Annotated in this window: 47 protein-coding genes (1 of these 47 running past the window's edge); 21 read left to right on the top strand and 26 right to left on the bottom strand. The window is 47.3% G+C overall.

The window, feature by feature from the left end:
* A partial coding sequence (locus ACT6R0_RS10280; protein ID WP_444667388.1) for a type IX secretion system membrane protein PorP/SprF occupies nucleotides 1-194 on the bottom strand: 194 nt, incomplete at its 3' end.
* 173 nt (nucleotides 195-367) lie between these two features.
* Complete coding sequence (locus ACT6R0_RS10285; RefSeq protein WP_444653565.1) at nucleotides 368-8,497, bottom strand: fibronectin type III domain-containing protein; 8,130 nt, start codon at nucleotides 8,495-8,497, stop codon at nucleotides 368-370.
* Nucleotides 8,498-8,665: 168 nt separating this feature from the next.
* Here ACT6R0_RS10285 and hflX point away from each other — a divergent pair, with 168 nt between their 5' ends.
* The 3 genes from hflX to ACT6R0_RS10300 are packed head-to-tail and all read left to right on the top strand — an operon-like array spanning nucleotide 8,666 to nucleotide 11,852.
* Nucleotides 8,666-9,907 (top strand): GTPase HflX, encoded by a 1,242-nt coding sequence (gene hflX, locus ACT6R0_RS10290; protein WP_444653563.1) that lies wholly within the window; start codon nucleotides 8,666-8,668, stop codon nucleotides 9,905-9,907.
* A 14-nt stretch (nucleotides 9,908-9,921) separates the two neighbouring features.
* On the top strand, nucleotides 9,922-10,557 hold the full coding sequence (locus tag ACT6R0_RS10295; RefSeq protein WP_444653562.1) for a hypothetical protein: 636 nt from the start codon (nucleotides 9,922-9,924) through the stop codon (nucleotides 10,555-10,557).
* Between the two features lie 29 nt (nucleotides 10,558-10,586).
* Nucleotides 10,587-11,852 carry an MFS transporter gene (locus ACT6R0_RS10300; RefSeq protein ID WP_444653560.1) on the top strand — a complete coding sequence of 422 codons (1,266 nt, stop codon included), beginning with the start codon at nucleotides 10,587-10,589 and terminating at the stop codon, nucleotides 11,850-11,852.
* 94 nt (nucleotides 11,853-11,946) lie between these two features.
* Here the strand turns inward: ACT6R0_RS10300 and ACT6R0_RS10305 are convergent, their stop codons facing one another.
* From ACT6R0_RS10305 to ACT6R0_RS10330, 6 genes are all read right to left on the bottom strand, one after another.
* Nucleotides 11,947-12,831 carry a DUF3078 domain-containing protein gene (locus ACT6R0_RS10305; RefSeq protein ID WP_444653559.1) on the bottom strand — a complete coding sequence of 295 codons (885 nt, stop codon included), beginning with the start codon at nucleotides 12,829-12,831 and terminating at the stop codon, nucleotides 11,947-11,949.
* Nucleotides 12,832-12,864: 33 nt separating this feature from the next.
* Entirely contained in the window at nucleotides 12,865-13,389 is a 525-nt protein-coding gene (locus ACT6R0_RS10310) for a DUF2480 family protein (RefSeq protein ID WP_444653557.1), read from the bottom strand.
* A gap of 180 nt (nucleotides 13,390-13,569) precedes the next feature.
* Nucleotides 13,570-13,893, bottom strand: coding sequence for an SUF system Fe-S cluster assembly protein (locus ACT6R0_RS10315; protein WP_444653556.1), 324 nt, complete (start codon nucleotides 13,891-13,893; stop codon nucleotides 13,570-13,572).
* A 6-nt stretch (nucleotides 13,894-13,899) separates the two neighbouring features.
* A complete protein-coding gene (locus ACT6R0_RS10320; protein WP_444653555.1) occupies nucleotides 13,900-14,319 on the bottom strand; it encodes a SufE family protein in 420 nt (139 codons plus the stop codon).
* Between the two features lie 2 nt (nucleotides 14,320-14,321).
* Entirely contained in the window at nucleotides 14,322-14,765 is a 444-nt protein-coding gene (locus ACT6R0_RS10325; protein ID WP_444653554.1) for a hypothetical protein, read from the bottom strand.
* Between the two features lie 119 nt (nucleotides 14,766-14,884).
* Entirely contained in the window at nucleotides 14,885-16,099 is a 1,215-nt protein-coding gene (locus tag ACT6R0_RS10330; protein WP_444653552.1) for an aminotransferase class V-fold PLP-dependent enzyme, read from the bottom strand.
* Nucleotides 16,100-16,419: 320 nt separating this feature from the next.
* On the opposite strand from ACT6R0_RS10330, the gene ACT6R0_RS10335 reads away from it, so the two are divergent.
* From ACT6R0_RS10335 to ACT6R0_RS10350, 4 genes are read left to right on the top strand one after another with little or no spacing between them, the layout of a single operon-like run.
* Entirely contained in the window at nucleotides 16,420-17,316 is an 897-nt protein-coding gene (locus ACT6R0_RS10335) for a heme/hemin ABC transporter substrate-binding protein (RefSeq protein WP_444653551.1), read from the top strand.
* On the top strand, nucleotides 17,306-18,340 hold the full coding sequence (locus ACT6R0_RS10340; RefSeq protein WP_444653549.1) for a FecCD family ABC transporter permease: 1,035 nt from the start codon (nucleotides 17,306-17,308) through the stop codon (nucleotides 18,338-18,340). The genes ACT6R0_RS10335 and ACT6R0_RS10340 overlap by 11 nt, the downstream gene beginning before the upstream one ends.
* Nucleotides 18,341-18,344: 4 nt before the next feature.
* The gene (locus ACT6R0_RS10345; RefSeq protein WP_444653548.1) at nucleotides 18,345-19,121 is read left to right on the top strand and encodes a heme ABC transporter ATP-binding protein; all 777 of its coding nucleotides are present in this window, start codon (nucleotides 18,345-18,347) and stop codon (nucleotides 19,119-19,121) included.
* 11 nt (nucleotides 19,122-19,132) lie between these two features.
* Nucleotides 19,133-20,170, top strand: a complete 1,038-nt coding sequence (locus ACT6R0_RS10350; protein WP_444653546.1) for a hemin-degrading factor — start codon at nucleotides 19,133-19,135, stop codon at nucleotides 20,168-20,170.
* A 171-nt stretch (nucleotides 20,171-20,341) separates the two neighbouring features.
* Here the strand turns inward: ACT6R0_RS10350 and ACT6R0_RS10355 are convergent, their stop codons facing one another.
* The 11 genes from ACT6R0_RS10355 to ACT6R0_RS10405 all read right to left on the bottom strand — a co-directional run bounded on the left by ACT6R0_RS10355 (nucleotide 20,342) and on the right by ACT6R0_RS10405 (nucleotide 32,041).
* A complete protein-coding gene (locus tag ACT6R0_RS10355) occupies nucleotides 20,342-21,037 on the bottom strand; it encodes a DsbA family oxidoreductase (protein ID WP_444653544.1) in 696 nt (231 codons plus the stop codon).
* A 200-nt stretch (nucleotides 21,038-21,237) separates the two neighbouring features.
* Entirely contained in the window at nucleotides 21,238-22,302 is a 1,065-nt protein-coding gene (locus ACT6R0_RS10360; RefSeq protein ID WP_444653543.1) for an HmuY family protein, read from the bottom strand.
* Nucleotides 22,303-22,320: 18 nt separating this feature from the next.
* Nucleotides 22,321-24,477: a TonB-dependent receptor plug domain-containing protein gene (locus ACT6R0_RS10365; protein WP_444653542.1), complete on the bottom strand. Its 2,157-nt coding sequence runs from the start codon at nucleotides 24,475-24,477 to the stop codon at nucleotides 22,321-22,323.
* A gap of 214 nt (nucleotides 24,478-24,691) precedes the next feature.
* Nucleotides 24,692-26,008, bottom strand: a complete 1,317-nt coding sequence (gene sufD, locus ACT6R0_RS10370; protein ID WP_444653541.1) for a Fe-S cluster assembly protein SufD — start codon at nucleotides 26,006-26,008, stop codon at nucleotides 24,692-24,694.
* A gap of 46 nt (nucleotides 26,009-26,054) precedes the next feature.
* Nucleotides 26,055-26,444 carry a four helix bundle protein gene (locus ACT6R0_RS10375; RefSeq protein WP_444653540.1) on the bottom strand — a complete coding sequence of 130 codons (390 nt, stop codon included), beginning with the start codon at nucleotides 26,442-26,444 and terminating at the stop codon, nucleotides 26,055-26,057.
* Between the two features lie 57 nt (nucleotides 26,445-26,501).
* Nucleotides 26,502-27,248: a Fe-S cluster assembly ATPase SufC gene (gene sufC, locus ACT6R0_RS10380; protein ID WP_444653539.1), complete on the bottom strand. Its 747-nt coding sequence runs from the start codon at nucleotides 27,246-27,248 to the stop codon at nucleotides 26,502-26,504.
* Nucleotides 27,249-27,395: 147 nt separating this feature from the next.
* Entirely contained in the window at nucleotides 27,396-28,844 is a 1,449-nt protein-coding gene (gene sufB / locus ACT6R0_RS10385; protein ID WP_444653538.1) for a Fe-S cluster assembly protein SufB, read from the bottom strand.
* A 132-nt stretch (nucleotides 28,845-28,976) separates the two neighbouring features.
* Complete coding sequence (locus ACT6R0_RS10390) at nucleotides 28,977-29,255, bottom strand: four helix bundle protein (RefSeq protein ID WP_444653537.1); 279 nt, start codon at nucleotides 29,253-29,255, stop codon at nucleotides 28,977-28,979.
* 42 nt (nucleotides 29,256-29,297) lie between these two features.
* Nucleotides 29,298-29,627, bottom strand: a complete 330-nt coding sequence (locus tag ACT6R0_RS10395; protein ID WP_444653536.1) for a HesB/IscA family protein — start codon at nucleotides 29,625-29,627, stop codon at nucleotides 29,298-29,300.
* A gap of 129 nt (nucleotides 29,628-29,756) precedes the next feature.
* Nucleotides 29,757-30,263, bottom strand: coding sequence for a hypothetical protein (locus ACT6R0_RS10400; protein WP_444653535.1), 507 nt, complete (start codon nucleotides 30,261-30,263; stop codon nucleotides 29,757-29,759).
* A 5-nt stretch (nucleotides 30,264-30,268) separates the two neighbouring features.
* Nucleotides 30,269-32,041: an SMI1/KNR4 family protein gene (locus ACT6R0_RS10405; RefSeq protein ID WP_444653534.1), complete on the bottom strand. Its 1,773-nt coding sequence runs from the start codon at nucleotides 32,039-32,041 to the stop codon at nucleotides 30,269-30,271.
* Nucleotides 32,042-32,228: 187 nt separating this feature from the next.
* On the opposite strand from ACT6R0_RS10405, the gene ACT6R0_RS10410 reads away from it, so the two are divergent.
* From ACT6R0_RS10410 to ACT6R0_RS10420, 3 genes are all read left to right on the top strand, one after another.
* Nucleotides 32,229-33,086, top strand: coding sequence for an MBL fold metallo-hydrolase (locus tag ACT6R0_RS10410; RefSeq protein ID WP_444653533.1), 858 nt, complete (start codon nucleotides 32,229-32,231; stop codon nucleotides 33,084-33,086).
* Between the two features lie 157 nt (nucleotides 33,087-33,243).
* Entirely contained in the window at nucleotides 33,244-34,866 is a 1,623-nt protein-coding gene (locus ACT6R0_RS10415; protein ID WP_444653532.1) for a S8 family peptidase, read from the top strand.
* A gap of 61 nt (nucleotides 34,867-34,927) precedes the next feature.
* Nucleotides 34,928-36,826, top strand: coding sequence for a M1 family metallopeptidase (locus tag ACT6R0_RS10420; RefSeq protein WP_444653531.1), 1,899 nt, complete (start codon nucleotides 34,928-34,930; stop codon nucleotides 36,824-36,826).
* A 171-nt stretch (nucleotides 36,827-36,997) separates the two neighbouring features.
* On the opposite strand, the gene ACT6R0_RS10425 is transcribed toward ACT6R0_RS10420, so the two are convergent.
* Nucleotides 36,998-37,273, bottom strand: a complete 276-nt coding sequence (locus ACT6R0_RS10425) for a hypothetical protein (protein ID WP_444653530.1) — start codon at nucleotides 37,271-37,273, stop codon at nucleotides 36,998-37,000.
* 301 nt (nucleotides 37,274-37,574) lie between these two features.
* Complete coding sequence (locus ACT6R0_RS10430; protein WP_444653529.1) at nucleotides 37,575-38,261, bottom strand: S24 family peptidase; 687 nt, start codon at nucleotides 38,259-38,261, stop codon at nucleotides 37,575-37,577.
* A gap of 126 nt (nucleotides 38,262-38,387) precedes the next feature.
* Here ACT6R0_RS10430 and ACT6R0_RS10435 point away from each other — a divergent pair, with 126 nt between their 5' ends.
* From ACT6R0_RS10435 to ACT6R0_RS10460, 6 genes are all read left to right on the top strand, one after another.
* On the top strand, nucleotides 38,388-38,741 hold the full coding sequence (locus ACT6R0_RS10435) for an immunity 22 family protein (protein ID WP_444653528.1): 354 nt from the start codon (nucleotides 38,388-38,390) through the stop codon (nucleotides 38,739-38,741).
* 32 nt (nucleotides 38,742-38,773) lie between these two features.
* A complete protein-coding gene (gene rnpA, locus ACT6R0_RS10440) occupies nucleotides 38,774-39,154 on the top strand; it encodes a ribonuclease P protein component (protein WP_444653527.1) in 381 nt (126 codons plus the stop codon).
* A 186-nt stretch (nucleotides 39,155-39,340) separates the two neighbouring features.
* Nucleotides 39,341-40,978 carry a S41 family peptidase gene (locus tag ACT6R0_RS10445; protein WP_444653526.1) on the top strand — a complete coding sequence of 546 codons (1,638 nt, stop codon included), beginning with the start codon at nucleotides 39,341-39,343 and terminating at the stop codon, nucleotides 40,976-40,978.
* A 37-nt stretch (nucleotides 40,979-41,015) separates the two neighbouring features.
* Complete coding sequence (locus tag ACT6R0_RS10450) at nucleotides 41,016-41,852, top strand: sulfurtransferase (RefSeq protein WP_444653525.1); 837 nt, start codon at nucleotides 41,016-41,018, stop codon at nucleotides 41,850-41,852.
* 107 nt (nucleotides 41,853-41,959) lie between these two features.
* Nucleotides 41,960-43,966 carry a KUP/HAK/KT family potassium transporter gene (locus ACT6R0_RS10455; RefSeq protein ID WP_444653837.1) on the top strand — a complete coding sequence of 669 codons (2,007 nt, stop codon included), beginning with the start codon at nucleotides 41,960-41,962 and terminating at the stop codon, nucleotides 43,964-43,966.
* A complete protein-coding gene (locus ACT6R0_RS10460; RefSeq protein WP_444653524.1) occupies nucleotides 43,966-44,781 on the top strand; it encodes an OmpA family protein in 816 nt (271 codons plus the stop codon). Before ACT6R0_RS10455 ends, ACT6R0_RS10460 begins: the two co-directional genes overlap by 1 nt.
* A 122-nt stretch (nucleotides 44,782-44,903) precedes the next feature.
* On the opposite strand, the gene ACT6R0_RS10465 is transcribed toward ACT6R0_RS10460, so the two are convergent.
* From ACT6R0_RS10465 to ACT6R0_RS10485, 5 genes are all read right to left on the bottom strand, one after another.
* On the bottom strand, nucleotides 44,904-45,164 hold the full coding sequence (locus ACT6R0_RS10465) for a hypothetical protein (protein ID WP_444653523.1): 261 nt from the start codon (nucleotides 45,162-45,164) through the stop codon (nucleotides 44,904-44,906).
* A 191-nt stretch (nucleotides 45,165-45,355) separates the two neighbouring features.
* Nucleotides 45,356-45,811 (bottom strand): GNAT family N-acetyltransferase, encoded by a 456-nt coding sequence (locus ACT6R0_RS10470; protein WP_444653522.1) that lies wholly within the window; start codon nucleotides 45,809-45,811, stop codon nucleotides 45,356-45,358.
* Nucleotides 45,808-46,785 (bottom strand): DUF4837 family protein, encoded by a 978-nt coding sequence (locus ACT6R0_RS10475; protein WP_444653521.1) that lies wholly within the window; start codon nucleotides 46,783-46,785, stop codon nucleotides 45,808-45,810. Before ACT6R0_RS10475 ends, ACT6R0_RS10470 begins: the two co-directional genes overlap by 4 nt.
* 14 nt (nucleotides 46,786-46,799) lie before the next feature.
* Nucleotides 46,800-48,521, bottom strand: a complete 1,722-nt coding sequence (locus ACT6R0_RS10480; protein ID WP_444653520.1) for a LysM peptidoglycan-binding domain-containing protein — start codon at nucleotides 48,519-48,521, stop codon at nucleotides 46,800-46,802.
* A 93-nt stretch (nucleotides 48,522-48,614) separates the two neighbouring features.
* Nucleotides 48,615-49,805 carry a phosphoglycerate kinase gene (locus ACT6R0_RS10485; protein WP_444653519.1) on the bottom strand — a complete coding sequence of 397 codons (1,191 nt, stop codon included), beginning with the start codon at nucleotides 49,803-49,805 and terminating at the stop codon, nucleotides 48,615-48,617.
* Nucleotides 49,806-50,014: 209 nt separating this feature from the next.
* Here ACT6R0_RS10485 and ACT6R0_RS10490 point away from each other — a divergent pair, with 209 nt between their 5' ends.
* The 5 genes from ACT6R0_RS10490 to ACT6R0_RS10510 all read left to right on the top strand — a co-directional run.
* Nucleotides 50,015-50,563 carry a hypothetical protein gene (locus ACT6R0_RS10490; protein WP_444653518.1) on the top strand — a complete coding sequence of 183 codons (549 nt, stop codon included), beginning with the start codon at nucleotides 50,015-50,017 and terminating at the stop codon, nucleotides 50,561-50,563.
* Between the two features lie 42 nt (nucleotides 50,564-50,605).
* Nucleotides 50,606-51,169: a hypothetical protein gene (locus ACT6R0_RS10495; RefSeq protein ID WP_444653516.1), complete on the top strand. Its 564-nt coding sequence runs from the start codon at nucleotides 50,606-50,608 to the stop codon at nucleotides 51,167-51,169.
* A 207-nt stretch (nucleotides 51,170-51,376) separates the two neighbouring features.
* A complete protein-coding gene (locus tag ACT6R0_RS10500; RefSeq protein WP_444653515.1) occupies nucleotides 51,377-52,525 on the top strand; it encodes a DNA polymerase III subunit in 1,149 nt (382 codons plus the stop codon).
* A gap of 7 nt (nucleotides 52,526-52,532) precedes the next feature.
* Nucleotides 52,533-52,922 carry a DoxX family protein gene (locus ACT6R0_RS10505; RefSeq protein WP_444653836.1) on the top strand — a complete coding sequence of 130 codons (390 nt, stop codon included), beginning with the start codon at nucleotides 52,533-52,535 and terminating at the stop codon, nucleotides 52,920-52,922.
* A gap of 420 nt (nucleotides 52,923-53,342) precedes the next feature.
* Nucleotides 53,343-57,671, top strand: the 5' portion of a protein-coding gene (locus ACT6R0_RS10510; RefSeq protein WP_444653514.1) for a T9SS sorting signal type C domain-containing protein. The gene runs 2,646 nt beyond the window's last position; the window shows 4,329 of its 6,975 coding nt (coding positions 1-4,329); the start codon lies at nucleotides 53,343-53,345; its stop codon lies beyond the right edge, outside the window.

The raw sequence follows: 57,671 nt of genomic DNA on the forward strand, positions 1-57,671 counted from the left end.
CTCGGGGAATCCTGGATGTCGACCCACTGCTTGCGGTACAAAAGCCCGAAGGCAAGGTTCTCCTTAGAACCGGCATACGCCGGGTTGATCACATTCATGTTGTACATGTACTGCGTGTAATGCGGGTCCTGCTGAGCGTTCATCTCAGACAACCCACCAAGAGCCAAGAATGCTGCAAGGTATAGTTTCTTCATGTGTGTGTGGTTTCTATTTACTTTAATACTCGTTGCTTTTTCAGCCTATCAAAGCAAACAAATTTTTTTGAATTTCGTATGAATTTTATGAAATGTTTATGCAAAGAATTCAGCGTTTACTGAGATCATCAGGAATATTCCCCCGCTGAGCGGGGGAAATACCTGATTATCAATTATTCTTCACGATTCACGTATACCCATCCGGTTTTTGTTTCACCGTTGTTACGCTCTATCATGTAGAAGTAAGTACCCGTTGGAAGTTCGTCACCACCTGCTGATTGGCCATGCCATTGGTCAGTGTATCCGTTACCACGGGAGTAAACCTCTTGTCCGTAGCGGTTAAAGATGCCCAGTTTCCTTACATCAAGAGCGGTAAGGTCGAACGTATCATTCTTACCGTCATTATTTGGAGATATACCCCTTGGAACGTCACAAGTAGTGTCGGCCACAGGTACATCAACATCCATAGAACAGTCGCCGTTAGCCTGAGGTATCACCATTACGTTGTATGTACCCGGCTCAGTTACCTGAAGCCTGGAGTCCGTACCAACTGTTGCACCTGCACTGTTCGTCCAAACGAAATCAACATTATCTACGGTGTAGATCTCATCGGCATCGAATGATACTTCAAGAATATAAGCACCGCCTTCGCAGCCTTGCAGTACCGCTACCACAGGGATAGAAGTAACTGTTACCTGTACCGAAGCTGAAACCGAAGGACAATCCGGTGTGCCCGGTATCGTGTTCGTTACAGTATACGTACCAGGAGTACTTGCAGCAAGGTCGATAACACCTGTAGTGGCGTTGATCACCAAGCCGGCAGTAGCGCTAAATGTACCGGCACCACCCTGAAGCATAGGCGACGGGTTAGTTGAATCCTGGCAGTAAGCAAGGGCATCGTAGCCAAAGTCGGCAATTGGCGCAGGGTTAATGATGATGGTAACGCTGTGCGATACTACACCACATCCGTTAGCCGCAGCTATCGTATTGGTAACGATATATGTACCTTCTGCACTGGCAGAAGGGTTTATAACACCCGTCGCCGCGTTTATCGAAAGACCCGTTACATCTACTGTAAATGTTCCTGCAACAGCACCTGTATCAAAAGTTGGCGCTTCTGTACCACCAGCATTCTGGCATACCGCAGCAACTTCGTAAGTGAATGTCGCAGATGGCAGCTTAGTGATCGTAACCGATGCAGTAGCAACCACATCAGGACAACCATTTGCAGCGGCGATAGTATAGGTTACAGTATAAGTACCTGCTGTACTTGCAGCAAGGTCAATATCACCGGTAGCGGCGTTGATCACAAGGCCGGTACCACCTGCATAAATACCACCTGCATCACCTGCAAATGTTACTGTAGCAGTACCTGCATCAGAACAATATGGCGAACCTGTGTAAGAAATAGTTGCCACAGGGAGCGCGTTTATCACAACTTCTGCCGTTACTGCAAGCGAGCCACATGCAGCCGTAGCTGCAACAGTATATGTTACTGTGTGTGTACCAAGTGTACTTGCAGCAAGGTCAATATCACCTGTTACCGGATCAATAACAAGGCCTGCTGTGCCGCTGTAGGTACCACCTGCAGAACCTGTAAGGGTCACAGTAGCAGTACCGGCGTTCGCACAGTATGGAGTTGCCGCGTAAGCGATGGCAGCCTGAGGCGCGGCCTCTATAACCACGTTAGCAGTTGTTGTAAATTCAGGACATGAAGCTGTAGCCGCGATAGTATACGTTACCGTATAGCTGCCAACAGTACTTGCCCCAAGGTCTATTGCACCCGTAGCAGGATCGATCGTCAATCCTTCTGAAGAAGAATATGTTCCGCCTGCACTTCCTGTCTGTATTACAGTAGCTGTACCGGCATCAGAACAATATGGCGTAGTACCATAAGAGATCGTTGCTGTGAACTGATCGCTCAATACAACCCCGGCAGTTACCGCAAGGGCCGCACATGCTGTTGTAGCAGGGACCGTGTAGGTTACTGTATATGTACCTGAAGTACTTGTAACAAGGTCGATCTCGCCGGTTACAGGGTCTATCGTCAGGCCGGCCGTAGAAGTATACGTACCTCCTGTAGAACCTGTATGCGTAACAGTAGCTGTACCGGTTCCTGTACAGTAAGGGCCACTGTAAGCGATAGTAGCCTCAGGAGCTGCCTCGATAACTATTTGTGCAGTTGTCGAATATTCCGGGCATAGTGCAGTAGCTGCAACGGTATACGTTACCGTATAAGTACCCGCAGGCGTAGAAGCAAGAGTGATCTCTCCTGTAGCAGGATCTATCACAACTGCAGCGTCGGCAGTATATACACCGTTAGGGCTTCCTGTATGGGTTACCGTAGCGGTTCCGGCATTCGTACAATATGGTGAGTTAACATAAGCAATGGTACCCGATGGGCCATCATTTACTGTAATGGTCAATGGAACCACATCAAAACAAATGTCTACAATGGTACTGTTAACCCTTACCCATATCGTTGTTGTCTGGGTTACATACGGAACTGTAAGATCAATTGGGCTGTCACCATCGATGGCATCCTGCTCGGTCTCATAGTACGAAACTTCATAATCTGCCGGAAGAAGTGTTCCAAGCACATCGTCGTTAAGCGTCGTAAGGTCGATAGATGATTCTGCGTTAAATCCGCAAAGGATCACTTCAGCAGGGTTCGGAACGTTCACGTCCGGACCAAGCGCTACTGTTACAGTATCTGTAATAGGCTCAGTATTCGAAGCGTTCGGTACCGTTACCAAAACCGTGTAAGTATGCACTCCCGGCTCAGAAACCTGGATGGTTTGCGTAAGAGCCGTAGTAGACACGATCACTGGCACGAACGGCGTTGTAGAGCCATCCATGAACCACTGGTATTGAGGACCCTGTCCGTTACCCGGAGTAGTTACCGAAGCTGTTATCGTTGTATTCGGTTGTCCACAGAACTCTTTATCAGGACCCAATGCCACATTATATAGAATGTTACAGTTGGTAGTACCTGTACTTGAATCCAACTGCTGTAGCTGGATCTGGCCCTGCGCACCGTTAAAGTTGGTAATAAGTACAGCATAGATCTGGCCTTCTACAGCGTTAGGGATCGTAAAGTTCTCTATCGGCGCACCGGAGTAGCTACAGTCGATAATGTTACCGAAAGGATAGAAAGTCGATCCTACGTTGCTGAATGGACATGTTGGACAGTCAACCAGGTCGATCTGCGCACATGCTTCAGTAAGCGATGTGAACGGACCAAAGGCTGCAAAGTCAACGTCGAGGCCTGTACCGATAGGTGTACCATCGTTACTGAATTGCGTGTTCTGGATCATCTGGAAGTCAAGCTGCCCATCTTGTTCTACCTGAAGGTAGTACCAAACCGGGTTTGGAGTAGATCCAAGACATGCCACTTCTCCGTAACCAGAATTAAAGCCCTGTCCGAAAGTATTGTCGAAAATGATCGACGATCCTCCACTTGAACCACAGAATGGTTCTGCATCAACAATAGATACATCTGTAGTGGTAAAGTTACCAGATGACCATGGGCTCACCTCGGTAGAACTACAAATCGCCCTGACCCAGAATGTATAGGCCGTATTATTGTTAAGCGTTTCGCTTATAACTGTAGTAACGTCAATTTCCGTCCCGCTTGCAGGTGCAGGCGATCCTGCCGGAAGTATCGCATATTCCCACTCTGTTTCATTTCCTCCCGGTTCCCATGTGATGTTAGCGCCGTTCGAAGAAACACAGCTTACATTCACGTCTGCCGGTGGAGGGCATGTAACGATCGTGATATTAATGTTATCAATAGCACCCGGCTGTTGTGTACCGCCACTGGTGTCGTTCCTCCATTCGAACACAAGCCTTCCGATGGTCGCAGGACCCTGTGTAGGTATGTTGAAGTTTGCATTTGTCCAGGTATTGTTCGTCTGGAAGTTGCCGCCAAGTTGCACACCGCCGCTGTTAGCAGCTGTTATCTGTGTGCCCGGGGTTGGAACGAATGAGGTTGGTACCCACCATACCCTTATGTAATCCCAGCCTGCTTCTCCCTGGTTCCTCCAGTCGAAGGCGACATTGATCATGTTCACCTCGTCTTCAATAAGGATATCCCTGAATGCATGCACAACAGATCCTGAACCTGTAGCATAGTTATGGGTAGTACCATTAGTATTACTAATGTAAAGTGAATGCGTTGGGCTGTTGCTTACCGCAGTACCATATACCCACTTGTTGGTTTGCGTGCCGTTAGACAGCGCCCAGCCATGAGTTGGATCTTCAAAATCCTCTGTGTATTCAAGCTCAGCAGGGATCTGCGTAGTCATGAAAGGCAGTGGGCCGATCCAGATGCTGTTGCCGTCTGTAGTGCCACAGTTACTCCTTACCCAGAAGTAATATTGTGTAGATGGCGTAAGTCCTGTCAATCCAACGTTCGTTGGCGATACGTTACCGGTTGGTACTGTAGTACCTGTAGGAGAAACGTTCGATGTAGAATAATAGTAGTCATATGTTGGAGTTACCGATAAAGGTCCTGTCCAGCTTATGTCTGCCGTATTTTGTGTTACCGGGCCAAGCGTAAGCGCCGTAGGCGAAGGGCAGGTAACGATCTGGATGTTCACGTTATCTATGGCTCCCGGCTGCTGCGTACCGCCGCCGCCGTCGTTGCGCCATTCGAAAACAAGTCTTACCGTAGTTCCGGCGTAGGCCGCTGCATTGATAATATGCGTTGCCGTTGCCCAAGTGTTGCTGGACTGGTAGTTGCCACCCAACTGGAAGCCGCCACTGTTAGCCGCAGTGATCTGAGTACCCGGTACTGGTGCGTACGTTGACGGCACGACCCATACGCGGATATAATCCCATCCTGCTTCTCCCTGGTTCCTCCAGTCGAATTGAAGCACGATCTGGTCTAGCGGGGTAGGAAGCGTTACATCGCGGTAAGCATGTACGACAGAGGTTGCCCCTGTGTTGTAGTTATGTGTAGTACCACCTGTATTACTAATGTATAGTGAATGGGTAGGCGAGTTGCTTACCGCGGTACCGTATGCCCACTGATTGGTTTGCGCGCCGTTGCTCAATGTCCACTGATAGTTAGGGTCTTCAAAATCCGTACTATAGTTAGGTATTGCAGGCACCTGTGGTGTGTTGAACACTAAAGGCCCTACCCACAGGCTTGTACCATCTGTACCACCACAATTACTCCTTACCCAGAAGAAATAGTTGGTAGATGGGTTAAGTCCTGTCAAGCCAACGTTCGTAGGAGAAACGTTGCCTGTTGGCGTAGTGCCGGCAGTAGGAGCAGTATTGGTAGTCGTATAATAGTAGTCATACGTTGGCGTTACAGATGCAGGTCCTGTCCAGCTGATAGCTGCCGTGTTTAGTGTTACCGGGCCCAATGTAAGCGCCGTTGGCGTAGGACAGGTAACGATTTGCACGTTCACGTTATCTATGGCGCCTGGCTGCTGTGTACCACCGCTGGTGTCGCTGGTCCATTCGAACACAAGCCTCATGATGCTGCCACCATAAGTTCCTACGTTCACTAAGTGTGTAGCAGGTGTCCATGTGTTTACCAGCTGGTGGTTGCCTCCAAGCTGGAAGCCGCCGCTGTTGGCTACAGTGATCTGTGTTCCAGGTGTAGGCACAAAGTTTACAGGAACGACCCATACCCTGATGAAGTCCCAGTTGTTCTCACCATTGTTCCTCCAGTCATATGTTATTATGGCCTGGTCTACAGGGTTTGGCATCTGGAAGTCACGGTATGCATGAACTATCGATGCAGCACTTGTAGAATAGTTATGTGTTGTACCGTTAGTATTACTGATGTAGATCGAGTGCGTAGGCGAATTGCTCACAGCAGTACCATAGTGCCATTGGTTGGTCGCGGTACCGTTGCTTAGCGTCCACTGGTGGTTGGTATTTTCAAAGTCGATCAGTGTACCAGGTATTGCGGCAATTTGCGGTGTTGTAAATGCAAATGGCCCAACCCATGCACTGGTCGTACCGCCGCCACAGTTACTCCTTACCCAGAAATAGTAAGTAGTCGATGGCGTAAGGCTTGTGAAAGGAACCGAAGCCGTACTAACGTTGCCTGTTGGAACAGTAGCCCCTGTTGGCGCTGTGTTGGTAGTTCCGAACACATAGTCGAACGTTGGGCTAACCGAAGTTGGACCTGTCCACGTCACTGTAGCTGAGTTGGCTGTAAATGGTGTTCCAAGCGCAAGGTTATATGGCGACGGACAAGCAACAAGTGATATGTTCACATTGTCTATTGCTCCCGGAGGTTGCACACCTCCGCTCGTATCGCTGGTCCATTCAAATACAAGCCTCATTACAGTGCCTGCATAAGCGCCGGCATTGATAATGCGGTTCTCGGTCACCCAGCTGTTCGCAAGCTGATGGTTGCCGCCCAGCTGTATACCGCCACTGTTGGCCGCGGTGATCTGCACACCCGGTGTTGGCGTGAACGTAGCCGGTACGAACCATACCCTTATAAAGTCCCAGTTGTTCTCACCATTGTTCCTCCAGTCATACTGAAGAAGTATCTGGTCAACAGGGGTAGGCATGGCAATGTCTCGGTAAGCATGCACTATCGATGCAGCACTTGTAGAATAAGCGTGCGTTGTACCGTTAGTGTTACTAATGTATAGTGAATGCGTAGGCGAGTTGCTTACAGCAGTACCATAGTGCCACTGGTTGACTTGCGTACCGTTCGAAAGCGCGAATCCGTGTGGCCCCTCAAAGTTCTGAGAGTATCCTCCGGTAATGTTCACCGGTATCTGTGTAGTCGTAAATCGGTAAGGCCCTGCCCATGCAGAGAAAGTACCATCGGCACAATCAGCCCTTACATAATATTCGTATGCAGTACCGTCAGCAAGAGGGCCTGCAGTATAGTTCGTGTTCGTATTAGCAGTTGTACCGGCACCTGTTGGTATGCCCGTACCTGCGAACTGTACCACTACCTGCCATGAGGTCGCGCCGCTTGGGTTTGTCCATGAAAGGTTGGCAGAATCTGAATCAACGCCTAGTGTAGGCAGGCCTACCGGCGCTGCGCAGTTGATGCGCTGTATCGTAAGTGTATATGGGGTAGACTGTGTAGTACCCGATGTAGAGATAACTACATAATACGTTTGGCCTGCGACCACCGCCATGTTAATGTTCACCGGATTGGTAGCATTACCTACGCCACCCGCCGCACAACCAACGCCTATGTCGGCACAGTTGTTGTAAATGAACATACCTGAGTTAGGGCCATTATTGGTCATGCTGAAACCTGCAGTACCTGTGTAGGTAGGTGTATAAGCATAAACCACTTCGTCACCATTAAGGTAGTTGGCCGTAGTACTACAGCCTGTAGCACCTACAGTCCCTTCAATATCATCACCATAAAGGTTGGTATTCGAAGTATGCGAATACGTATCGTTACCAATTATGATAGGTGCGGTACAGTTAGTACCCGGCACTACTGTTGTAAAGAAATAAGGCCCTACCCAGTCGCTTGTACCGGTATCCGGGCAAACAGCCTTCAGGTAATATTTATACTGTGTAGCCGGCTGTAGCGGGTTGCCTGCGCTGTCCGTAGTAGCTACATAGCTGTTGTTTGGCGGTCCTGTGTAAGGAAGTCCCACGTTCGTAGGCGCTCCCGCGGCCGGCACAATATCTATATACCACTGGCTTGCACCCGATGGGTTGGTCCAGTTAAGCGTAGCAGTATTAATTCCGATGTTCGTTGTAGGCTGACCTACCGGGTTAAGGCACTGTTGAACCACCTTTACATTGTCTACCAGCCAGCGGTCTCCAAAGTCGCCATTCATTACGAATGCAATGTGTACCATTTGGTTAGCTGATCCCGGAGGAAGCTGAACTACTTTTTCCAGATAGTCCGTTTGGAACGGATCAGGGTTAAGCGTAAGTTCCGTCCAGGCCTGTACCTGAGTATAGGCCGCAGTATTGGTCGGGTCGTTACCCACATGGATCATGATCCTGTAGGTTGAGAGGTCATCACCCAATTGAGTAAGTCTCGACATGAAACGCAACTGCCCATTCGCAGGCGCGTTGAATTGAGGCGTTACAAGCCAGTCCTCAGTTGTTCCGGTCAGTACGTTCTCCCTGTTCAGGAAAGCGACCGAACCATTTCCCCCGTATGCAGGGCTTTGGATGGCATTGTGTGGTACGACCTTCCAAAATTGACCCGGGCCCGCAACGTTGATCTGCTGCCATCCGGGGGGAAGCGAAGTACCGCTGTTGTCAAATGTTTCTAACGCTAACTGGGCGTATCCGCACCAGGTCATTAAAAACATGAAAACAATCAAAGTAATTTTTTTCATAGTTTTTTAGGTTTAATAAAATTTAAACCCCAAATTTAAAAAAATATAACGATTAGCTAACAAGACATTAAATTTTAACAAAATAAATATCAATTGGGATTTTTTTATGAGAAGTTAAAAAAATAAAACATTGTGTTTGATTAATTTTGTATCCATTACTTAATTTATATGCTGGAAAAAGAAACTATAAACTTCGAAAAGACCGTAATTGCGGGCGTTATCACACAAAACCAAAGCGAAGAGAAATTGTCAGAATATCTCGATGAGCTTGAGTTCCTTACCTTCACCGCAGGGGGCGAGGTCATAAAGCGCTTTTCGCAAAAGATGGAGCGCCCTAACCCCAAGACCTTTTTAGGCACGGGAAAGATCGAAGAGATCAACTTATATATAAAGGAGAACGACGTTAAGACCATCATATTTGATGATGAGCTAACACCTGCGCAACAAAAGAATATCCAAAAAGTACTTGATGTAAAGGTTTTGGACCGCACCAACCTCATTCTCGACATATTCGCGCAGCGTGCCGAGACCTCTTATGCACGAACGCAGGTAGAGCTGGCCCAGTACCAATACCTACTGCCCCGCCTTACGGGTATGTGGACGCACCTTGAACGCCAACGAGGTGGTATCGGGATGCGCGGCCCGGGTGAGACCGAGATCGAGACCGACAGGCGCATCGTGCGCGACCGCATTGCCCTGTTGAAGGAAAAGATCAAAACCATTGACAGGCAGATGTCGGTACAGCGCGGCAACCGTGGTGCGCTGGTACGTGTGGCGCTGGTAGGGTATACCAATGTCGGCAAATCGACCCTGATGAATGTGATAAGCAAAAGCGAGGTGTTCGTAGAGAACAAGCTTTTTGCAACCCTGGATACAACCGTGCGCAAGGTGGTGATCAAAAACCTGCCGTTCCTGCTATCGGATACCGTTGGGTTCATCCGCAAATTACCTACGCAGCTTGTAGAGTCGTTCAAGAGTACGCTCGACGAGGTGCGCGAAGCCGACCTGCTGCTGCACGTGGTAGATATTTCGCATCCGGAATTTGAGGACCATATCGCTTCAGTGAACCAGATATTGCAGGACATAAAGAGTATGGGCAAGCCTACCATCATGGTGTTCAATAAAATTGATGCCTACAAGCCGCTTACCATCGAGTCCGACGACCTGATGACCGAGAAGACCAACCGCCACAACACGCTTGAAGAATGGAAAGCTACCTGGATGGGCAGCGTGGGCGAAAAGAACGCACTGTTCATTTCGGCTACCAATAAGGAAAACTTCGAGGAGTTCAGGGAAAAAGTATATGAAGCGGTAAGGGCGATACATATTTCGCGATTCCCATACAACAATTTCCTTTACCCGGATTACAAGGAGAACATGGCCGAGGAGAAGGAAGACGATAAAGAATAGTGTAAGTGTAATGTATGAGCTATACTGATAATATCCTCCCTAAAGATTTACTTGATATTATTAACTCACATGATTTTGGGGATGAAGGAGGTATATTAATCTCATCATTATCACTTGAAGATGATGATGAGATAATAAAATTGATCGTAGATTCAGGTAATATCGACACTCCCAATCAAACATGGGAAGTGGTAATAAGCGCTATAAAGGAGGAAAAGATAAATATTTCCTGGTGTAATCATATCATATTTCATGATGACCATTATTTATTATGGGAGTTTACTGATGATCAGACTTCCCTATATTTTAATGGAGAAGGCGGCAATGGAAAGGAGTTGCTTGCGGATATATATAAAATTCACAGGTCTTACTATAACTACCTTGATATTGAAAGATACATACTTGAAAAGAGAGATGGCTTACGCAATTTAGACTTGCTTACTCTCTGCAATTATGATAATGGACTTTTCGCCAAAGGCCCGAAAAAAATTCTGCAGTCTTACTATAATTGTTTATTGGCAAATTCGAAAAAGCCATATTTTTTAGATAATACTATTGCTTCTCAATCCACTCCAGACTTAAAGTTACTGTTGGTGGGAAACAGTTATTTCATTGGTAAAAATTTTAGATTCAGTCGTATCGACTGCTGAAGTTAAAATATTAAAGCAAAAGCCTTAGCATGGAACAAACAGCCCCTACCCTTTCAGGCTATCAAAAATTCGTCATTTTTATACTGGCCATTACCCAGTTTACAGTAATACTCGACTTTATGGTTATGTCGCCGCTTGGTGACATCCTGATGAAATCGCTCAAAATGAGTCCCTCGCAGTTTGGGATAGCGGTTTCTGCATACGCACTGAGCGCCGGAGCATCGGGGCTGCTCACCGCAGGCTTTGCCGATAAGTACGACCGCAAAAAGCTGTTGGTGTTCTTTTATACCGGCTTCATCATCGGCACCGTCCTGTGCGGGGTCGTCGATACTTACGAACTGCTTGTGGCAGCACGCATTTTTACCGGTATATTCGGTGGGGTTATCGGGTCGATATCCATGGCCATTGTCGCCGACCTTTTCGCCATACAGCAACGCGGGCGTGTAATGGGCTTTTTGCAAATGGGATTCGGTGCCAGCCAGGTGCTCGGCATACCGATTGGGCTATACCTGGCTACCAAGTGGCACTGGCATACACCCTTTTTATGGATCGCCGCCATGGCATTCATAGTTGTGGCGCTGATAGTCATAAAGTTGAAACCTGTTACCCAACATCTTACGGTAAAGCAGGACAAATCACCACTAAAACATCTGTTCGATACGTTACTTAATAAGGAATACCGCGTTGGCTTTACTGCTACTGCGCTACTGTCAATAGGGGGGTTCATGATGATGCCTTTCGGGAGCGCATTTGCCATCAATAACCTGCACATAACCAACGGTCAGCTGCCGCTGGTATTCATGGTAGCGGGGATCAGCACACTGGTTTTCATGCCGCTTATGGGCAAGCTGAGCGATAAGATGGATAAGTTCCGCTTATTCGCGTATGCCTGCCTTTGGATGATCATCATTGTATTGATATATACGCGCCTGGAAACTACGCCGCTGTGGCTGGTCATGATGTTCAATGTATTCATGATGTCGGCCATAACGGCAAGGATGATCCCCTCTACAGCACTTGTTACCGCCGTACCGGAACTGAAGGACCGTGGCGCCTTTATGAGCGTCAATTCGTCATTGCAGCAGATCGCCGGGGGAATTGCCGCTGCCTTTGCAGGGACGATCGTTGTGCAAAAAACCGAACACAGCCCATTGGAGCATTATGAAACACTGGGATATATCGTATCGGGCATTACCCTGTTGAGCATCTTTTTACTGTATCGCGTAAGCCGCATGATAAAGAAAAGGCCGGTGCTGGAAGTGCCGGTGCCGACTGTAAAATCTGTAGATGCATGATTTATTACCCGTTCTTAAACGAACAGGCCTGACAGTTTTTAAAACCTGTCAGGCCTGAAACGTATGTATTAAAGCGCGGATAAATGGAAAACCTTTAAAACCCGTAATTCGCCGCTACGCCAAATACCTGCCTGACCTGAAAGCCGCGAAAGGCGTTGTCGTCATAAATGGTCTGGAATGACAGGTTGGTGGTAAGGTAGCGGTTGATCTTCATCACGATGTTCAGCTGGTAATCGATATCCACGTTTTGCGGATCTTCTAAATAATTGGAATACAGATTAAGGATATTCTCAAATGTTACATTGGCAATTATATCCAGCTTATAGTACATACTGGCATTGAAACCCAGCTCGTACCGCATTGACTTGCCTTCCTCAACTCCAAAATATTCTTCATTGGGCAATGTGAAATTTTTATCCACAAAGGTGAACTTTGAGGTTGCCGGCGACAGGTTAATCTTAAAGTTATCGTCCCTTTTGTACAGCATACCGGGGCCTGTATACAAATAGGCCGGTGAAAGGAAGCTGGTATATTCCTCACGCATTTCGGCTCCGTCTTCATTTCTCGAATACACGTAACCTTTGGTAAACTGTGTCTTGAAATTGGCAAATGCCGAATACGACCATCTTTCCGATGCTTTTTTGCCTACGACCGAGTTGAATTCGAAACGGTCATCCGTCTTTTTCGCGAATGAGCTCGTTTTGGTCTTCACAATACCATAAGAAGCGATCACTTTATTATCCCACGTCCAGTCGCCCTTGGCATAATTGAAATCGTAATTGAGCCCGATGGTACCGGCAATGTTATTCTCGCCACCCGCCAGCCAGTTATCGAATGTGCTTTGGTTGAACAGCAATGAGGCATTCCCTTTTTTGGTCCAGGGGCCTATCGTGTCGTTATCGGCTGCAGGGTTATCTTCCTGAGCTGTCGCGGCAATAGTGCCGGCCATGAGAAACATTAAGGATAAGATCTTCTTCATAGTATTGTTGTTTAAGTGGCTTCCGGGGAACGGCTATTTCTTTTTATACAATGGCACCGATGAGCAGGCCTCACCGAACATAATGCTTTTTGCAAAAGGCATCAATTTTTGTGCCGCTACTACATACGCCTCTTGCGGGACGGGCTTGCGCGAACATCCTTTTATGATCACGGGCTTGCCTGTGTAGTCGCTATAATCAAGCCCATCAAGTAGTTCCTGGTACACCAGCACGTTAATGTCTTCTGCCCTGCCCTGCGTGATCTTTTTTGCAAAAGGCTGCAGGAATACCGTTACCAGCATGTAGGCCCATGCGGGCACAATGGCATCGGTACTGCAATGCAGGGCAACGAATTTTCCCTCATACTGCTGCCAGTCGTAATTCTTCAGCGCTTCGCGAAAATCCTTTTCCCTAAGCACAAATCCCTCCCACAGCCATTGCGATATGTCTATGGCCACACGCTCGCCTTCGGGGTAATAGTCCTCCAGGTCGAATACCTGCAGGGCGCTGTTGGCCACACGGTTTATTATTTCTTCTTCTATGTTAGTTTCAGGTTTCATAGTTTAAAGTTAAAAGTTACCACTCCTGATGTTGAGTCCTCACCCCGGCCATCTCCAAAGGAGAAGGTGACGGTACGAAACACTCATACCGGTTAGTCGGCAATCATTAAGCGTTTTTTCGGCAGGTCTCGCTCCCCTGTTCGGGGAGGGTCAGTGGAGAGGATAGCTGCGACCGAAAACTTACAACATCCCCAGCTCCAGCTTGGCCTCTTCGCTCATCAGGTCGCGGGTCCATGGCGGGTCGAAAGTGATCTCTACCTCAGCCTCTTTTACGGCATCAAGTTTTTCGATCTTATCCTTTACCTCCTGCGGCAGGCTTTCGGCCACAGGGCAGTTGGGTGAAGTAAGCGTCATCAGGATCTTCACCTCATTGTCGGTGTTCACCATCACGTCATATATCAGCCCCAGCTCGTATATGTCTACGGGTATCTCCGGATCGTAAATCCCCTTAAGCACCTTTACTATCTCTTCGCCCAGTTGTGCGGTGTCCATTTCGTGTTCCATTGTGTTTTAATTTTTGGCGCTAAAGGCCAGTGCGTACATTTTTATTTGTTTGATCATCGATACCAATCCGTTGGCACGTGTGGGAGAAAGATGTTCTTTTAAACCAATTTCGTCTATGAAGGCCGTGTCGGCATCCAGGATGTCGGCAGGCTTTTGGTTGGAGAACACACGTATCAGTATCGCGATGATGCCTTTGGTCAATATGGCATCGCTATCCGCAGTGAATACCACCTTGCCATCCTGCTGCTCGCCATGCAACCACACCTTGCTCTGGCAGCCCTTGATGATGTTATCTTCGGACTTATACTGCTCATCGATCAGCGGCAGCGTCTTGCCCAGGTCAATCACGTACTGGTAACGTTCGTCCCACTCATCGAACATTGCGAACTCATCAATGATCTCTTCCTGTATCTCTTTTATTTTCATGCTTACAATCCTGTAATATCGTTTACCAGATCCTTTATTTCTGCCGGCGGGTTGCCATGGTCAAACGTTGCGGTCTGGTATTCCTTGCCGTCAACGATGACTTTCAGCGTAGCGGCCAATGCGCCGTCAAACTGGTGCTTTTTGCTGGGTACCTCAAAGATTTCCATTTTTTCCAGGCTGATCTTCTCGGTAGCGGCCAGCAGGTCGTCCCATTCGGCGCTGTCCGTTTTGTCTTTGTAGGTTGTTACCTCGCCCATCATGCTTTCCTTGTGCACAATCGAATCTCTGGTGACAACATAGCTAAGGTTCGAGCCTCGCGTGTAGGCTTTGTACTCAAAGGTTATCTGTTTGCCCGCCATTTTCGACGATGACTTTGATGATGAGCAACCCAATACCATGGCTGCCGTAAGCAGGACCACAAGGATGATAACGACTATTTTTTTCATGTAATGTGATTTGTTTTGACCTCACCCCCAGCCCCTCTCCAAAGGAGAGGGGAGGAGCTACACTCATACCGACTATGTACGGCGTACGTGGTGATTATTTAAAGTTAATGATTTATCTGTTATGACAACATCCGCTGTGCCTTCTTCACGGCTTCTGCCAATGCGTCGATTTCTTCTTTTGTGTTATAAAAAGCAAATGATGCCCTTACCGTTCCCGGTATTTGGAAAAACTCCATGACCGGCTGGGTACAATGGTGGCCCGTGCGCACCGCGATGCCCATTTTGTCAACTATCGCACCAATGTCATACGGGTGGATGCCCTGCAGGTTGAAGGATATTACCGAAGCCTTTTGGGCTGCGGTGCCTACGAATTGCATCCCATCGATCTCTGACAGCTTTTGCACACCATAGTCCAGCAATTCCTGCTCGTAGGCGGCGATGTTGTCAAACCCAACCGAATTAAGGTAATCAATCGCTGTGCCAAGTACAATGCCGCCTTCAATGTGCGGCGTTCCGGCCTCGAATTTGTGCGGCAGGCCGGCATAGGTGGTTTTGGCAAAGGTCACTTCCTTTATCATCTCGCCCCCGCCCTGGTACGGCGGCAGCTTGTCGAGCCAGTCCTCCTTGCCATATAGTATACCGCTTCCGGTTGGCCCGCAGGCTTTATGCCCGGAAATGGCATAAAAGTCACAGTCGAGTGCCTGCACGTCTAACTTCATGTGCGGTGCCGCCTGTGCACCATCGATAAGTACGGCGGCCCCAACAGCATGGGCTTTGTCAATAATATGCTTTATCGGGTTGATGGTGCCAAGGGAATTCGAGATGTGGTTCACCGCCACGATCTTCGTACGTTCTGAAAGCAGCTTTTCAAATTCTTCAATGATAAGCTCACCCTTTTCGTTCATCGGTATCACCACAAGTTTCCCGCCCGTCCGTTCGCAAAGCATCTGCCAGGGCACGATGTTGCTGTGGTGCTCCATGGCCGAGATCATCACCTCATCGCCCGCTTTTACAAAGTGTGTAAACCCGCTTGCCACCAGGTTGATGCCGTGCGTAGTACCTGCGGTGAACAGCACTTCGTAAGGATGTTTGGCATTGATGTGTGTTTGGATGGTCTTACGCGAAGCCTCATACGCATCGGTCGCCAACTGGCTGAGCGTATGCACCCCGCGGTGGATGTTGGCATTAATGGTGCCGTAGTAATTACCGACCGCATCGATAACCTGCTGCGGCTTTTGCGATGTGGCGGCATTGTCAAAATAAACAAGCGGCTTTCCGTTCACCTTTTGGTCCAGTATCGGAAAATCAGCCCTTATTTTCTGTATATCAAACATGTATTTTCTCCTTTATTGAACAGTTTATCATAGGCAATTAAGATGCCCTACCGTTATGCAATGCAAATTTACGTGATGTTTTTGTAAATATGGTTTTTTGAGGTTAAAGTTTGGGCTGGAAGGGTTATTCCTAAAAAGGAGACACAAAGATCCGTAAGGTAATATTGTCATTTATTGCTTTGGACTTCGTATTACTTTGCCTCTTCTTTGCGGATCTTCTTGAAACAGATGCCAAGTTTTAATCCTTATCTTTTTTCATTCTAAATAAAAATAATACATTTGCCTTAATTTAGATTAAATATAAACAACAGTTCTGAACAATGAGAAAAATAAACCAAATACTGGCGATCGCATTCATCATGCTGGCAACAGTTTCTTGTAAAAAAGAAGAAAGAACAAGCGAGGAGAATACCGTAAAAACTGATAGCACTACCGTAGCGGCTGGCCCGCGTATCGTGTCGCTTAACGGCGCCGTGACCGAAGTGGTTGCCGCCCTCGGCCATGAGAAAGAGATCGTAGGCAGGGATGTTACTTCCACTTTTCCTGAAAGCGTTAAGGATTCTGCCAAAGATCTGGGCCATGTAAAGCACGGCATGTCCATCGAGGGGATCATGGAGCTGAAGCCAACACTTATCCTTGGTACTGAAAAAGACATTACCCCGGACCTTAAAGCGAAGATCGAAGGGTCAGGTATTAAGTCGGTTACCTTCAGGCAGGAATTCTCTGCCGAAGGCGCTAAGAAACTTATTGCCGATGTAGCCGCAGCACTTGAGCATACCGCTAATATTAAACCGATACAGGACAAAATTGATACTGACCTTGCTGAAGTGGTGAAATTCAAGAAGGCACCAAAAGTATTATTCATCTATGCCCGTGGCGCTAACATGCTGATGGTAAGCGGCACAGGCACTCCTATAGAAAGCATGATACAGCTGGCAGGCGGCGCGAATGCCGTTACCGGCTTTGCCGACTTCAAGCCACTAACACCTGAGGCGCTCATAAAAGGCAACCCTGATGTGATCCTGCTGTTCGAAAGCGGCGCGGAAAGCGTTAAGGGAATCGATGGTGTACTGAAAATACCAGGGGTTGGCAAGACCAATGCCGGGAAAAATAAAAATATCATAACAATGGATGGTGGTTTGCTTACCAACTTTGGCCCACGCACAGGCGAGGCGGCTAAAGGGCTGAACCAACTGCTTGCCAGGAATGCGAAATAAGCTCTTTATATACCTGCTGCTTAGTTTTCTGCTGCTGACCATTTTAGCAGTTTGGTCGATGTACAGTGGGGTTTTTGTATTTGAAAAACATTCGTTCTTAGAAATATTCAATGGTATCATTGCCAACGATGGCAGCATCGACCCGTCCGAACGCTTCGTGCTGATGGACCTTCGTTTGCCTCGCATCGTCATGGGCATTCTCATCGGGAGCGCACTTGCGGTTTCGGGCACGTGCCTTCAGGGGATGTTCCGTAACCCGCTTGCCACACCCGATCTATTGGGCATAACCGCCGGGGCATCGCTTTTCGCGGCTATCACCATTGTGCTTGGCAGCTATATTAAGCCCTACATACCTGAGGTGCTGCACTACTCACTTTTGAGCATCATGGCGTTCCTGGGCGCGTTGCTTACCATGGTACTGGTGTACCGCCTTTCCAACCAGGGAGGCCGCACCAATATCGTTATGATGCTGCTCAGCGGCGTTGCCATTACGGCCATAGGGTTCGCGGCGATGGGGCTGCTCATCTTCTTCAGTAAAGATGAAGAGCTGCGCGACCTCACTTTTTGGAACCTGGGCAGCCTTGCCGGTGCCACCTGGGCTAAATGTTGCATACTGGCTGTGGTAATAGGGGTGTCGTTTACCATGCTTCTTAACAAAGGAAAAGCGCTTAACGCAATGATGCTTGGCGAAAGCGACGCACAGCACCTGGGCATATCCGTTGAAAGGATCAAAAAACAAATAATCGTACTTACCGCGCTCATGGTAGGCGCCTGCGTGGCGTTTGCCGGCACCATCAGCTTTATGGGGCTTATCGTGCCTTACATACTTCGCCTGGTGTTTAAGAGCAAGTACAACATCATATTACCGCTCGCGGCGGTGTGGGGCAGCATACTGATGCTTACCGCCGATACCGTGAGCCGCACCATAGCCCCGCCGGGCGAAATATCTGTCGGGGTGCTTACCGCCTTTATGGGCGCACCCATTTTCATGATCATCCTGATACGCAGCAGGAACCAAATGTAGCAGCATGTTAGAGGCAAACAACATATCGTACGCACATCGCAAGTTTACCATACTCGAGGGCATCGACATATCGGTCGATCCCGGTGAGCTGCTGGTGATCGTAGGCCCTAACGGTGCCGGCAAAAGTACGCTGCTGAGCGTTTTGGCAAACGAAATGGGCAAAACTGCCGATCCGGTGATCTTTAAAAAGAAAACCTTCAAGCAGTGGGATGATAAGGAACTGGCGCACAACAAGGCAAAGTTCTCCCAAAGCAATAACAGCGACATCCCGCTATCAGTGGCCGATGTGGTCATGATGGGCCGCTATCCGTATTTTAACGCCAGCCCGTCTAAAGCCGATAATGATGCTGTACTTAACGCGATGAACGAGACCGATGTGGCTTCGCTAAAAGACCGTGACTACAACTCCCTATCAGGCGGTGAAAAGCAAAGGGTGCATTTAGCGCGCGTATTGTGCCAACTGGATAACGAAGTATCCGGGAAGCTTGTGTTTTTGGATGAACCGCTCAATAACCTCGATGTGCTGCACCAGCACCGCATCCTCCACACGATAAAGGATTTTACCGAACGGGGCAACACGGCCGTAATGGTGCTGCATGACCTGAACCTGGCCGCGCAATTCGCCGACAGGGTAATGCTCCTTAAAAAAGGGAAGATCGTGGCACACGACATCCCCGATAAAGTTTTTACTAAAGAAATAATAAGCCGGGTATACAACTTTCCCTGTACGGTGTGCCCGAACCCGGTAAATAAGAACCCGTTAATAATTTTTGGAATTTAAATACACACTATATGGATACCACGACTAATACACTGAGATCGCAGTGGGAGGCCCTGAAAGCCGAAAACCCGCACCTGAGGATACGCAATGCCGCCGAGCAGCTTGGCGTTAGCGAGGCCGAGCTTGTAGCTGCAAGCGTTGGTGAGACCGTAACACGCCTGCGCCTGGAGTTTGCCGCTATACTTACCGAAGTTGAAAAACTTGGCAAAGTAATGGGCCTTACGCGCAACGACGAATGTGTGCACGAGCGCAAAGGCGTTTACCTCAACCCTGATTTCAGCAGCCCTTTCGCGGGATTGTTCGTGGGCGAGGATATTGACCTTCGCATTTTCCTTTCGCATTGGGACAAAGCCTTTGCCGTAGCAGAAACCAGCGAGCACGGTGACAGGAAGAGCCTTCAGTTCTTCGGGAAGGACGGCCTTGCGATACACAAAATATATTTGACAAAAGACAGCAATGCTGAGGCGTTCGATGACTTGGTGGAGCAATTCAGATCGGATAACCAAAGCCAGGAAGAAACGGCTGTAGCGGTGCCGCTCATCATCGACGAAAAGCCGGATGCGGACATCGACGTACCCGCTTTTCAGGAAGCGTGGAACGGCCTTAAGGATACGCACGCGTTCTTCGGTATGCTGAAGAAATTCGGCGTTACCCGCACGCAGGCACTTCGCCTTGCGCCAAATGAGCACTTCGCCCAAAAGGTGGACAACAATACCGTGGTAAAAATGCTTGAAGGCGCAGCCGAACAAAAACTGCCTATCATGTGCTTTGTGGGCAACCGCGGCAACATCCAGATACATACAGGCCTGGTACGCAAAACGATGTGGCATAACCAGTGGTTCAACGTGATGGACCCTGATTTTAACCTGCACCTGGATACCAGCAAGATCGCGCAAACGTGGATAGTTCGCAAGCCGACGGAAGATGGTGATGTAACAGCCGTTGAAGTATACAACGAAATGGGCGAGATCATCGTGCAGTTCTTCGGCAAAAGGAAACCGGGCATCCCTGAGCTCCAGGAGTGGAGAGAGCTTGTTGCTTCGCTATAATTTACAGGAAGTTATATAATTTGAAAGCCGTTCTGAGAGGAGCGGCTTTTTTGTTTTTTGGAACGCGCATGATCCCTCCTGTTGCGAGACAAGCTATGGATCGTGCGGATTTTCACGGATTTTTTGCCGGACAGTCATTGCGAGCGGAGACATTGAGACTAAGGTGATTCACTAACACTCCCCATCCACCCTACAGCTGTCGCCCTCGACAATATCAAGCGGGGCATTGGTTTTCCATTCGCCATACGATCTTTGCAGCACATCCAGGAAAGCATCGGCTTCCTGTGCGCCGCTTACGGCATACTTGCAGTTAAATACAAAGAATGGTACGCCACGCACGCCAATGTTACGCGCTTCCTGTATGTCCATCACCACATCCTGGAAATAAGCTTCGCTGCCCATTGCTTTCCCCAACGCTTCGGTATCAAGACCTACGGAGCCGGCTATTTCAATAAGTGTAGCTGCATCGTCAATGTTCCTTCCATCGGTAAAGTACGCTTTGAAGAGCGCTTCCTTAGCCTCGTTCTGCCTGCCGTGTTCTGCAGCAAAGTGCAGCATGCGGTGCGCGTTGAAGCTGTTGGCCGCTATGGCTTTGTCGAGGTTGTATTCCAGTCCGGTATCTGCAGCCATTTTGGCTACATAGCCGTTCATTTCCGTTGCCTCTTCAAGGGATATGCCCTTGTGCTCAGCAAGGAACTGGTGCAGGTTTTTGGTGGGGTCGGTCACCATTTCGGGTGAAAGCAGGTAGCTTTTCCACTCGATCTCCACCTTGTCTTTTCCTTCAAATTTTTCGAGCGCCTGCTCAAAACGGCGCTTTCCTATATAGCAGAACGGACACATGATGTCGCTCCATATCTCAATCTTCATGATGTTGTATTTTTTGCAAAGGTAGGGATTCCATAAATTCTGAATGGAGTCTTTTTGTAGAGACGCATTGAATGCGTCTCTCATCATGATATGCAAATCCGAGACGCAGGCACTGCGTCTCTACATCCATGTAAACAAAAAAATCCCGCAAGGCATGGACTACCCCCCGGGATTCAATAAAACAAAAACTAAGTTTAACCTTATTGCAGCAGCGCGTACTGGAACACCGGGAAGCCCCTGTGCCCATCTGTGCTGAGCATGGAAAGGAATTTTATTTTATAATAGTTGCCGTCGCCGTCCTGAAGGACAAAGAACACGTTGTTATACACCTGCACCGGGAGCACGTTCCTCCAGTTGGCGCCAATAGCCCTTTGGTCACTACTAAATGCAAAGTCGCCTGTCTCTAATGCCTGTAGTGAAAAGGCTTCATACGCGGCAGCATCGCCTTCTATTTTGATGGCCTTAACCCCTGCTTTAGTATTGGTCACAATATAATCTGAAAAGAAATACGCCCCAAACGATTCTGTCCCCTGGAACACCTCGTTCGTAAATGTAGTGAAGTTCATGTCCCACTTGTCCTTCTCAGGCTCTGCCTGAACTGCAGCCCCGGTAGTAAGGCTAAAGAACACATGGTTATACGCCGAATTTTTGGCGATGCTCACTTCAGTTGCCATGGTAGCGTCCAGGTTGGCATACTGCAGCTTGTAGTCATTGCCGTCCCTCCACACTTTCACTTTTTTCCAGCCCCTCGGGTCACCCGCTACGTTAGATACGCCCGGATCTACAGTAGTCGTAGGTATCATACTACCCAGGTTTACAAGGTATACTTTGGCCGTAGCTTCGCTGGTTGCCAGGTTTCCGAAGGCCGTTTGCGAGAGGCTGCCGTTTGGGTGGTCAATATAGGCCATATTGCCCGCATCGAAAGTCCCAACAGCTACTATAGGGTCTTCCTGCTGCAAAAGGGTAATGTCGGTCGTCTCCAGCTGTTTTACGGCCATTTTAAGCGACCCGTTGATCACTACCCGAAAATCGTCGCCGGAGTAGAAACCAAGGTCCCAGCTGTCGCGTGATACTGCAGTAGCGCTTTCGGAACTAAGGTCTATATACACCTGGTTCTTCTGGCTTGGGCCACCAACATTCAGCGGATGCTCGGCAGTACCGAATATCGTGCCTCCTGAGATCGGCTCGATCGGCGCTACATTGCTGTCATCATCGCCACAGGCAAGGGCCAGTAAAGCCAGCGGGAGTAAGAATATCTTTTTCATAATGCTTTAGTATTTGGATTAGAAATTGAGATTATACGTAAGTTTCAAAAAGTAAGAGCGGCCATAAGCCATCAATATGCTGGTACTGCCAACATCGTGTGTGCCTGCAGAAGCTACGTTGGAACGGATGTTCACTACGTCCAGTAAGTTCCGCCCTCCAAGCGTAGCATCCAGCTTGCCGTTAAAGAAGCTCTTTTTTATCGAGGCATCCATCAGCCCGAACGACTCTATTTCCTGCAGAACGAATTGCGACTGGCCGTTAACCGATGTTTCTATGAACTGCGGCTGCTTGCCATTTATCTTATAATACAGCGAGAATGTCGTGTTCCACTTTGGTACGGTATAGGCAACATTGGTGTTGAACTGCATGGTGGTAAGGAACTTATCGTCCGATACTGCCGTGCCCGAGCTTATCTTTTTCGAAATGCCCAAAAATGCCACACCTGCCTTTATCATCCAGTTGTGGTATTCCAGCTGGTGCGAGGTAGCAATGTTGTACATTTTGTACTTATCGATGTTGATGTACTCGTACTTCCACGTTGGCACGGTCTCGGTAAGCACCAGTTCAATGCGGTCATCTATCCCCATGTAGGTAGCCGAAAGGCTGTTCATCAGTCGAACGTCGGAATTGAAGAATGTCGTTTTCTTAATACTCGCCTCATATGAATTGCCCGTTTCGGGCATTAAATCTTCATTGCCTTGCACGTTGTGGTTGGAATCTACAAAGTAGGTGTACAGTTCGTCATAATTCGGTGTGCGGTACGATCTGCCGAATGATGCCCTTGCCTCAATTTCGTTGTCAAATAAATAACGCAGCCCCATGGAAGCCGACCACTGGTCATCGAATTTTGACTGGAACGAGTAGCGGAAACCGGGGCGGAAGGAGAACCTGTCGGTGATCCCAAACTCGGCCGCGGTAAAGACATCATAGTTTTCGAGCCTTTGTTTGATGTTGCCCTGTCCCGAACCACCTATAAAAAGGCCCGATGCCGCAGCGTTGTAGCCGTTGGTATTCACGAACTCGTAGCCCACTTGCAGGTCGAAGCTTTTATCTTTAAAAAAATTGCCCAGCGCACCTGTCGAGTAAAGTATCTCGGTATCCTGGTATGTTTGTTCGGTGTGGTTGGTTTCCTGCTCTGTCTGGATGTAATAGTTGAATTGCTCCAGGTCACGCGTCTGCCGTTGGTGCGAGAGCGATATGTTATAATCTAACGAACCCGCCACCTTGCCCACGGCATTGAGATGGTGGTAAAATTTTTCGGTAAAGAACCTCCTGTCACGAGAGAACAGCAATATGCCGGTACCGGGAACCACCTGGCTCTCTACTATTGGGTTATAGAAATCTATTTTTTCGTTGAAATAGTCAAATTTGTAAAACAGCCTGAAATTGCCCTTTTGGTAGCGGATGAGCGCATTGCCAAAGTTTTGCTCTTTAGGAAGCCAGCTAAAGCCACGGTTCACCCATGGCGTTGTGGGGTCGTAATCCGTATAGTCGCGCCCGCCGCGGGTATCCTTAAAGCCGGTAAAATCATTTCGGTTGCCGCCTATGGACACGAACCAGTTGCTGTTGACGGTGTGTGCGGCCCTCAGGGCTTGTAAATGGCGCCCTTTGTCATAAAGTGGTGCATACTCCCCGCCTATCGTCTCTTCCTGCATTGTGGCGTTTATTTCCCACTTGTTCAGAATAGACTTTTTGGTAATGATGTTGATGATGCCGCTCACTGCATTGGCACCGTGCGTAACGCCCATTGCACCCTCAATGATCTCAATGTGGTCAATATCGTCAAGATTGATCTGCGTAAGGTCAATATTGTTGCCAAGGCCGGTGTCGCTCACTAACGGAATGTTATCTACCAGTATCTTCAGGTACTGCCCATCAAGCCCGAACATGGATACGGTGGACCGGCCCTCCGCACTGTTGGGTTGTACCATTATATTGAGGTACTGATTGAGCACGTCAGCAAGGTTGTTAGCTGCCTGGCGCTGTATGTCATCGCGGCTGATGACCTTTACGTTGAAAACCGACCTCTTAATGGATTGTGGCTCTATCTGGCCAGTTACCACAACTTCTTCAAGCTCTTCGGTTTTAATGGAGTCGGTAGCGATCTCCTGGGCAGTGGCCATGAAACCTGAAAAAAGGAATATACAGAGTATTGCTTTTGTGCCGTTTTGCATTCCGGATTAACTTAGATTAATTCTAAATTGCAAAACTACAGCCGCAAAACGGTTTATGCAAATTATTTTTATTAATTCTAAATAAGAATTCTTAATGTGGAGTGATCAGGTTTGCAAAAGCAGTAAGAAGAAGTCAAAAATATTGCCATTCTGACGAAGGGATAATCTTACTTCCTTGGTCAGAATGGCAATATTTTTGACTTCTTACTTAATATTATAGATCAAAACCCATGTTCACGCCCAATTTTGAAGCGATGAGCTTGGTGATCCTGTTTTTGAGTTCCGGTATCCTGATGCTTTCGATAACCTCATTACTGAAAGCATACATCAATAATGCCTTGGCCTCCTTCTTCGGGATGCCACGCGACTGCATGTAGAACATGGCGCTTTCGTCCAATTGGCCAATAGTACAGCCGTGGGAGCACTTCACATCATCGGCAAATATCTCCAATTGTGGCTTGGCGTTGATGGAGGCTTTTTCGCTAAGGAGGATATTATTATTCTGTTGGAAAGCATCCGTTTTTTGGGCTTCTTTATCTACATATATCTTTCCGTTGAAAACACCGGTCGAATTATCATTAAAGATGCCTTTGTAGTTTTGATGGCTTTCGCAGTTAGGCTCGGCATGGCGCACAAGTGTATAGTGGTCAACCAGCTGCTTGTCGCCAATGATCGTTATGCCTTTTAGGGTACTTTCAACACGCTCTCCCTGATGGTAAAAGTTCAGGTTGTTTCGCGTAATGTTTCCGCCAAACGAGAACGTATGCACTGATGCATGGCTTTGTCCTTTCTGGGCTATGAAAGTATTATCTACTAAATTTGCGCTTTGCAGGTCGTTCTGTATCTTGTAGTAATCCACCAGGGCACGCTCCTGGGCAAATATTTCGGTAACCGAGTTGGTCAGCACCGGGTTGCCATTAAGGCTCTGATGGCGCTCTATGATCTGTACTTGGGCATTTTCACCCACGATCACCAGGTTACGCGGCTGCACCATCAGCGCGGCCTCGTTACCCGTCGAGAAATACATGATCTCGATCGGCTTATCGGCCACCTTGTTCTTGGGGATGTTGATGTAGGCACCCTCAATGGCAAAGGCCGTATTCAGCGATGTAAGGCTGTCGTCGGCATTTGCTATCTTATTGAAATAAGTTTCAATGACTTCCTTGTACTTCGGCTTTGTTAATGCCGATGACATCAGGCACACATCCAGTCCGTCGTGCGTTGTAGACGACAGGAACGAACTGAATACACCGTCAATAAACACTGCTTTGTAGGTATCGATCTCGTGCAGGAAATATTTCTTCACGTCCGCATAACCCACTGCATTCTCCTGTTTGGGGAATACGGTAAAGTCATTCTTAAGCACCGCATTGAGCGATGTATATTTCCAGGCCTCTTCCTTTTTGGTCGGAAAGCCTTTATTCTCAAAATTTTTGATCGCCTCAGTACGTATATCATGAAGTTCAGATGTTACATCCACCTTTTCTTCAAACGCCATGAAAGACGATAATAGTTTTTCTTTTAGTTCCATATTAAGTTTCAGGTTTCAAGTTTCAGGTTGCTCACTCAGCCGGGACTTACTGAAACTTATTTCCTTTATAATCTTTTTTGTTGAGATAAGTTATAAAATTGCTTATCCTCCCGCTTAATTTTTCATAATCTGTTTTGAGTATTTCCAATTTTTGGATATTGATGTATCCGCAATCATAAACCCTGTAAAGTTGGGAGCGCGCCTCACCGGCAGAACCTTTTGCTATCGAAAGAAATTGTCTGAATTCCATATTCCCGTCCCTTTCAAATCCTTCAGCAATATTATCCATAACAGAACCCGATGAATCTTTAATCTGCGCTTTTAGCTTAAAGTCTGTCTTGAGTTCAGTTTCAACTGAAAGTGTATGAATCTCTTTGGCAAGCCTTCTTGCTTCCTGCCAAATTTCCAAATCTTCAAACCTTAGTATTGTCGCCATAATGGTGCCTCACATAACTTTCAAAAAACCTGAAACCTGAAATCTGAAACAAATAATCTAGTTTTCCGATCTAATCCAGTCGTAACCCTTCTCCTCCAGTTCGTAGGCAAGCTCCTTACCGCCGGATTTTACGATCTTACCATTGTAAAGCACGTGTACGAAATCAGGTACGATATAATCCAGGAGCCTTTGGTAGTGGGTAATTACAACCACCGCATTGTCCTGGCTGCGCAGCTTGTTCACACCATTGGCAACAATGCGGAGCGCGTCAATATCAAGGCCCGAGTCGGTTTCGTCAAGTATGGCAAGCTTTGGCTCGAGCATCGCCATCTGGAAGATCTCGTTACGCTTTTTCTCACCGCCCGAAAAGCCTTCGTTCAGCGAGCGTGAAAGGAACTTACGGTCGATCTCCAACAGTTCCGATTTTTCTCGGATCAGCTTCAGCATTTCATTAGCAGGCATTTCCTCACGCCCTTGCGCCTTGCGGCTTTCGTTGATAGCCGTTTTCATGAAATTCGTCACCGATACGCCCGGTATCTCTACAGGGTACTGGAATGAAAGGAAGACACCCTTGTGCGCCCTTTCTTCGGGTGACAGCTCACCAATGTCCTCGCCTTCAAGAAAGATGGCACCATCGGTCACTTCATAATTCTCATTCCCGGCGATTACCGATGATAATGTACTCTTACCCGAACCGTTCGGCCCCATGATGGCGTGTACTTCTCCGGCCTTTACCTCAAGGTTGATACCCTTCAGGATATCTTTATCTTCAACACGTGCGTGCAGGTTTTTTATTGATAACATTTTTAGTGTTTAAAGTTTTAGGTTTCAGGTTTCAGGTTCTTACTCGAACTATAACCTTGCTCTAAAAATTATATGATTTTTGTTTGTTTATGCTGATTTAAGGCCACAACCTTCAGAAAACCTGAAACTTGAAACCTGAAACTAAAATTACCCTACCGATCCCTCAAGACTTATCTCCAGCAATTTCTGCGCTTCCACAGCAAATTCCATTGGCAGCTTGTTCAGTACTTCCTTGCTGAAACCATTCACGATAAGCGCGATCGCCTTCTCGGTAGGTATGCCCCTCTGGTTGCAATAGAATACCTGGTCCTCACCAATTTTACTTGTCGTGGCCTCGTGCTCAATTTTAGCTGTCGTATTTTTTGATTCGATATACGGGAAGGTATGTGCGCCACAGTTGTTACCCATCAGCAACGAGTCGCACTGCGAGAAGTTGCGTGCGTTCTCGGCCCTTGAGCCTATCTGCACCAAACCTCGGTAGCTGTTCTGCGATCTACCCGCAGATATACCTTTAGAAATAATGGTGCTCTTTGTATTCTTGCCAAGGTGGATCATTTTAGTCCCGGTATCGGCCTGCTGGTAATTGTTGGTCACGGCAATGGAGTAGAATTCCCCTACCGAGTTATCGCCTTTCAGAACACAGCTTGGGTATTTCCATGTTACGGCAGAACCCGTTTCTACCTGCGTCCACGATATTTTGGCGTTCTTTTCGCAAATGCCACGCTTGGTCACGAAGTTATACACCCCGCCCTTGCCTTCCTTATTACCCGGGAACCAGTTTTGTACTGTTGAATATTTTATCTCGGCATCATCCATCGCGATAAGCTCTACCACTGCGGCGTGCAGCTGGTTCTCATCACGGCTGGGCGCGGTACAGCCCTCCAGGTAACTAACATAGCTGCCTTCATCGGCAATAACGAGCGTACGCTCGAACTGTCCTGTCCCTGCCTGGTTGATGCGGAAGTAGGTGCTGAGTTCCATCGGGCAGCGCACCCCTTTCGGGATGTAGCAGAATGACCCGTCGGAAAATACAGCCGAGTTAAGCGCCGCATAAAAATTATCCTTTTGCGGCACTACTGAGCCAATGTATTTTTTCACCAGCTCCGGATGCTCCTTTATCGCTTCGGAAATAGGGCAGAAAATAATACCTTTCTCCGCAAGCGTTTTTTTGAACGTCGTGGCCACCGAAACGGAGTCCACCACGATGTCAATGGCAACGTTGTTCATCTTCTTCTGCTCATCGACAGAGATCCCCAGCTTTTTGTACATCGCCAAAAGTTCCGGATCAACATCGTCAAGCGTTTTGGTCGGGTCAACCGCCTTAGGTGCGGAATAGTAGGATATCGCCTGGAAATCAGGTTTTTCATAATGCACATTCGCCCAATTGGGTTCGATCATTTCCTTCCAGATACGAAAAGCCTCAAGGCGCCAGTCGGTCATCCATTCCGGCTCCTCTTTCTTTTTCGAAAGCGCGCGCACCACATCCTCATTCAGTCCAATGGGGAATGTCTCCGACTCTATATCAGTATAAAAACCGTACTCGTACTCTTTGGTTTCGAGTTCGATCTTTAATTCCTCTTCAGTGTATTTGCTCATTCTTTTTAATTTAAAGATCTAAAATTTAAAGATTTAAAGATTGCCACTTCAAACCCTTGATTTTAAATACTCTATAAATTTTGAGAGATTTTTTGATATCTCTATGCTTAGTTCAATTCCTTTTATTGTCTCCTAGTAAGTACAAAACCCCAGTTCATTCGAAAGGATCAGCATACTTCTAACTTCTGCACAACTTCCTTTAGAGTGTTTGAGAAACCGAATAAACTGTTTATTGTTATTATATTCCGACCCTTCCGCAATATTATTTCTAATAGAAACAACAGCTCTTTTGATCTGGTCCTTAAATCCATATTCCCTTTCCAGACTTTGTTTATTCATCAATCCAAAAATATCCTTTGCCAGAACAATTGACTTTTGATAAACCTCAAACTCTGTAAAGCTTTTTGTCATCCGCTGAATCTTTCAATTTTAAATCTTCAATCTTTCAATTGTTTACAGCGAAAAACTCTCACCACAGCCACACGTCCTTTGCGCGTTGGGGTTGTTGAAAACAAAGCCTTTGCCGTTGAGCCCGCCGCTGAATTCCAGCACGGTGCCGGCCAGGTACAAGAAGCTTTTTTTATCTACTGCTATCTTAATGCCGTTGTCTTCAAATACTTTATCATTTTCGCCAAGCGCCTTGTCAAAATTCAATTCGTATGAAAGGCCCGAACATCCGCCGCTTTTTACGCCTACCCTTATGTAATCGGTAGTTGCGTCAAAACCATCATCCTCCATGAGCATAACGGCCCTCTTTTTCGCTGAATCAGAAACTTTTATCATAGCTCAGTTACCTAAAAATTAGTATAATTTGCGCAAAGATACCACATCTTTGACAGATTGCAATAAATAGGCTCCTTTTTATGATTATGAGTCGATAAGCGATCTCTATGCATGATTGGAGGCAGAGCTTTAGTACACCTTACCATCCATTACGTTTTTACAAAAGTCGGGGAAGTCAGTCCCTATGTCGCAAAAATCATCTTCATCCCTAAAAGGGGTACTGTCATAAAACTCGCCTACCTTTCCGTAGAGTCCGGATGCCTTGTCACAGCAAAGGAAAAAATTGCCCCTGTCGTTACGGTGCCCCACCGCAAGCCAAAAGGCAGGGGCATCGCCCAGGTCGCCTTCGCTGTCAAAATAGTCAAATGTGTGGGTGACCATTCCGTAAAAGCCATAAATATAAAGTTCCTGGCCGGGCAAAGGCGCAAGCGTATCGTTATCGAGCAATTGCAGGAACTCGATATAGGGTTCCGGTATCACGAATTGCTCCTTCCGCTCATAGGAGATCTTTTCGAACATCGAAAATGCATGAAACAAAAGATCTGTCGCTGATGATGCAAAATATTCGCTGCCTGTACTGTTGCAGCGCTGTGCTTTTTCGATCAGGGTTTCAATGAGTTTTCCAGTGGTATCCATAGTGATTACGATCTAATTTGAATGGGTGTGTCGAGCAATGCGGTAAGTGCCTTTTCCTTACCGTTCACTTCGGTAAAACGCTCGATCATATGCCTCGCCAGGAATTCTGCCAGGGAGTTGGCTACGAGCTTTCCGGTGAGGTATTCGTCGTGCATGTACTCAACGATGACCGGGTGTCCCGTAATTGAAAGATGATGTGGGTCGGCAAAATACGAATCCCCCGAATAGTTTTGCCCGATCGGGATGATGCCGGAGTGGATGTGTTCCCTGATGTCTACGCTGACATCATCGGTATCGGGGTCCTCGTCATCGGCATCTTCAAGGTCCGATCCGTAGGTGTCCATGATATCCTGCCGGATCTCCTCCACGTCTGAAAGCGCTGCAAAATGCCTGTCATCCGGGGTACCGTCAAATAGCATGTAAATTTCGCGGATGTCGTCAGGGAAATTTTCAGGGATACTGTTTTCTGGAGCTCCTCTTCCTAACCTGAATACGTGGCTGATATTTAGCGATTTGTAGAACATGACCAGCTCCTGTACTGTTGATGGCAGCTTTTTCGGCGCATTGAACCGGTATTTTTCAGGAAGCGCATATTTGTCCAGCAGTCCCCAGCGTATACACAGCTTTTTTAGGGCTATTTGTTGCGGGCTTTCCGAATGCGGATCAACGAGTGCCAACACGATGCGGTGCTTTACATTTTCACTTTCTGAGGGAACGCCATAAGCATCCTGCCCCATAACCGAAGCGATGACGAACAGCTGGTCATTGGTGCTGATATGTTGTTTGAGATAGTTGGCGATCAGGTTGGCTTCACCGGTATAAATGCATAGCAGGCTTAAAAATGTTTCAAAAGCCGATACCCCCTCCACATTGCCTATGTTGCCGCCCTGCGAATGGTGGGACCGGAGGTCTTCGCTGTTATTGGCCGCCACATCCAGCGCTTTTAAAACGTTATAAAGCAACAGATATAGCACAGCCTTTTTACGATGGGAGTTGAATTGCCGCACACCTTCTTCCAATAATTTATCGGCTTCGGGCAATTCTACTTCGCCCAAAGGACCTGCTCCGTATATTTTTTCTATGAAACTTTCCTGGTTGATGAATGCCTTCACATCGAACACCGAGAGCTGGAAAAGCAGGATGCGGGCCATCAGCGGCTCAACTGCGAAAGGGCTGTCTTCTTTATATTCGATATTCCTCATCTCTGTCTCCAGGTGATAGATAGCCATTTTCAGGCGGTATATCTGTACGGCAGATGTTGCCTTTCCTGCCAGTTCGAACAACGTGTCGATCCATATGGCATATACTTCGTACATTGCTTCGCCTGCAACATCATCAAACCGGAATTTTGTCTTGAGTGGGTCGTAGTGATCCACCAGCATATCCATTACGTACCCGGAGATCAACGCACCGTGCCGGTGCAGCAGCAACGTGTCATTGAGGTTTTTGCCAAATTCCAGTACAGACCCCCTGGTCTGTTTTTGCCTACGCATCATTGTGAACAGCAACGACCGCAGTATACCTTTCAGCTCGTAATAGGCTGTCCAGCTATCCCGTACCGGATCGATATCTATTGCCATACGCTCAAAATAACTGAAATACAGTTCCATCCAGCCATCGATTGGCTCCGTATGTGAGTGTGCCCAGTCCCTCAGGGCCATAATCTTTTGGGATTCTCTTCTTAGCGCCGGGACTTTGGTATCATAAGGCACTTTCGACAAGTGGATGTAACTTAATGCAGCCAGGCTATCGGTGAGCTCTTGCGGGAATTTTATCATGGTGAATGTTTATTGGTTGGCCCAAAAATAAGGCTTTTGCAGACTCGCTGCGTCTCTGCATGACATCCGTAAAGCAAATTTATTTAAACGGGTATCTATGGATGAAATTCGTTAGCGTAGCTGTTTTTAATGATCGGGCTTTAACTCCCGGAATTAAATCCTTAATTTGGCTCCAAACAAATAAACAATGAAACTTTACCCTATAGATACCGGAAACTTTAAGCTCGATGGCGGTGCAATGTTCGGAGTGGTGCCAAAGCCGATATGGACCAAAACCAATCCTGCCGACGAGAACAACCAGATAGACCTTGCCGCTCGCTGCCTGCTCATAGAAGACGGCAACCGCCTGACACTCATAGATACCGGGATGGGCAATAAGCAAAGCGACAAGTTCTTTGGGTACTACTCGCTGTGGGGCGACCATACTACCGATAAGTCGCTGGCGGCACATGGCTTTCACCGCGACGATGTGACCGATGTGTTTATGACGCACCTCCATTTCGACCATTGCGGGGGCAGCGTGCAGTGGAACAAGGACCGCACCGGCTACGAACCCGCCTTTAAGAATGCCCACTACTGGACCAACGAAAACCACTGGGAATGGGCTACAAAACCCAATGCGCGCGAAAAGGCATCGTTCCTGCAGGAGAATATCATCCCGATGCAGGAAAGCGGGCAGTTGAAATTTATCAGCAGGCCTAACGGTGATCACCTGGATGAAAGTGAATTGGGCTTCGGTATCTTTTTTGCCGACGGGCATACCGAAAAGCAAATGATACCGCACATCAATTACAATGGCAGGACCATTGTTTTCATGGCCGACCTGCTGCCGACAGCGGGACACATTCCGCTTCCTTACGTTATGGGCTATGATACCCGCCCACTGTTGACGCTGGACGAAAAGGCGAAATTCCTAAATGCCGCAGCCGATAACGATTATTACCTTTTCCTGGAACATGATGCACATAACGAGCTGATCACTGTGGAGCATACCGACAAAGGCATAAGGCTCAAAGATATTTATAAATGTGCAGATGTTTTTTAGCCTGGTTAATTGATGTTTAAGAGTTGGCGAAGTGCCTCATATCATTTCTTTGTTTATTATCATATCATATCCATATCACAACAAAATGTTAAAATTCCTGTAAGATGTAACCAACAAGGAGTAATTTAGTCAAATATTAAATTGTAAATTCAAGAATATGAAATTCAGGTCACTTTACCTGTCGGCAGCCCTTGCATTATTCCTTACGGGCTGTGGTACGACAAGGTCGATCACGGCAGATCCCATTGCCATTACCAAGCCCATAGTTCCCAAGAAAGCGGCACTTACCGATAACCAGGAACAGCGCTGGAGCCACCTAGACCTCGTGAAGGATAGCATCCCGGGAATGAGCGTAGACAGGGCATACGAGCTTTTGAAAGGCAAAACAGCTAAAAAGATAATCGTAAGCGTGATCGACTCAGGGGTGGACATTGAACACCCGGACCTGGCCCCTGTAATATGGACCAATCCAAAAGAGATAGCGGGCAACGGCAAGGATGATGACGGAAACGGATATATCGACGACATCCACGGATGGAACTTTCTTGGAGAAGCGCACCATGAGAACCTTGAATATGCGCGCATCGTGAAAAAAGGCGATGATGGTTCGGCATTGTACAAAAGGGCCAAGGCTGAATTTGACAAGGAGATACGTGAAGCGAAAGCTGAAAAACAAAAGATCGACTTCATAGCAGACATCGACAAAACATTCCAGGAAAAGATCGGTAAAAAAGATTATACGGTTGAAGACCTGAAAAACTTCAAGACTACCGATGCCAGGCTGAATGCCGTGAAGGAGAACTTTATTGAGATATTCACCAATGTGCCAAGAGAAGAGTTCAATGAGGAGATCAAAGGGGCAAAAGAGCATTTTGACGATATGCTTGCCTACAACCTCAACCTGAAGTTTGACGGGCGTAAAGTAGTAGGTGACAACCCGGAAGATATTAACGACCGCAAGTACGGCAACAACAATGTAATAGGGCCGGACAGGGAAGGCGCCAAACACGGGACCCACGTTGCGGGCATCATTGCACAGGTAAGGGGTAACAACCTGGGCGGCGATGGTGTTGCCAGCAATAATGTGGAGATCATGGCCGTACGCGCAGTGCCGGATGGCGATGAGTACGATAAAGATGTGGCGTTGGCCATACGTTATGCTGTGGACAACGGTGCAAAAGTGATCAACGGAAGCTTTGGCAAATACTACTCACCACATGCGCAATGGGTGTATGACGCGATAAAATATGCTGCCGATAAAGATGTACTTATAGTATTTGCTGCCGGTAACGAAAGCAAAGACCTGAACGCAGCCGACAGGGGCGAACGTTTTCCAAACGACGACAAATTGAGCGGAAAAGAGATCGCTGATAACGTACTGACCATTGGCGCCATCAACAATCCGTTCAATGAAGACCTGCTTGCCGACTTCTCTAACTATGGCAAGACGGATGTAGATGTATTTGCGCCGGGTGTACGCATTTACGCTACTACGCCAAACAACAAATACGAATTTTTGCAGGGAACCTCAATGGCCTCTCCAAACGCGGCGGGTGTGGCAGCGCTTATACGCTCCTACTACCCAAGCCTTACCGCATCGCAGGTAAAGCACATCCTTATGGATTCAGGAATTGCTGTGAACCTTACGGTAAAGCTGAGCAAGGACAGTCCTGACGCACCCGATGAAACACGTCCGTTCAAAGAGCTGTCGAGGTCGGGCAAGATCGTAAACGCTTACAACGCGCTCATTATGGCCGATAAGTTGGCTTCAAAAAAATAATTCTGACAAAAAACAATATGACGGAAGGGCGGGATCCCTTCCGTTTTTTTATTTTTAACGCATGAAAAAATTACTCATAGCAGCATTGCTTTCGGCTACAGGCCTATTTGCACAGAAAAACCCGAACCCGGGCTACTGGCAGCAGCACGTGGATTATAAGATGGATGTGAACATGGACGTGAAAACGTACAAGTATACGGGCAAGCAGGAACTGGTGTACACCAATAACTCTCCGGACACGCTGTACCGTGTTTTTTACCACCTGTATAACAATGCCTTCCAGCCGGGAAGCGAAATGGATGGCAGGCTAAAGCACATTCCCGACCCTGACGGACGAATGGTGAAGACCTTTAAAACTGCCGAGAAAACAGTAAAGGAAAGCCGCATCAGCTCATTGAAGCCCGATGAGATCGGCTACCTGAAAATAACCAACCTGAAGCAGGACGGCACCGATCTTCGTAATAAAGTTGCAGGAACCGTACTTGAAGTAGAGCTTGCCAAGCCGTTATACCCGGGCAAGTCGACGACATTTACCCTTAATTTTGACGGGCAGGTACCGGTACAGGTGCGCCGCAGCGGAAGGAACAATGCTGAGGGTGTGGCGCTCTCCATGACACAATGGTATCCTAAAATGGCCGAGTACGACTTTGAAGGCTGGCATGCTAACCCATACATAGCGCGTGAATTCCACGGCGTATGGGGGAATTTTGACGTGAACATCACCATCGATAAAACCTACACCATTGGCGGTACAGGCTATCTCCAAAACAAAAATGAGATAGGTAAAGGCTATGAAGATGCTGGCGTAAAGGTGCAATACCCTAAGAAAGCAAAAACATTGACCTGGCACTTTGTTGCCCCTATGGTACATGATTTCGCCTGGGCTGCCGACCCGAATTTCGCCCACGACAAGATAATGGGCGACAACAATACCGAACTGCATTTCCTATACAAAAATACACCGGAAACCTTAGACGGCTGGAAAAAGCTGCAGCCAAAAACTGCCGAGATACTGGCATTCTACAACAAGACAATTGGCAATTACCCATACAAGCAGTACTCTGTGATACAGGGCGGCGACGGTGGCATGGAGTATGCCATGTGTACACTGATCACAGGCCGCTCGTTCGCCGGGTTGGTCGAAGTGACCGCGCACGAATTCGGCCACTCATGGTTCCAGCACGTATTGGCATCTAACGAATCAAAGCACGGTTGGATGGATGAAGGCTTTACCTCATACATAGAAGCATTGGCCATGGAGGCGGTAATGCCCCCAACAGTGAAGCCGGGTGAGGAAGAGCCCAATATTTTCAAAGGTGCTTATTCTGCTTATTTTGCCATGGTAAAAAGCGGTAAGGAACAGCCATTGACCACGCATGCCGACCGCTACGATACCAACAGGCTGTACAGCATAGCCTCTTATGTTAAGGGCGAAATATTCCTTGCACAGCTCGGCTACCTCATAGGGCAGGATAACCTGGCCAGGACGCTGAAGCGTTTTTATGCCGACTATAAATTTACCCATCCTACGCCTATGGACATCAAACGTACCGCAGAGAAAGTGAGCGGCGCGCACCTGGACTGGTACCTTACGGACTGGTGCCAGACAACGAACACCATTGATTATGGGATAAAGGAAATGGCAGAAGCCGGAAATTCGACCAAAATAACATTGGAGCGCATTGGGCGCATGCCGATGCCGCTAGACATTATCGTAGTATATGAGGACGGTACTCAGGAGAGCTACTACATACCGCTGCAAATGATGCGTTATACCAAAGACAATCCGTACCCGAACCTGAAACGCACTGTGCTGGATGCCTGGGACTGGGGCCACCAAACGTATGAATTCACCATCAGCAAGCCGAAAGCATCGATACAGGTTTTTGTAATAGATCCAAGCAAGCTCATGGCAGATGTGAACAAAGACAATAATGCTTTCATTAAAGGAGCGAAATAGAAATCCAAATTTCAAAACAAATTACAAAAGCGGTATCTTGATGGTATCGCTTTTTTGTTGCATACAAACGAAAAAACCTCCGGTTGTTGCGGGCCGGAGGTTTGTGAAAACAGATAAAATAGATAAAAACCTGTTTTGCTATGGATATATATAGGCGCTAAAAGTTTCGGGTTAGTTCGACTTTTTAGCTGGTTGAGCCTTTTTCACTTCAGCCTTTTCTTCCTTAACTACAGCTTCAGTCTTTTTTACGGTTGCGGGCTGTTGCAAAGGCTGTGCGGTTTGCGCGGGTGCAGCAGGCTTAACTTCTGTAGTTTTAGCCGTAGTTGTTGTTTGCGTTGTTTGTGCCGGCTGGGCTTTAATTGTTGTTGATTGCGTTTGCGTGGTGGTTTCCTGCGCCATAGCTACCGCTCCGGTAAGCATTAATGCGCTTAAAAATAGGTTTTTCATAATGTCGTATCGTATATGGTTTAGATCATGTCGTATACTATTACAATATGCAAGCAGAATGCCTCAATTGATCAGTAAAGTAACATTTCTATAAGACCTATACATAAATTATTGAATGTCAACACAATGTTTAAATAAAACACGCAAAATTGTTCCGTAAGTAATTGATGTCCATTTGTAGAAAATTGTGGAAACCTGTAGAAAATCTTGTGGAGAATGGATACATACAACTGTACAAATCGAAACGGACCTGACAGGTTTTAAAACTTGTCAGGTCCGCTACGTAAAATTTTATGCCGCCCTAATTCATCGCGTTCATCCTGATACTGGCCTTGACCAATGCCAAAGCACGGATCTTGTCCATTTCTATATCCTTGGGCTGATGCCTTTGGTTCTCGCTTACCAGCTTTACACACCCGGGATGTTCGGAGCGCTGCACATATTTCACAGTAATATATTCTTCTCCGCTTCCCATGTCAATACCAAGTAGGTACATTTCTCCCCAGAAGATGCCATTCTGTATGTCCTGGACTTCTTTATACATTACAATGTCGCCACTTTTTAGCAACGGGTCCATACTGTCACCGGTCACGTATACTGCACCGTCGCATTTTGGAAGATGGGGTATGGAAATATGGTCTACCGGCTTTTGGGCATTGGTATTGGCAAAAATCGGTACAAGCCCCGCTACAGCTTCAAGGTCGTATAATGGTATCTGCTGGCTTTCAACCGTAGTATCGGTTTTTAGTCGGTAGGTTTTCACGTTCGGCCCTTCGTTGGTGAACATGTCCCCTTCCCCTGTAAGTAGCCACCCGGGATTGATGTCGGGATACGTAGCCAGGATCTTTTCCAATACGTTCGAACCGATGCTCTTGCCGTCCTTCACCGCTTTGGAAATACTGCCGCGGCTGGCGCCCAAACTGTTTTCAAACGCATAATAGCTTATCCCTTTTGCCTCGATATATTCCCCTACCCTGTATGATACCATGATATTATAATTAGTGAAACTATTAATTGAAGCAAATCTAAGAAAAAAATATTTTAATTACGAAAATAATCATTCTTTTGTGCCTCTTTTCATACATTTGAGCCAATCTTGCGTAATTTCACTTTTATGGAAAAAGAAAATTATATCTCGGTTTGGGTTGGGAATCTTGAGGGAAAGGACCAACTTGCAGATCATATTGCTGAAAATTATGATGATGAAGGCAACATGACATCCGGCTTCATGAACGATTTTAGGATCGACCATTATGATGCTGACCTTATAGAGGTTTTGTTCGATGCGTCGGAAAATATTACCGAGGTGTTTAACCGTTTTTCGTATTCCGAAAATTTTTCAGAAAAGTTACCGCAACAAAAGTTGATCGGCCGAAATTGCTTCATTGTTATCTACGATCTTAAATTTGAAGGCGAAGTGAAAAGGGTGGGGACTTTTGAATTTATCGGGACATTTAAATACCGATAGATTCTCTCCAATACTTCGTACATTTGCCGCCAATGGAAAACAGGCGCTATACATATTCGAAAGAAGAAAAGCTGAAAAGCCGCACCACCATAGACCTTTTGTTTACCGAAGGGAGATCGGTGTCGAAATACCCGTTGCGTTTGGTATACGTTCTGCAGCCCGAGGAAGGCACCATCATGCAGATGGGCGTTTCGGTATCCAAAAAATACTTCAAAAAAGCACATGACCGCAACTACTTTAAGCGTGTGCTTCGCGAAACCTACCGCCATCATAAGCACATTTTGGCCGAAGCCACAGATAAGCCCTACGCCATGATGTTCCTGTACCAAACAAAGGACCGGCTGTCGTTTGAGGAGATCAATGCCAAAACGGTGCAGTTGTTCGAGAAGTTCGCAGCACAGGAGGATATCTAATACCATACCCATCGTCCCTCTCACTGGTGAGGCCTGATCAGTAATACTCCATACTTTCCTTTCCCTTTTTTCGTTTGACCTTCAGTACATGGCCAGAAACTTTCGGCGCGCGATGGTTATTGATATGCCTTTAATCCTTATTTTCGTAACACGATTATCATCATCAAAAAATAAAAGGACGATATTATGTTTATAAAGCTCAGGAAAAGATATGTACTGCCCACGCTTGCCGCAGGGTTCATGTTCGTGGGAGTAAGTTTTAAGGACGATTTCTTTGAGATCGCCAAGCAGATAGAGATATTCACGACATTGTTCAAGACCGTGAACAATAACTATGTCGACGAGACCAACCCCGCCCAGCTGATGGACAAAGCCATAAAGAGCATGCTGGAGGACCTGGACCCGTATACCAACTACTTCAACGAGCAGGATGTAGCAAAGTTCAAGATCAACAGCACAGGTGAATATACCGGCATTGGCGCGCTGATCGCCCGCAAGGACGGAAGGCTCATCATCAAGGAGCCATATAAGGATTACCCTGCCGATAAGGCAGGCCTCAAGGCAGGTGACGAGATCGTGCAGATAGGCGACGTCGTATTGGCGAATTTTAAGGAAGATGCCGGCGAATTGCTGAAGGGCTCCCGCAATACAAAGATCGACATCAAGTACCTGCGCCAGGGCAAGCAGATGAGCACACAGCTTACGCTGAATGAGGTGGATGTAAAAGCTGTACCGTATTATTCTTTGGTTGGAAAGGAAACAGGTTATATTGTACTGTCGCAGTTCAACGCCAAAGCTTCGCAGGAAACCAAGGCAGCGCTTGTTGACCTGAAGGGACAGGGTGCCAAAAACATCATCCTCGACCTTAGGGGCAACCCGGGTGGGCTTTTAAATGAGGCGGTAAGCATCTGCAACCTGTTCGTGAAGCAGGATGAGACCATAGTGACCACCAGATCGAAAAACGAAAAATACAATAACACCTACAAAACCCAAAAAGCCCCGGTAGACCTCGACATCCCGCTGGTTGTTCTGGTCGATGGCAAGAGCGCATCGGCATCCGAGATAGTGGCGGGCGCATTGCAGGACCTTGACCGTGCGGTGATCGTGGGCAGCAGGAGCTTTGGTAAGGGATTGGTACAACGTCCGCTCGACCTTACCTATGGCACCCAGGTAAAAGTGACCATTTCACGCTATTACACGCCATCAGGACGCGGCATACAGGCGCTTGATTACACCCACAAAGATGCTGACGGCAAAGCCATACGCATTGATAAAAAAGACTACAACGCTTTTAAGACCCGAAAGGGCAGGACGGTGTTTGATGGTGGCGGGATATTGCCGGACGTGGAACTGGATGAGTCGAAGCAAAGTGCCATAGCCGATGCACTGATCCGCAAGGATGGTATTTTTAATTATGCAACGGTGTATTATTACAAGAACCCGAATATAGGCACAACCATCCCGAACATTAGCGACGCGGAATTCGAAGCCTTTAAAGCTTACCTGAAAAAGGAAAAGTTCGAGTTTGACACCGAAACCGAAAAATCGCTGAAGGCTACACTGGAAGTCGCGAAAAAGGAAAAGGTAGACCAAAGCATTGCCACCGAATACAACCAGTTATTGGCCGCCCTTCAAAAGAGCGAAGAAAAAGAGCTGGCCACGCATAAAGGCGAGATCAAACAACTGCTGCTCGATGAGCTGATAAAGCGTTACCAATACAAGGAAGGGCTGTACAAATATTACACGACAAGCAATCCCGAGATACAAAAAGCGGCGGCACTGCTTAACAACACCGCACAATACAATAAGATACTTTTAAAATAATACCGGTCCCGGCAGCAATGCCGGGATCATTTTTATTATGGATACATTTTTCCCTTCTGTTATCGAGCCTGAAGAGTTACTGCTATTACCAAGACATAGCTACATCCTTATCGATGCCGGCCCATCGCAAGAAAGATATAACAAGCGGCATCTGGAAGGCTCATTGTATGTTGACCTCAACACCGACCTTGCTGAAGTGCCAAATAACGCAGCCAATGGCGGCAGGCACCCCCTGCCCTCTCCCGAACGATTTGGTAAAGTGCTGGGCAGGCTGGGCATTACGCCCGAAAGCCATGTGGTCGTATATGATGACAAGAATGGCGCCAACCCGGCCGCACGCTTTTGGTGGATGCTCAGGGCTGCAGGGCATGATAAGGTGCAGGTGGTCAATGGCGGGATGCAGGCTGCTGAAGAACAGGGATTTTCTGTTACTGATGCGGTTACTGCTGTTATACCAACCGAAGACCACAAATTCTCCTACTGGCAGCTGCCTGCCGCAGATATCGCGCAAGTTGAGATCGCCGCTTCCGCAGATGACCTTCTTGTGATCGATGTTCGCGATAAGGAACGTTTTGACGGCATTACCGAACATATCGATCTGGTTGCCGGGCATATACCTGGGGCAGTGAACATTCCGTTCGCCTCTAACCTTGCTGCGAACGGAAAATTTCTTCCGCCAAAAGAACTAAATGAAAGATACACTACCTCACTGGGTGGCATCCCGATGGAAGATGTGATAGTACATTGCGGGTCGGGTGTTACGGCATGCCACACACTGCTGGCCCTCGAACATGCCGGCCTGGGCATCGCGAAACTATATGTTGGTTCGTGGAGCGAATGGTCGCGCAACGGCAAAACCATTGGCAAAATATAATTTAACTGCAGGTTTTTTACATCTTATTACAGCAAGCGCGAAATATAATGCACTGCAATAACCTGATTTACAAAAAACATATACCTTTGCTCTTTTAATTCACATTTATCGTGGGCAATCACAAACACATTAACAAAGTTACCTTAGGCGGACTTATTGTTACTTTGGGGATTATTTACGGGGATATCGGAACCTCGCCGCTGTATGTAATGCGGGCTATTTTCGGGATGCATGAAGGAAAAGCCGAAGTTATTCGCGAAGAGGTAGTCCTGGGGGCGCTATCGGCCATATTTTGGACCTTGACCCTGCAAACCACGATCAAATACGTCTGGCTTACCCTTAAAGCCGATAATAAGGGCGAGGGTGGCATATTCTCGCTGTATACTCTTTTAAAACGATTCAAGAAGCGATGGATGCTCGTGCCTGCAATCATCGGGGGCAGCTGCCTTTTGGCCGACGGATTCATTACACCACCCATCTCCGTATCATCTGCGATAGAAGGGTTAAAGGTTTATAATGAAGAGCTCGACACCGTGCCGATAGTAATAGCCATATTGTTCGTGCTGTTCTTTGTACAGCGTTTTGGCACCTCCCTAATAGGAAAGGCTTTCGGGCCTATGATGATGATCTGGTTCACGATGCTTGGGGTATTGGGGCTTATAGCGCTTTCCGGCAATATGTCTGTGCTTAAAGCACTTAACCCCTACTATCTTGTCTATCTTTTTGACCTGCACTCACAGGGCTTTTACGTATTGGGTATGGTATTCCTGTGTACGACCGGGGCCGAAGCCTTGTACAGCGACATGGGGCACTGCGGCAGGAATAACATACGTGTGAGCTGGATCTATGTAAAACTTACGCTTGTGCTCAGTTACTTTGGGCAGGGTGCTTACCTTATTGCCCATTCCGGGCAAACGCTTACAGAAATAAGCGGTAAGGCGACAAATCCGGCGAACCCGTTCTTCCTCCTGATGCCCGACTGGTTCCTGCCTTTTGGTATCGCTATTGCCACATCGGCGGCGGTGATCGCATCGCAGGCATTGATAAGCGGGTCATTCACCATGATATCCGAGGCCATGCGCCTCAACTTCTGGCCAAAGGTCTCTGTAAAATACCCTTCCGACCTTAAAGGGCAGCTGTATATCCCATCGGTTAACTGGATGCTGTTCGCGGGCTGTGTTTCGATCGTATTGTACTTCCGCGAATCGAGCGCCATGGAGGCTGCCTACGGCCTTGCCATTGTGATCTGCATGCTAATGACAACTTCTCTTTTGGGTGTGTTCATGGCGACAAGGCGTTATCCTACAGTGCTCATACTTGCTGTCATTGCCATATACCTTGTAATTGAAAGTGCATTCTTCATTGCCAACATCGATAAGTTCCATAATGGGGGTTATGTATCGGTAATTATTACAGGTGTACTGGCCATTATAATGACCGTATGGTTTTGGGCGAAAAAGATACGCAGCGAGTATACCGAATTTACTAAGATCGCAAATTACAAACAGGTGCTTGCCGAGCTTAGCAATGATGAGTCGATACCAAAGTATGCCACCCACCTTGTATACATGACCAATGCCCACCTGGGCGATGAGATCGAATCGAAGATCATCTACTCCATATTGCAAAAAAGGCCAAAAAGAGCCGATATTTATTGGTTCGTACATGTTAATGTGTTGGATGAGCCTTACAAAATGGAGTACCGCGTACGCGAAATAATGAAAGATGACGTTATAAGGGTAGACTTCTACCTCGGTTTCCGGATAGCGCCAAGGATCAACCTGATGTTCAAGCAGGTGGTACGCGACATGGTACAAAAAGGTGAAGTGGACATTACCAGCCGCTATGAGTCGCTTAACCGTAACAACGTGATCGGGGACTTTAAGTTCGTACTGATAGAAAAATTCCTGTCATACGACAATGACCTGCCATGGTACGAAAGGATCGTTCTTGACATTTATTTCATCCTGAAACAGGTGAGCCTTTCCGAAGGCCGAGCATTTGGGCTGGACAGCAGCTCGGTAAAAGTAGAGAAGTTCCCAATAGTGATCCACCCGCCGGAAGACATGGTGCTTTCACGAGTGGACGAACATCCCGGACATAACAACGATTGATGAAAAAATTATTCTATCTAGCGGTGCTCTTGCTTGTGCAGCCCCTCATGGCACAGGAGGAAACCGTATATTCCGTTTACTTTGATGTGAACAAGTATAATCTCGACGACAAACAGGGCAACAACGTGGTGGCTTTTATCAAGGCCATAGACACCACACGCATCGAAACGATCCAGATATTCGGGTATTGCGATGACCGGGGGAAAGACGCCTACAACTTTAAGCTTTCTACCAACCGTGCGCACACCATCCGTGATACGCTCATTGGCCGCGGGATCAGGAACAAGATCATCGTGACAATAGAGGGCAAAGGCCGCATTATGATCGAAGAAGACATAGATAATAAGACCGAAGTGCGATCTAAAAACCGCCGTGTGGATGTCGTGGTCAACTTTAGGCCCGCACCACCGCCAAAGCTGGATCCCGGTTTTTATAATACGATCAAAAAAGACATGATAGTGGGCGACCACATTTACCTGGAGAACATACTTTTTGAACGTGGCAGCAGCAAACTTACCGCCAAATCGCGCACCGAACTGGAAAAAGTAGCCCGCCTGCTCCAAAAGTACAAAAACCTGAGCTTTGAGATCCAGGGGCACATTTGCTGTACGCCTACCTTCCACAAAGAGGCTATTGACAAGGACACTAAAAAACGTGAGCTTTCGGGCAACCGGGCACTGACGGTATATAAATTCCTTGCCACAAAAAACATCCCGAAATCCCGTATGACCTACAAAGGCTACGGCAATACCAAGCCGCTGGGCAAGGGCAGTGAATACGACCGCAGGGTGGAGCTGGTGATCACGAAGATTTAATTATTTCAGATTGTAGATTTCAGATTTCAGATTGAGCTTCCTGAGGAATTTCAGATTGCAGAGGGTAGATTTTAGATCAGAGCTACACTCTGACTGGTTGTTTATAGAATTGACTTGGTGAATTAAGTTACAAAAAATCGTTTCCTATTATCTTGATCATTGTATGCCCATGTGCCCAGGATTACTTGAATCAATGCGTTTATTATTTTTATCAAAAAATGAACAGGAAAAGGTTTTACCCAATGCTTAATGTGCGTATCTTCAGTATTTAGTGCTTTTAATTCTTCTAATGATTTTTTTGAGGGAGAATTTATAAAGTCATCCCACCCGAGAGTTAAGTATGTTGAGGCATACCCATTTACCTTAAACTCCAAATCTTCCAAGAAGAGGCTTTTATTATTTATTTGAGTATATTCCGGTTTTTTTACCTCCTGATAGATGTAATACAGCGCTAATTGAAAAAAATCCTCATGGATCCAAAAATGTCTCTCCCAATTGAATCTTACAATCTGCCATATTGAATTAATTTAAAGTCCTTATCATGATAATAGTGAGAGTGAAGTTCAATCTGAAATCAAAAATCTGAGATCAAGTGCATCCTGATGTGCGGTATGTCATCCTCTAAATATTCCTCCCCATCCTGAACAAATCCGTGGCTTTCATAGAATTTTTTAAGGTACAGCTGTGCCGATATGGTAATGTTACCCGTACTAAAATGCTCTTTTATCCCGTCAATAGACGCTTTCATCAAATCATGCCCCCACTTGCGGTCACGGTATGATGGGCTGATGACCACCCGGCCTATCGAAGCATTGTCAAAATAATATCCCGGCGCAAAAAGGCGGGTGTAGGCCACGATCTTTCCGCCGAAAGTACCCAGCAAGTGCAATGCTTTGTCATCTTTGCCGTCAATGTCCTGGTAAACGCAGTTCTGCTCCACTACAAAGACCTCACTGCGCAATTGCAGTACTTCGTATAGCTCGGGCAGAGAAAGTTCGTTAAATCGCTTTATTTTAAATTCAGGCATCATAAGAATTTTATGGACTTGATCACGGACTCCAGTTCCATGATAAGGTCACGCTTGGGTGACGACGGGCTATAGATGAACCCCTCTACCACCAGGTAGCATTGGTGCTTGTCATCGCGGATGGCATAATTGAGGAACGGCCCGTTCATGAAATCACCTTCCATTTCCCAGTTGCCGCGCGTTTCAAATGCCCTCCTGTCGTTAAAGCTTGTCATGAAAAAGTAAGGTGAATAGGCTTCCTCGGTTACCATGTACGTACCCGGTTCTGTACCGTGGATGTACTGCCTGCCAATGGAATCACGCATTTTAATGATATCATTCAGGATGTCCTTGTTCTTTTCAAGCACATCATACTTTACCGAATAGATCAGTATGTTAGTATTACCGCTCGGAATGTCTTTTTTGAGCCACAGGAATTTGTCACTTTTTACCGGTAGCCCGTAAGATGACGGCACCTTTATTGAAATGCCGTACTGCGATGCAAAGCGGCTTTCCTTCATCAGTCCGGCCTCTTCATGGCGTTTTTGCAGTTCGGTGATCTCTGTCTGCTTCATGGTGCGGATCACCTCATCGGCATGCATGTCGATGAGCTCCAGCAGTTCATCTATGGAGCGTCCCTGTATGGTAAAAATGTTCTGGGGTTTGCAGTTCCCGTCCTGTTTAAACTTAAAATCCCTTTTTCCGGATCTGTCCACAACAATGATGTTGCGCAATTTGGTCAGGTCACGGTCAAAAGACGTATCGTTAAACTGGTTCAGGGTAAACAATGGCTCCTCCTGGCTAAGGCCGTCGAGCGGGGCTGCAAACTTCCTTCGAAGCCCGTCGCCCACCTCGCCGTTCCACAGCACATCGTCTATGACAATGGATATTTCATTAAGGTTGCCCCCCGGTTCTTCTTCCGCGGGTTCTTCAACCGTTTTGCAGGCCATGCAGCAAAGCATAAAAACAAAACAAGCGAATTGTTTCATTTTTCCCATGGGGATGTATTTGATTAGTTGGCCTCGTTCACCTTAAGCTGCATACCCGGCTGGATACTCTCGCCCTGGATCTTGTTCCAGTTCTTCAGGTTCTCAACCGTTACGCCCGGATGCTTTTTGGCAATGCTGAACAATGAATCGCCTTTTTGTACAATGTACATGCGCTGTTCCTCATAGCTGGTAGTCCTTGACTTTCTTGGCTCTTTGGCAGCAACTTCGGTTTTAGCTTCGGTTTCAGCCACTTCAACTGCAGGTTCATTATTTTCAGCGTCTTTATTAATTTCAGCAACAGCGGTTTTGCTGTTGTTCGCTTCTTTGGTTTCCTTCACAGGCTTGGCGGCAATGGCTTCGTCCTCTTTGACCGGCGTGCTGATCATGATCGTTTTCTGTATCTTCAGCTTCTGCCCGGCCATGATGTTGTTGCCTTTTATCTTGTTCCACTTCCTCAGTTCGGCTACACTTACGCCATGCTTGCTGGCGATCTCGCCCAGGTTATCACCGCGCTTTACCGTATACGACTTTGTAGATGTGGAAGCTGTTCTCTTCTTCTTTACCGATGGCGTTGAATCGTTAGACGCATACGCGGTTTCAGGCTTGTTCACGAAGAATGGCTTTTCACGAAGGCTTTCCTCATGATCGATAAAGGCGTATACAGAATTTTCATTCGATGCGAATATGGCGGCCTTATCCTTTGGAAGCCTGATGAAATGTGCTTTCTCAGCAGTGAACGGAACGATATCCAGTTTATAGATCGGGTTAAGGAACTGCAGCTGGCTTATCGGCATATCCAGCAGTTTGGATATCTGCTTGAATGAGATCTGGCGCTTTACCATTATCGTATCGGTCTCAAAGTAAGTAAGCGGTGCTTTTTTAGCTTTGATCCCGTGTTCTTTTGCATATTCGTAAATGTACATGGTCGCAAGGAACGTTGGCACATAGGCTTGTGTTTCCTGCGGCAGGTTCTTGCGGATGTTCCAGTAGTTGTGGTAGGTACCTGAGCGGCGAATGGCCTTTGTCACGTTGCCCGGGCCTGCATTGTACGATGCCAGCACCAGGTCCCAGTCGCCAAAGATGTTGTACAGGCTCGACAGGTATTTACACGCTGCCTCGGTAGCCTTCAAAGGGTCGCTGCGCTCGTCAACATACGAGTTCACCTCAAGGTTGTACTGCTTACCCGTTGGGTACATGAACTGCCAAAGGCCCGTAGCCCCTACCCTTGATCTTGCCCTTGGGTTAAGCGCCGACTCGATAACGGCAAGGTATTTTATCTCGATCGGCACATTATATTTTGCCAGGTGCTCTTCGAACATCGGGAAATAAAATTCCGATATGGCCATGAGGCGCTCGTACGAACGCGGCCTGTTCTTGAGGTACGATTTAATGATGTTCTCCAGCCCCTTGCTGTACTCGATGTTGAAGGGCGATCTCGCATCCATTGCGGCCAGCCTTTTCTTGAGCAGCTCGGTATCAAGGGCATAGTCTACCTCAACATCTGGGTTGATGTTCTTCAGGTCTTCCTGCATGCCCTGGAAAAGGTCTTCATTGGCAAGCTCCTTCAGCCAAAGGCTGTCGATGCAGGCCATTTCAGAGTGGTGCGTGAATGATGCCTTAATGGAATCTAAATAGGATAATTTCGTTTCAGTCTTAAAAGGGATGCCTGCATCGGCGCTTTCCTGGGCAAAGCCCACAAAGGGAATGAGCGCGAGCATAAATGGCATTACTCTTTTTTTAATCATAATTTACTTTTTTAAGGAGTTAAATTACAGGGCTTTACAAAGCCACAAGTGTATAATAACTCGATAGTGTGTTTTCTATTATAAACTTTAACACTACTTGCCCTGTATAGCGGCAATTCCCGGTAGTGTTTTTCCCTCCAGCATTTCCAGCATGGCGCCACCGCCCGTAGAAACGTAACTCATCTTCGGCTCAAGGCCAAACTGCTTCACTGCCGCTACAGAGTCGCCCCCGCCTACAAGCGAGAAAGCGCCGTTGTCTGTAGCTTCGGCTATAAAATTGCCCAGCGCTATTGTGCCTTTGGCAAAGTTTTCCATCTCAAATACGCCCAAAGGTCCGTTCCAAAGAATTGTTTTGGACCCCAGGATCACTTTTTTGAAATTCTCCAGTGACTTCGGCCCGGCATCAAGCCCCTGCCAGCCGTCCGGTATCTCATTTACATCAACCACTTTCGTGTTGGCATCGTTCTTAAACCCATCGGCAGCAATAACGTCTACCGGAAGGTGTATCTGTACATTTTTTTCTTTAGCGAGCTTTAAGATCTCAAGGGCAAGCTCCTGTTTGTCGTCCTCGCAAATGGAGTCGCCGATCTTGCCGCCCTGCGCCTTCACGAACGTAAAGGTCATTCCACCGCCTATGATCAGGTGGTCTACCTTATCCAGGATGTTCTCGATCACCGTGATCTTCGACGAAACTTTCGACCCACCCAAAACGGCCGTTACCGGCTTTTCGCTGTTTTTAAGCACTTTGTCCAAACTTTCGATCTCCTTGGCAAGCAGTGTGCCAAACACCTTATCTTCAGGGAAATAATTTGCTATTATCGTTGTAGAAGCGTGCGCGCGGTGTGCGGTACCAAAAGCATCGTTCACATACACATCGCCCAGTTCGCTCAGCTTTTCGGCAAAGCCTTCATCTCCGGCCTCCTCTTCTTTATAAAAACGGAGGTTTTCCAAAAGCAGTACTTCGCCAGGTTTCAAGTCGGCAGCCGCCTGGGTTACCTTGTCGCCTATGCTGTCGTCTACGAACTTCACTTCAACACCCAGTATTTCAGATGTTTTCTTTACAATGTGCTTTAGGGAGTATTTATCCTCTTTGCCTTTCGGCCTGCCTAAGTGCGACATCAGGATCACGCTTCCGCCGTCTTTCAGTATCTTATCGATGGTCGGCTTTGCAGCTTCAATGCGGGTATCGTCGGTAACGTTGAAGTCATCGTCCAGCGGCACGTTGAAATCTACCCTTATTAGTGCCTTTTTACCATTGAGATCGATATCCGAAAGTGTTTTCATTACGTTGTGTTTTTAGTTTCCCGAAAATTTGAGGAAAGGCAAATATAGGCGTTTCTGTTAATAAATAGCCAAAAAAATGTTCACAAACATTTCTATATTTGTTGCAAATTTATGGATAACAGCGATTTACACGCATGTTAAAGTTGTGTTATGTAATGAAGGGGGAGTTTTTTGTAACCAATTCGTATATTCGTCAAAAATCTGATCGCATGAGGAAGTTATTTTTACTGTTTATTGTATCTCTATCTACTTACGCACAGGAGCCCACCCAAGAACAGGCGCAGGAGGCTTTCCGCGCATCAGAAAATCCTCCTAAACTTACTATTCCCGAAAATGACGCTATGTTCGCTGACCTGATGAATGTGAAAATGGGCGACATTGTGATAAAGGGGAGCAGGATGTACAAGGTTGCAGGATACGAAGATGATATAATACACCGGTATGGGAGCCTGTTCCTGAATCCGAAAATTTGGTCGGGCGACGAGATAACAAAATATAAAGAAGCCGCGATTGCCGAATATAAAAAGGGTACTCCTTTCCAAACCATCATTGAACAGTACTATACAGGCGACCAAAAGAGGATGGCAAACCTTGAAACAGCGGAGAGGAGTTTGATGGACGATATCATTGCGGCGCTCAAAGCACACAAGGCAGGTGACGTTTTTTTATTGGAAAATAGTGTTGGCACCTACGTGATCGTTAAAAATGGCGAGCCTTACAAAAAGAAAGCGGTTCAGGTACTTTATCTGAGATATTAGCATATTCCTATTTGATCTTAATAACTTATAAACTTCATCTATATGGCAATGCTCAAAAAATACCTGACCCTCCTCTTACTTGCGACACTTTGCTCCAACGCGCAGGAGATCACCCAAAAACAGGCAGAGGAAGCCTTTAAAAATGCGGACTTTGTAGCCGAGCTTACCTATACCGAAGGCGACCCGCTTTATGATGCACTGGCAAAAGCAAAAAAAGGTGAGGTCGTGGTCGTGGACAGCGAGCTGTATAAGATCATTGGTTACGACAGCGTGCTGACCGTACGCTATGGCAGCCTTTACCTGGATGCCGAAGCCTATTCTCCCAAAGAAATAAAAAAGGCTAAGGAAGCGTCGATAAAAGCCTATAACGAAGGTACGCCTTTCGAGATCATCCTGGAGCAGTACCATCCCGGTGAAGCTAAGGAAATGGCCAACTTCGAAATGTCGCCGGAATACATTATCCCCGAGATCGCTGCTGCCCTCAAAGCGCACAAGGCCGGCGACATTTTTTCTGTGACAGTGGGCAGTGACGCCTATGTCATTGTAAAAAAAAGCGAGCCTTATAGCAAAAAGGCAGTACAGGTACTTTATATGATGTATGAGTGATCTGGTGTGAAGCACACGTTACAGACCTTACCCCCACTCTCCAAAGGAGAGAGGAGCACTCAGGCTTGCTTACTCCTACGCTATTTGATGCGGTCAAGGCACAAGTGAAGCTCCTCCCTTTCCTTTGGAAAGGGCCGGGGCGAGGCGAGGCTGCCGAACACGAAACCCCGAACCCTAAACTCCCAAACTATTTTCTATATTTGCCCTATGCTTTTTTCAGAGATCATCGGCCAGGGCCATATCAAAAGCCATTTGACCAAAAGCGCGTCGCAGGGGCGCATACCCCATGCACAGCTGTTCATAGGACCGGAAGGCTCGGGTACATTGCCGATGGCCATTGCCTATGCACAATATATCCTCTGCTCTAATGAGGCAGGCGAGAACTTGGGCGGCAACGCGGCCTGCAACCTGAAATTCGGGAACTTTTCGCACCCCGACCTGCATTTTGTTTTTCCGGTGGCGACCAACAGCGAGGTGAAAAGCCACCCTGTGAGCGCCAATTTCCTGAAGTACTGGAGGGAATTCATTACCGAAATGCCTTATGGCAGCCTTTTCGACTGGTACAAAAAGATAGACATACAAAACAAGCAGGGACAGATAGGTGTGGACGAGGCGACCGAGATCATGAGGGCGCTCTCGCTGAAGGCTTACCAAGGCGGGTATAAGGTGATGATCATCTGGATGGCCGACAAGATGAATACCGCCACCGCCAACAAGCTGCTGAAACTGCTGGAAGAACCACCGCAAAAAACCGTTTTCCTGCTCATTGCCGAAAGTGAGGACGACCTGCTGCAAACCATACTGTCGCGATGCCAGATACTCCAATTTGGCCCGCTGAGCGAAAATGCCATATCTAACAGGTTGGCCAACCAGCTTGCCGTACCGCCTAACGCGGCCGCTAAGATAGCGCACCAGGCGCAGGGAAATTTCAATAAAGCGCTGCATTTGCTCAATGGCGATGATGACGGCTACCCGTTCGAGGAATGGTTCGTGCAATGGGTGCGCGCCGCCTTTCGTGCCAAGGGGAATGCCGCCGCCATTCACGACCTCATCAGCTGGAGCGAGACTATCGCTTCTATTGGGCGTGAGCCGCAAAAACAGTTCCTGCACTTTTGCATCGATATGTTCCGGCAGGCGCTGCTGCTCAATTACAGTGCGGGCGAACTGGTGTTCATGGAGCCGACCGTTGAGAAATTTAAACTGGAGAACTTTGCCCCTTTTGTGAATGGCACCAACATCAACGATATATTTAAGGAACTGAGCGATGCCCTGTACCACATAGAGCGCAACGGCAATGCCAAGATAATACTTACCGACCTTTCGATAAAACTTACACGATCAATCCATAAAAAATAACACCATGATACCACAACCTGCCATCATTATCCTGCTTATCTTTTTAGCCATTACCTTCATACAATCGGGCTACGACAAAGTAACCGACTGGAAAGGAAACCTCGAGTGGCTGAAAGGCCACTTTTCGAAAACACCAATAAGGAATATGGTACCGCAGTCGCTGCTCCTCATACTGGTACTGGAGATACTATCGGGCGCTTTTGCCGTGATCGGGATCATTGAGATATTTGTAAATGATGGCGACCGGTTCCCTATGCTTGCCGGAATATTATCGGGCATTACATTGTTATTCCTTTTACTGGGCCAGCGTATGGCTAAGGATTATGATGGCGCCCGAACCATCGTTATCTACTTTATCCCGACAGTACTTCTGATCCACTGGCTACAAGCCGTATAGGAGGATAATTAATATAGATAGATCTTACCGGCCACAGAGCCGGTTTTTTTATGCTTTATCCCAATACCTGCTTTGCCCCTAACCCAAGATCCTAAAAATTGCAGTTGTTTTTTAAATAATTCTCGATCAAAACCTATTATAAGAGATTATCCAATAACAGAAAGAGTAATCTTACAAAGAACAACTGTTAAAATTATAATAATTTGTTAACAATATGTGAATTGTCGATTATTCGTGTATTTGGTCGATATTCTAGCTTGATAACAATCTGTTAATTTTTCTTAGCCGTACATTTATTGCGATATTCATATTTATATGCCCCTTAAAATAAGTTATTAATTTAAAATACGAATAAAAGTGAATTTATAACAAATTCGCTGTTCTTATATTCAACATTTTTCTCAATTTAAATCCTCCACTATGAAAAAAAATTTACGCATTTTCACATTGCGCTGGATGATAGTTTTGCTTTTGGCAACAGTTGCCCCTGCTTTTTCGCAGACGACGGTTTTTAGCCAGGACTTCACTACTTCGGCAGGAACATCGTACACAACGGCCAACGGCCCTATAGGTACCAACACTACCTGGTCGCTCTTACGAAGCGGAACCGACTTTGGCGCCCAGATCAACTCTGGCATACTGACCCTAAGTAGCGATGCTACAGGGAGCTTCAACGCTGCCGGCTGGGCTCTGGCTTATGCCAATAATGCCGTGGCAGTGCCCTATAATACCACACTGGCTAATAATCCCGGCCAGGTAACGTGGACGTTCAACATGCGCCAAACGAGGTCCAACCCTTCGGGTATGGCTTCCAGTTACTATGCCAATGCATTTATCTTGGCAGGTACAGCTAATACTACGGCTACTACAGGAAGCGGATATGCAGTTACTTACGGGCAGTCCGGAAGCATTGACCCAATACGCATTGTGAGGTATACCGCTGGCTTGAGGACATCTACCAATGTACTTACCACTATCAATACTACGTCCGATATCGGCAACCAATATCTTAGCGTTAAGGTAGTATATACACCATCCACTAACCTTTGGCAACTCTATGCGAGGATCGATGGGACCTCATCATTTCAGGACCCTAACACCGGTTCTCTCACACTTGTGGGATCCGGCACCAACAACGCCTCAACAGTTACCGCACTTCCGTTAACCGGTATGTACTGGAATGCGGGTATCAGGTCCAAGCAGGGAGCGCAATTCGACAATATCAGGGTAGCTGTAACCACACCTGCCATTACCTCGATCTCCCCTACCTCCAGAGTAGCTGGAACCCCTGCCTTTACGCTTACCGTGAATGGGTCTAACTTTATAAGTGGTTCCACAATTCGCTGGAACGGTTCTAACAGGACGACAACATTGGTCAATTCAGGCCAGTTAACCGCAACGATCTCTGCTGCGGACATAGCTACGGCAGGGTCGGCTGTAATAACTGTAGCGACCGGATCCGCTATTTCGAACAGCCTTAGCTTCACCATAGATCCGGCGGCTGTTCCGTCGATATCCACATCTACCAATGCACTGAATGCATTCAACACTGTAGCAGGAACGGCAAGTAGCGCGCAAAGCTTTACCTCGACCGGATCTAACCTCTCTGGCAATATTACGGTTACTGCCCCTGCCAATTTTGAAGTCTCTACAAGCAGTGGTTCCGGTTACGCTGACCAGCTTACTACCATAACAGCTGCTACGACCACGATATACGCACGTGTAAAGGCTTCTGCCCCTGCAGGCTTATATTCTGGGAACATTACGTTGTCTACGCCAGGCGGGGCATCTAAACAGATATCTGTATCGGCCACAGTGCTTTCAACAGAGCCTGCAAGCTCTGCAACTGCAGTCGTAATCAGCAATGTGACTTCTATATCCTTTACTGCAGGATGGACATCGGGCAATGGTTCTAACCGGATCGTACTAATAAAGGCGGGAAGCGCCGTTGACAGCCCTCCTGTGGATGGGACTACCTATATCTCCTCGGCAGCATTTGGCCAGGGGAGCGAAATTGGCACAGGTAACTACGTGGCATACATAGGCTCAGGTAACTCTGTAAATATTAGCGGACTTAATCCTGCCACGACATACCACGTGGCAGTATATGAATTTAATGGTTCGGCAGGTACGCAAAATTACCGTACAACTTCGCCGGCCACAGGCAGCCGCCTTACATTAAATGCTCCTTTGGGATTACAGTTAACTGCTGCAAACACAGGCGTCAATATTACTTTTGACAACTCTGTAGAAGGTGTTAACAGTGGTGTTTACAATGGCGGCTCGATCACAGCATCGCCTTCACAGGGAGAACTGAACTCCAACGCCTGGGCATTTACCGGGTTTACTGATGGTGCGATCGCTTTTGGAGGGGAAAGCCCTGAAGATTCGGCCTACGAGAGCGGGATTTCTGACGGCGGAGAAACCGATGACGGCGTATATGCATTCCTCGTGGGGAGTAATAACTATGCACTTGGTGTGCAGCCTGCTACAGGTGAATTCTCACCGGGATCGATAACACTGCGCTTCCAAAACCAAACCGGAGCTCCAATAACATCGGTAAGCGTTGGCTACAAAGTATATGTTTATAATGATGAGGCAGGGTCGAACAGCCTGAACTTTAGCTGGTCTTCAAATAACACTGCTTATACCGATGTTGCGGGGCTTAGCCACACCACAACGGCAGCAGCTGATGCCGCGCCGGGCTGGAAGGCCTATTTTAAAGTAGCCACCATACCGGTGAGCATTGCCGCGAATGCGTACGGATACATCCGTTGGAGCGGTGCAGCGGTATCGGGTACAGTTTTCGACGAAATAGCTGTTGATGATATCGTGATCGTGGCTAACCCGACCTCTACTTTCGCATCATTTAATGGGACGGCCGAAACGTATACTGTAGCTGGAAACACATCGCTTTCGGGTGCTACTACAGTAAACAGCAGCATTGTGTTCTCTAACAACAGCTACTTGTCGATCGGCGCCAACACACTGACCTTGTCGGGAACAATGACCGCTACGGCATCGGGTAACCTTAGGGGAAGCGCTTCGAGTAACATCATTTTGAACGGTACTTTAAGCCCAACCCTTAGCTTTGACCAAACGACACCGGGAACGACCAACCTGCTGAATAACCTGACAATAGCTACGACCAGCAATAATACTGTGACCGCAGCCACGCCACTGGCAATAGCGGGCACATTGACCGTGAACGAACTGCAAACACTCAACCTCGGCACTAACGCCCTCAGCGGCGCGCTGTCAACAGTATCTAACAGCGGTACGATAACTACACAAAATACCTCATCGGCACCGCTCCCGTTAGGAAAAACATGGGCAGGTATGGGTGTGGTCATCCTTAACGGAGCCGCACAGCAAACCCTTCCGGGCGGTACATACAACAACGTGACCATCAGCAATGCTACTGGTGCCGTTACTATCGCCAATGTGACCGTAAATGGCATCCTTAGCCTTCCTAACGCTAACCCAACTACTACATCGGGAAGCTTAGCCACAGGGAGCAATACCCTGTTCATGGGTCCAGATGCTGTAAATACCGGCGTAGGCGAAGTAAGCGGTATCATTACCCGCAATACAGGTATCGTTTCGAATAAGCAATATACGTTCGGTCACCCATATACCTCCATATTTTTCCCTCCGGTGGGTACGCTACCAACATCTATTAGCCTTAAATTAGAGCTCGGCGTGACACCGACCAACAAGACTGATGCGGTATCAAGGAGGTATGAATTCATACAAACCGGAGGTACGGGAACAAAGGGCATCATTACTTCGCACTACCTGGATTCGGAACTGAACGGAAATACTGAAAGCAGGCTGGTAGACTGGGTCGTGCCTATCGGCGCAGGAACACCAATTGCGCAAAGCCGAACCAATTATAGCACATTCTTTAATTTCGTAGAACTTGCTAACGTGAACGTTGCCTTCTTTGGATCGGCATTTGGCTCTTACCACCTTGGATTTGCCAATTCAGTTGCCAATACATTGGTTTGGAACGGATCAGCCAGCACATCGTGGACCACTGCAGCCAACTGGACACCAAATGGCAGCCCGGATTTTAACACGAATGTAATTATACCGGATGCCGGAACAACTCCTAACGATCCGGAATTCAATGCCTCCTCAGAGGTAGCAACCATGTCAATTGAGGCGAATGGAATATTAAACGCTCCCGCAGGTACTTCTACACTGACCGTTAAAGGAACCACGGGTGCATGGATCAATAAAGGAACTTTTAACCCGGCAGCAGGAACTGTGATCTTTGACAATAGCAGTAATACTTTGGACGCTACTATTGCCGGTATAACGACTTTTAACAATCTTACCGTAAATACGGGCACAACATTGAGGTCGCTAACCAATGCCGATATTCGCCTTGCGGGTACTTTTACCAAGTCGGGCAGCTTTATAACCGGCGCGGTAGAGAGTACCTTCCGCTATACCGGTACCAACCAAACGGTTGTCACACCAAATGGTACGCAATCGGCCTATCATAACCTGATCATTACCGGAACGGGTGCGGTCTTCCCAACAACGCTGAATATCAATGGAAATTTGACGACAAATGCAGCTGTAGACTTTACCGGTAAGACTATTGCAATGACAGGTTCTGATGGCGATGTGCAGCAGATCGGCGGAACCACAAGCCCGGCATTCAATAATCTTACGATCAACAATACTCTGGGCAGTGTACAATTGACCGCCGGTGCTTCGGTTTCAAATACGCTGACA

The organism is Flavobacterium sp. (assembly GCF_052437795.1).
Taxonomy (GTDB): domain Bacteria; phylum Bacteroidota; class Bacteroidia; order Flavobacteriales; family Flavobacteriaceae; genus Flavobacterium.

Coding starts and splice junctions, on each gene's coding strand:
- ACT6R0_RS10285 (WP_444653565.1), bottom strand. CDS start 8,497: ATGAAAAAAATTACTTTGATTGTTTTCATGTTTTTAATGACCTGGTGC.
- hflX (WP_444653563.1), top strand. CDS start 8,666: ATGCTGGAAAAAGAAACTATAAACTTCGAAAAGACCGTAATTGCGGGC.
- ACT6R0_RS10295 (WP_444653562.1), top strand. CDS start 9,922: ATGAGCTATACTGATAATATCCTCCCTAAAGATTTACTTGATATTATT.
- ACT6R0_RS10300 (WP_444653560.1), top strand. CDS start 10,587: ATGGAACAAACAGCCCCTACCCTTTCAGGCTATCAAAAATTCGTCATT.
- ACT6R0_RS10305 (WP_444653559.1), bottom strand. CDS start 12,831: ATGAAGAAGATCTTATCCTTAATGTTTCTCATGGCCGGCACTATTGCC.
- ACT6R0_RS10310 (WP_444653557.1), bottom strand. CDS start 13,389: ATGAAACCTGAAACTAACATAGAAGAAGAAATAATAAACCGTGTGGCC.
- ACT6R0_RS10315 (WP_444653556.1), bottom strand. CDS start 13,893: ATGGAACACGAAATGGACACCGCACAACTGGGCGAAGAGATAGTAAAG.
- ACT6R0_RS10320 (WP_444653555.1), bottom strand. CDS start 14,319: ATGAAAATAAAAGAGATACAGGAAGAGATCATTGATGAGTTCGCAATG.
- ACT6R0_RS10325 (WP_444653554.1), bottom strand. CDS start 14,765: ATGAAAAAAATAGTCGTTATCATCCTTGTGGTCCTGCTTACGGCAGCC.
- ACT6R0_RS10330 (WP_444653552.1), bottom strand. CDS start 16,099: ATGTTTGATATACAGAAAATAAGGGCTGATTTTCCGATACTGGACCAA.
- ACT6R0_RS10335 (WP_444653551.1), top strand. CDS start 16,420: ATGAGAAAAATAAACCAAATACTGGCGATCGCATTCATCATGCTGGCA.
- ACT6R0_RS10340 (WP_444653549.1), top strand. CDS start 17,306: ATGCGAAATAAGCTCTTTATATACCTGCTGCTTAGTTTTCTGCTGCTG.
- ACT6R0_RS10345 (WP_444653548.1), top strand. CDS start 18,345: ATGTTAGAGGCAAACAACATATCGTACGCACATCGCAAGTTTACCATA.
- ACT6R0_RS10350 (WP_444653546.1), top strand. CDS start 19,133: ATGGATACCACGACTAATACACTGAGATCGCAGTGGGAGGCCCTGAAA.
- ACT6R0_RS10355 (WP_444653544.1), bottom strand. CDS start 21,037: ATGAAGATTGAGATATGGAGCGACATCATGTGTCCGTTCTGCTATATA.
- ACT6R0_RS10360 (WP_444653543.1), bottom strand. CDS start 22,302: ATGAAAAAGATATTCTTACTCCCGCTGGCTTTACTGGCCCTTGCCTGT.
- ACT6R0_RS10365 (WP_444653542.1), bottom strand. CDS start 24,477: ATGCAAAACGGCACAAAAGCAATACTCTGTATATTCCTTTTTTCAGGT.
- sufD (WP_444653541.1), bottom strand. CDS start 26,008: ATGGAACTAAAAGAAAAACTATTATCGTCTTTCATGGCGTTTGAAGAA.
- ACT6R0_RS10375 (WP_444653540.1), bottom strand. CDS start 26,444: ATGGCGACAATACTAAGGTTTGAAGATTTGGAAATTTGGCAGGAAGCA.
- sufC (WP_444653539.1), bottom strand. CDS start 27,248: ATGTTATCAATAAAAAACCTGCACGCACGTGTTGAAGATAAAGATATC.
- sufB (WP_444653538.1), bottom strand. CDS start 28,844: ATGAGCAAATACACTGAAGAGGAATTAAAGATCGAACTCGAAACCAAA.
- ACT6R0_RS10390 (WP_444653537.1), bottom strand. CDS start 29,255: ATGACAAAAAGCTTTACAGAGTTTGAGGTTTATCAAAAGTCAATTGTT.
- ACT6R0_RS10395 (WP_444653536.1), bottom strand. CDS start 29,627: ATGATAAAAGTTTCTGATTCAGCGAAAAAGAGGGCCGTTATGCTCATG.
- ACT6R0_RS10400 (WP_444653535.1), bottom strand. CDS start 30,263: ATGGATACCACTGGAAAACTCATTGAAACCCTGATCGAAAAAGCACAG.
- ACT6R0_RS10405 (WP_444653534.1), bottom strand. CDS start 32,041: ATGATAAAATTCCCGCAAGAGCTCACCGATAGCCTGGCTGCATTAAGT.
- ACT6R0_RS10410 (WP_444653533.1), top strand. CDS start 32,229: ATGAAACTTTACCCTATAGATACCGGAAACTTTAAGCTCGATGGCGGT.
- ACT6R0_RS10415 (WP_444653532.1), top strand. CDS start 33,244: ATGAAATTCAGGTCACTTTACCTGTCGGCAGCCCTTGCATTATTCCTT.
- ACT6R0_RS10420 (WP_444653531.1), top strand. CDS start 34,928: ATGAAAAAATTACTCATAGCAGCATTGCTTTCGGCTACAGGCCTATTT.
- ACT6R0_RS10425 (WP_444653530.1), bottom strand. CDS start 37,273: ATGAAAAACCTATTTTTAAGCGCATTAATGCTTACCGGAGCGGTAGCT.
- ACT6R0_RS10430 (WP_444653529.1), bottom strand. CDS start 38,261: ATGGTATCATACAGGGTAGGGGAATATATCGAGGCAAAAGGGATAAGC.
- ACT6R0_RS10435 (WP_444653528.1), top strand. CDS start 38,388: ATGGAAAAAGAAAATTATATCTCGGTTTGGGTTGGGAATCTTGAGGGA.
- rnpA (WP_444653527.1), top strand. CDS start 38,774: ATGGAAAACAGGCGCTATACATATTCGAAAGAAGAAAAGCTGAAAAGC.
- ACT6R0_RS10445 (WP_444653526.1), top strand. CDS start 39,341: ATGTTTATAAAGCTCAGGAAAAGATATGTACTGCCCACGCTTGCCGCA.
- ACT6R0_RS10450 (WP_444653525.1), top strand. CDS start 41,016: ATGGATACATTTTTCCCTTCTGTTATCGAGCCTGAAGAGTTACTGCTA.
- ACT6R0_RS10460 (WP_444653524.1), top strand. CDS start 43,966: ATGAAAAAATTATTCTATCTAGCGGTGCTCTTGCTTGTGCAGCCCCTC.
- ACT6R0_RS10470 (WP_444653522.1), bottom strand. CDS start 45,811: ATGATGCCTGAATTTAAAATAAAGCGATTTAACGAACTTTCTCTGCCC.
- ACT6R0_RS10475 (WP_444653521.1), bottom strand. CDS start 46,785: ATGGGAAAAATGAAACAATTCGCTTGTTTTGTTTTTATGCTTTGCTGC.
- ACT6R0_RS10480 (WP_444653520.1), bottom strand. CDS start 48,521: ATGATTAAAAAAAGAGTAATGCCATTTATGCTCGCGCTCATTCCCTTT.
- ACT6R0_RS10485 (WP_444653519.1), bottom strand. CDS start 49,805: ATGAAAACACTTTCGGATATCGATCTCAATGGTAAAAAGGCACTAATA.
- ACT6R0_RS10490 (WP_444653518.1), top strand. CDS start 50,015: ATGAGGAAGTTATTTTTACTGTTTATTGTATCTCTATCTACTTACGCA.
- ACT6R0_RS10495 (WP_444653516.1), top strand. CDS start 50,606: ATGGCAATGCTCAAAAAATACCTGACCCTCCTCTTACTTGCGACACTT.
- ACT6R0_RS10500 (WP_444653515.1), top strand. CDS start 51,377: ATGCTTTTTTCAGAGATCATCGGCCAGGGCCATATCAAAAGCCATTTG.